Annotated in this window: 56 protein-coding genes (2 of these 56 cut by a window edge); 9 read left to right on the forward strand and 47 right to left on the reverse strand. The window is 60.8% G+C overall.

Annotation, left to right across the window (positions count from 1 at the left end):
• The 8 genes from AC3WTO_RS16440 to AC3WTO_RS16475 all read right to left on the reverse strand — a co-directional run.
• Positions 1–341, reverse strand: the start of a protein-coding gene (locus tag AC3WTO_RS16440) for a helix-turn-helix domain-containing protein (protein ID WP_492461815.1). 646 nt of this gene lie to the left of the window's left edge; 341 of the gene's 987 nt are visible here — the first part of the coding sequence; the start codon lies at positions 339–341; the stop codon falls past the left edge of the window.
• 450 nt (positions 342–791) lie between these two features.
• Positions 792–1241: a DoxX family protein gene (locus AC3WTO_RS16445; RefSeq protein WP_492461816.1), complete on the reverse strand. Its 450-nt coding sequence runs from the start codon at positions 1239–1241 to the stop codon at positions 792–794.
• Between the two features lie 56 nt (positions 1242–1297).
• Entirely contained in the window at positions 1298–1738 is a 441-nt protein-coding gene (locus AC3WTO_RS16450; RefSeq protein ID WP_492462116.1) for a tetratricopeptide repeat protein, read from the reverse strand.
• 39 nt (positions 1739–1777) lie between these two features.
• Positions 1778–2752, reverse strand: a complete 975-nt coding sequence (locus AC3WTO_RS16455) for an MBL fold metallo-hydrolase (protein WP_492461817.1) — start codon at positions 2750–2752, stop codon at positions 1778–1780.
• Positions 2753–2952: 200 nt separating this feature from the next.
• Complete coding sequence (locus AC3WTO_RS16460; protein ID WP_492461818.1) at positions 2953–3183, reverse strand: DUF680 domain-containing protein; 231 nt, start codon at positions 3181–3183, stop codon at positions 2953–2955.
• A gap of 195 nt (positions 3184–3378) precedes the next feature.
• The gene (locus AC3WTO_RS16465; protein ID WP_492461819.1) at positions 3379–4218 is read right to left on the reverse strand and encodes an anti-sigma factor family protein; all 840 of its coding nucleotides are present in this window, start codon (positions 4216–4218) and stop codon (positions 3379–3381) included.
• Entirely contained in the window at positions 4215–4754 is a 540-nt protein-coding gene (locus AC3WTO_RS16470) for a sigma-70 family RNA polymerase sigma factor (protein ID WP_492461820.1), read from the reverse strand. Before AC3WTO_RS16470 ends, AC3WTO_RS16465 begins: the two co-directional genes overlap by 4 nt.
• A gap of 422 nt (positions 4755–5176) precedes the next feature.
• Complete coding sequence (locus AC3WTO_RS16475; RefSeq protein ID WP_492461821.1) at positions 5177–6325, reverse strand: porin; 1149 nt, start codon at positions 6323–6325, stop codon at positions 5177–5179.
• A gap of 28 nt (positions 6326–6353) precedes the next feature.
• Here AC3WTO_RS16475 and AC3WTO_RS16480 point away from each other — a divergent pair, with 28 nt between their 5' ends.
• Positions 6354–6677, forward strand: coding sequence for a hypothetical protein (locus tag AC3WTO_RS16480; protein ID WP_492461822.1), 324 nt, complete (start codon positions 6354–6356; stop codon positions 6675–6677).
• A 202-nt stretch (positions 6678–6879) separates the two neighbouring features.
• Here AC3WTO_RS16480 and AC3WTO_RS16485 read toward each other — a convergent pair whose 3' ends face one another.
• The 10 genes from AC3WTO_RS16485 to AC3WTO_RS16530 form a co-directional block, all read right to left on the reverse strand.
• Positions 6880–9018: a C45 family peptidase gene (locus tag AC3WTO_RS16485; RefSeq protein WP_492461823.1), complete on the reverse strand. Its 2139-nt coding sequence runs from the start codon at positions 9016–9018 to the stop codon at positions 6880–6882.
• Complete coding sequence (locus AC3WTO_RS16490) at positions 8996–10024, reverse strand: ABC transporter ATP-binding protein (protein WP_492461824.1); 1029 nt, start codon at positions 10022–10024, stop codon at positions 8996–8998. Before AC3WTO_RS16490 ends, AC3WTO_RS16485 begins: the two co-directional genes overlap by 23 nt.
• Positions 10021–11004: an ABC transporter ATP-binding protein gene (locus AC3WTO_RS16495; protein WP_492461825.1), complete on the reverse strand. Its 984-nt coding sequence runs from the start codon at positions 11002–11004 to the stop codon at positions 10021–10023. The genes AC3WTO_RS16490 and AC3WTO_RS16495 overlap by 4 nt, the downstream gene beginning before the upstream one ends.
• 1 nt (position 11005) lies before the next feature.
• A complete protein-coding gene (locus AC3WTO_RS16500; RefSeq protein WP_492461826.1) occupies positions 11006–11848 on the reverse strand; it encodes an ABC transporter permease in 843 nt (280 codons plus the stop codon).
• A gap of 1 nt (position 11849) precedes the next feature.
• Entirely contained in the window at positions 11850–12806 is a 957-nt protein-coding gene (locus AC3WTO_RS16505; protein ID WP_492462117.1) for an ABC transporter permease, read from the reverse strand.
• 65 nt (positions 12807–12871) lie between these two features.
• Positions 12872–14464, reverse strand: a complete 1593-nt coding sequence (locus AC3WTO_RS16510; protein ID WP_492461827.1) for an ABC transporter substrate-binding protein — start codon at positions 14462–14464, stop codon at positions 12872–12874.
• A gap of 356 nt (positions 14465–14820) precedes the next feature.
• A complete protein-coding gene (locus AC3WTO_RS16515) occupies positions 14821–15450 on the reverse strand; it encodes an alpha/beta hydrolase (protein ID WP_492461828.1) in 630 nt (209 codons plus the stop codon).
• Between the two features lie 90 nt (positions 15451–15540).
• Positions 15541–16470 (reverse strand): ring-cleaving dioxygenase, encoded by a 930-nt coding sequence (locus AC3WTO_RS16520; RefSeq protein ID WP_492461829.1) that lies wholly within the window; start codon positions 16468–16470, stop codon positions 15541–15543.
• A 136-nt stretch (positions 16471–16606) separates the two neighbouring features.
• Complete coding sequence (locus tag AC3WTO_RS16525; RefSeq protein WP_492461830.1) at positions 16607–17665, reverse strand: maleylacetate reductase; 1059 nt, start codon at positions 17663–17665, stop codon at positions 16607–16609.
• On the reverse strand, positions 17658–18671 hold the full coding sequence (locus tag AC3WTO_RS16530) for an amidohydrolase family protein (RefSeq protein ID WP_492461831.1): 1014 nt from the start codon (positions 18669–18671) through the stop codon (positions 17658–17660). Before AC3WTO_RS16530 ends, AC3WTO_RS16525 begins: the two co-directional genes overlap by 8 nt.
• Before the next feature lie 218 nt (positions 18672–18889).
• On the opposite strand from AC3WTO_RS16530, the gene AC3WTO_RS16535 reads away from it, so the two are divergent.
• Positions 18890–19753 carry a helix-turn-helix transcriptional regulator gene (locus tag AC3WTO_RS16535; RefSeq protein ID WP_492461832.1) on the forward strand — a complete coding sequence of 288 codons (864 nt, stop codon included), beginning with the start codon at positions 18890–18892 and terminating at the stop codon, positions 19751–19753.
• Between the two features lie 39 nt (positions 19754–19792).
• On the opposite strand, the gene AC3WTO_RS16540 is transcribed toward AC3WTO_RS16535, so the two are convergent.
• The 5 genes from AC3WTO_RS16540 to AC3WTO_RS16560 are packed head-to-tail and all read right to left on the reverse strand — an operon-like array spanning position 19793 to position 24827.
• Complete coding sequence (locus tag AC3WTO_RS16540) at positions 19793–21448, reverse strand: alkaline phosphatase family protein (protein ID WP_492461833.1); 1656 nt, start codon at positions 21446–21448, stop codon at positions 19793–19795.
• Between the two features lie 3 nt (positions 21449–21451).
• On the reverse strand, positions 21452–22222 hold the full coding sequence (locus tag AC3WTO_RS16545) for an ABC transporter permease (protein WP_492461834.1): 771 nt from the start codon (positions 22220–22222) through the stop codon (positions 21452–21454).
• Complete coding sequence (locus AC3WTO_RS16550; RefSeq protein ID WP_492461836.1) at positions 22219–22962, reverse strand: ABC transporter permease; 744 nt, start codon at positions 22960–22962, stop codon at positions 22219–22221. Before AC3WTO_RS16550 ends, AC3WTO_RS16545 begins: the two co-directional genes overlap by 4 nt.
• A gap of 47 nt (positions 22963–23009) precedes the next feature.
• Positions 23010–23801: an ABC transporter ATP-binding protein gene (locus tag AC3WTO_RS16555; RefSeq protein WP_492461837.1), complete on the reverse strand. Its 792-nt coding sequence runs from the start codon at positions 23799–23801 to the stop codon at positions 23010–23012.
• Between the two features lie 39 nt (positions 23802–23840).
• The gene (locus tag AC3WTO_RS16560) at positions 23841–24827 is read right to left on the reverse strand and encodes an ABC transporter substrate-binding protein (protein WP_492461838.1); all 987 of its coding nucleotides are present in this window, start codon (positions 24825–24827) and stop codon (positions 23841–23843) included.
• An 87-nt stretch (positions 24828–24914) separates the two neighbouring features.
• On the opposite strand from AC3WTO_RS16560, the gene AC3WTO_RS16565 reads away from it, so the two are divergent.
• On the forward strand, positions 24915–25409 hold the full coding sequence (locus tag AC3WTO_RS16565) for a MarR family winged helix-turn-helix transcriptional regulator (RefSeq protein ID WP_492461839.1): 495 nt from the start codon (positions 24915–24917) through the stop codon (positions 25407–25409).
• Positions 25410–25463: 54 nt separating this feature from the next.
• Here AC3WTO_RS16565 and AC3WTO_RS16570 read toward each other — a convergent pair whose 3' ends face one another.
• The 11 genes from AC3WTO_RS16570 to AC3WTO_RS16620 form a co-directional block, all read right to left on the reverse strand.
• Positions 25464–26915 carry an APC family permease gene (locus AC3WTO_RS16570; RefSeq protein WP_492461840.1) on the reverse strand — a complete coding sequence of 484 codons (1452 nt, stop codon included), beginning with the start codon at positions 26913–26915 and terminating at the stop codon, positions 25464–25466.
• A gap of 34 nt (positions 26916–26949) precedes the next feature.
• Entirely contained in the window at positions 26950–28107 is a 1158-nt protein-coding gene (locus AC3WTO_RS16575) for a LysR substrate-binding domain-containing protein (RefSeq protein WP_492461841.1), read from the reverse strand.
• 5 nt (positions 28108–28112) lie between these two features.
• The gene (locus AC3WTO_RS16580) at positions 28113–29453 is read right to left on the reverse strand and encodes a glutamine synthetase family protein (RefSeq protein WP_492461842.1); all 1341 of its coding nucleotides are present in this window, start codon (positions 29451–29453) and stop codon (positions 28113–28115) included.
• On the reverse strand, positions 29443–30132 hold the full coding sequence (locus tag AC3WTO_RS16585; protein WP_492461843.1) for a TetR/AcrR family transcriptional regulator: 690 nt from the start codon (positions 30130–30132) through the stop codon (positions 29443–29445). The genes AC3WTO_RS16580 and AC3WTO_RS16585 overlap by 11 nt, the downstream gene beginning before the upstream one ends.
• The gene (locus AC3WTO_RS16590; protein ID WP_492461844.1) at positions 30129–31421 is read right to left on the reverse strand and encodes an alpha/beta fold hydrolase; all 1293 of its coding nucleotides are present in this window, start codon (positions 31419–31421) and stop codon (positions 30129–30131) included. Before AC3WTO_RS16590 ends, AC3WTO_RS16585 begins: the two co-directional genes overlap by 4 nt.
• A gap of 5 nt (positions 31422–31426) precedes the next feature.
• A complete protein-coding gene (locus AC3WTO_RS16595) occupies positions 31427–32740 on the reverse strand; it encodes an acyl-CoA dehydrogenase family protein (protein WP_492461845.1) in 1314 nt (437 codons plus the stop codon).
• 22 nt (positions 32741–32762) lie between these two features.
• Positions 32763–33815 carry a 2,5-dihydroxypyridine 5,6-dioxygenase NicX family protein gene (locus AC3WTO_RS16600; RefSeq protein WP_492461846.1) on the reverse strand — a complete coding sequence of 351 codons (1053 nt, stop codon included), beginning with the start codon at positions 33813–33815 and terminating at the stop codon, positions 32763–32765.
• 99 nt (positions 33816–33914) lie between these two features.
• Positions 33915–34568 carry a flavin reductase family protein gene (locus tag AC3WTO_RS16605; RefSeq protein WP_492461847.1) on the reverse strand — a complete coding sequence of 218 codons (654 nt, stop codon included), beginning with the start codon at positions 34566–34568 and terminating at the stop codon, positions 33915–33917.
• Positions 34568–35497 carry a carbon-nitrogen hydrolase family protein gene (locus AC3WTO_RS16610; protein WP_492461848.1) on the reverse strand — a complete coding sequence of 310 codons (930 nt, stop codon included), beginning with the start codon at positions 35495–35497 and terminating at the stop codon, positions 34568–34570. The genes AC3WTO_RS16605 and AC3WTO_RS16610 overlap by 1 nt, the downstream gene beginning before the upstream one ends.
• Before the next feature lie 5 nt (positions 35498–35502).
• The gene (locus AC3WTO_RS16615; RefSeq protein ID WP_492461849.1) at positions 35503–36423 is read right to left on the reverse strand and encodes a fumarylacetoacetate hydrolase family protein; all 921 of its coding nucleotides are present in this window, start codon (positions 36421–36423) and stop codon (positions 35503–35505) included.
• A gap of 11 nt (positions 36424–36434) precedes the next feature.
• Positions 36435–37556 (reverse strand): cupin domain-containing protein, encoded by a 1122-nt coding sequence (locus AC3WTO_RS16620; RefSeq protein ID WP_492461850.1) that lies wholly within the window; start codon positions 37554–37556, stop codon positions 36435–36437.
• A 137-nt stretch (positions 37557–37693) separates the two neighbouring features.
• Here AC3WTO_RS16620 and AC3WTO_RS16625 point away from each other — a divergent pair, with 137 nt between their 5' ends.
• From AC3WTO_RS16625 to AC3WTO_RS16635, 3 genes are all read left to right on the forward strand, one after another.
• Entirely contained in the window at positions 37694–38377 is a 684-nt protein-coding gene (locus AC3WTO_RS16625) for a GntR family transcriptional regulator (protein WP_492461851.1), read from the forward strand.
• Positions 38378–38608: 231 nt separating this feature from the next.
• Entirely contained in the window at positions 38609–39091 is a 483-nt protein-coding gene (locus AC3WTO_RS16630; RefSeq protein WP_101937667.1) for an Lrp/AsnC family transcriptional regulator, read from the forward strand.
• Between the two features lie 92 nt (positions 39092–39183).
• Positions 39184–40374, forward strand: coding sequence for a M14 family metallopeptidase (locus AC3WTO_RS16635; protein ID WP_492461852.1), 1191 nt, complete (start codon positions 39184–39186; stop codon positions 40372–40374).
• Between the two features lie 2 nt (positions 40375–40376).
• Here the strand turns inward: AC3WTO_RS16635 and AC3WTO_RS16640 are convergent, their stop codons facing one another.
• From AC3WTO_RS16640 to AC3WTO_RS16660, 5 genes are all read right to left on the reverse strand, one after another.
• Positions 40377–41615, reverse strand: a complete 1239-nt coding sequence (locus AC3WTO_RS16640; protein ID WP_492558425.1) for an MFS transporter — start codon at positions 41613–41615, stop codon at positions 40377–40379.
• A gap of 76 nt (positions 41616–41691) precedes the next feature.
• Positions 41692–42411, reverse strand: coding sequence for an amino acid ABC transporter ATP-binding protein (locus AC3WTO_RS16645; RefSeq protein ID WP_492462118.1), 720 nt, complete (start codon positions 42409–42411; stop codon positions 41692–41694).
• 86 nt (positions 42412–42497) lie between these two features.
• Positions 42498–43850 (reverse strand): amino acid ABC transporter permease, encoded by a 1353-nt coding sequence (locus AC3WTO_RS16650; protein WP_492461854.1) that lies wholly within the window; start codon positions 43848–43850, stop codon positions 42498–42500.
• Positions 43843–45075, reverse strand: coding sequence for an amino acid ABC transporter permease (locus AC3WTO_RS16655; protein WP_492461855.1), 1233 nt, complete (start codon positions 45073–45075; stop codon positions 43843–43845). Before AC3WTO_RS16655 ends, AC3WTO_RS16650 begins: the two co-directional genes overlap by 8 nt.
• Positions 45076–45148: 73 nt before the next feature.
• A complete protein-coding gene (locus tag AC3WTO_RS16660) occupies positions 45149–46192 on the reverse strand; it encodes an amino acid ABC transporter substrate-binding protein (protein WP_492461856.1) in 1044 nt (347 codons plus the stop codon).
• Positions 46193–46486: 294 nt separating this feature from the next.
• On the opposite strand from AC3WTO_RS16660, the gene AC3WTO_RS16665 reads away from it, so the two are divergent.
• Complete coding sequence (locus AC3WTO_RS16665; RefSeq protein ID WP_492461857.1) at positions 46487–47470, forward strand: dimethylarginine dimethylaminohydrolase family protein; 984 nt, start codon at positions 46487–46489, stop codon at positions 47468–47470.
• A 131-nt stretch (positions 47471–47601) separates the two neighbouring features.
• The gene (locus AC3WTO_RS16670) at positions 47602–48369 is read left to right on the forward strand and encodes a polysaccharide deacetylase family protein (RefSeq protein ID WP_492461858.1); all 768 of its coding nucleotides are present in this window, start codon (positions 47602–47604) and stop codon (positions 48367–48369) included.
• Positions 48370–48448: 79 nt separating this feature from the next.
• Here AC3WTO_RS16670 and AC3WTO_RS16675 read toward each other — a convergent pair whose 3' ends face one another.
• From AC3WTO_RS16675 to ocd, 4 genes are all read right to left on the reverse strand, one after another.
• Positions 48449–49333: a hypothetical protein gene (locus tag AC3WTO_RS16675; protein ID WP_492461859.1), complete on the reverse strand. Its 885-nt coding sequence runs from the start codon at positions 49331–49333 to the stop codon at positions 48449–48451.
• Positions 49334–49406: 73 nt separating this feature from the next.
• Positions 49407–50342, reverse strand: a complete 936-nt coding sequence (dapA, locus tag AC3WTO_RS16680) for a 4-hydroxy-tetrahydrodipicolinate synthase (RefSeq protein WP_492461860.1) — start codon at positions 50340–50342, stop codon at positions 49407–49409.
• A gap of 100 nt (positions 50343–50442) precedes the next feature.
• Complete coding sequence (ctlX, locus tag AC3WTO_RS16685) at positions 50443–51390, reverse strand: citrulline utilization hydrolase CtlX (RefSeq protein WP_492461861.1); 948 nt, start codon at positions 51388–51390, stop codon at positions 50443–50445.
• Positions 51387–52436, reverse strand: a complete 1050-nt coding sequence (ocd, locus tag AC3WTO_RS16690) for an ornithine cyclodeaminase (RefSeq protein ID WP_492461862.1) — start codon at positions 52434–52436, stop codon at positions 51387–51389. Before ocd ends, ctlX begins: the two co-directional genes overlap by 4 nt.
• A gap of 126 nt (positions 52437–52562) precedes the next feature.
• On the opposite strand from ocd, the gene AC3WTO_RS16695 reads away from it, so the two are divergent.
• Positions 52563–52988: an Lrp/AsnC family transcriptional regulator gene (locus AC3WTO_RS16695; protein WP_101937678.1), complete on the forward strand. Its 426-nt coding sequence runs from the start codon at positions 52563–52565 to the stop codon at positions 52986–52988.
• 70 nt (positions 52989–53058) lie between these two features.
• Here the strand turns inward: AC3WTO_RS16695 and AC3WTO_RS16700 are convergent, their stop codons facing one another.
• From AC3WTO_RS16700 to AC3WTO_RS16715, 4 genes are all read right to left on the reverse strand, one after another.
• Positions 53059–54300 carry a flavin-dependent oxidoreductase gene (locus AC3WTO_RS16700; RefSeq protein ID WP_492461863.1) on the reverse strand — a complete coding sequence of 414 codons (1242 nt, stop codon included), beginning with the start codon at positions 54298–54300 and terminating at the stop codon, positions 53059–53061.
• Positions 54301–54368: 68 nt separating this feature from the next.
• A complete protein-coding gene (locus AC3WTO_RS16705; RefSeq protein ID WP_492461864.1) occupies positions 54369–55301 on the reverse strand; it encodes a DMT family transporter in 933 nt (310 codons plus the stop codon).
• Positions 55302–55438: 137 nt separating this feature from the next.
• A complete protein-coding gene (locus tag AC3WTO_RS16710) occupies positions 55439–56383 on the reverse strand; it encodes an AraC family transcriptional regulator (RefSeq protein WP_492461865.1) in 945 nt (314 codons plus the stop codon).
• A 40-nt stretch (positions 56384–56423) separates the two neighbouring features.
• Positions 56424–56824, reverse strand: partial view of an invasion associated locus B family protein gene (locus AC3WTO_RS16715; protein ID WP_492461866.1) — the 3' portion only. The gene runs 136 nt beyond the window's last position; the window shows 401 of its 537 coding nt (coding positions 137–537); its start codon lies off the right edge, out of view — the gene reads right to left on this strand; the stop codon is at positions 56424–56426.

Below are 56824 nucleotides of genomic sequence, written 5' to 3' on the forward strand. Positions count from 1 at the left end.
GAATCGACCAGGATGCAGTCACCCACATTCAGGGCGCTGTGTTGCCCGTTATGTTCCACCCCGCAGGAGCCTTCGAGCTGGACGAGCAGGAACAGCTGTTCGATGGCATCGCGGCGGACATCGTCCCAGTCGTGGTCGACACGATCGAGGTCGTTGGAGATATGCGAAAACTCCATGCCGCAGGCATTGATGCGCCGGGCTTCGCCACGGATATCAAGGCTGGTGTCCATGGCGCGGGGACGGAAGCTGCCGCAGGTATAGTGGAGATCGTCGACCCAGCGGCTGAAAGGAGTCCGTATCCTGTCCTTGTGGAGCAGACCCGCAGAGCTCAACAGTTCCAACGCTGCCTCACACCTATGCCGACAGATTTATTAGCATGTTAAGTAACATATATTGAAACGCCCAACAAGCGCAGTCCGTTTGCCGGTGCGCGATCATTACCCCACACCCTCGTCGGCGAAGGCGCGCCTATACAGCCGCCATGTCAAGCTTCTTCACGAGCGGTGCCGGACTGCTTGCTCGAAGCGCAAAACCGACCCGGCATACTGGCCGCGCCATGTGAAGCCGCCCGGCGCTGGCACCGAGCGGCAAAGGCAGGAGGCAGAAGTCTTATGGCAGTGGCTCGCTCCTATGGATCTGCTCGTAGCGGCGCAGGATCTGGTTGCCATGCGCGGCGGCCGTATCGATCGCAGCCTCCAATAAGGGGCATGCTTGCGGCCGCGGCGCCTCCCCTAGAGAGATCGCTTGGCAGCCACGTTGTGGTTTCATCATCGATTTGTGACGCCGGACGCCTAGGTCGTGCCTGTCGCACGGATCGAGGTGACCTTCAGGACGCGCCGAGCCAGCGTATCCAGGGAAAATCCACCAGCGCCTGCGATTGCGAGCGCGAACATGCCGCCTGCAATGGCAAGATCCTTTTCGAAATGCAGCAATTCGTTGTGATTGGCGAAATTCGTGTGAAACAACCCCGCCGTAGCGATGCAGAAAAGACCGAGTACGACAGCCCCGAGGCGCGTGAGAAAACCCAATCCTATGGATAAGCCCGCCGCGATCTGAAGCGCGATGGTTGCCAGAACGAGCGGAAGACCGATCCCAAGCTGATTCATTGCCTTCACCGTGCCCGCGAAGTTCAATGCCAGGGCGAAACCTTCATGCACGAAGATCAAGGCGAGCAGCAAGCGAGCTGCCAGCAGCACGAAATCCGACAGATGAGCTTTCCAGGCATTTGATACCGTCAGCATGACCATCTCCGTTCAAAAATAAGAAAGGCGGGCACCGTGCGCCCGCCCTTCACCGTTCATTTGGTCACCTTGGTCTGGATCGCCTGCTGCAGGTCCTCCAATTCCTCGCAACCGCTCGGGCAGAGTTTTTGCAGCGAGGCCAACTGCTCCTTGGCCTTCGCCATATCGCCCGTTTCGACATAGAGCTCGCCGAGATATTCCCGGGCCGCCTTGTGATCCGGCTTCAGCTCCAGCGCTTTGGTGTAGTAGGTAAGCGCGGTGCTGTAGTCGCCGGTCTTGCGCAGCGTGAAGCCGAGCAGATTATAGACATCGGGCTGCTGCGTATCCTGGGCAAGGTCACGCAACTCCGCCAGCGCCCCCTGATAGTCCTTCGCTTCGATCTTCGCTCTCACAGCCGTCAGGTCAGGGGCGTCCGTCGATTCAACATCGTCGACCGCATAGGCCGGCGGCAGCATCAGCCCGGTCGCCAATGCCATCAGGCAGATGCCGCACAGCATTCCCAGAAACTTTGTCATTGTCTTTCTCCCTAGCCGCCGTCAACTCTGGACGGTCGGCGTGAAGCCGTAAGCGTTGCCGTCTTTCACGAAGGATCCGGTTCCAGGGAACGGAAAGTGCGAGCCGCTGATCCTGATCTTGTCGGCGATGACCCGGTCGATCAGCTTGTGGCGGGTGGCGATCGCGGTCGGGCCATCCTGGTCGTAGCTGCCCTGCCACTCCGGATGCGGAGCAAGCAGCGCCGGCACATACATGGTGTCGGCTGAAACGAGGTATTGTTCGTTGCCCGAAGCCACGAGGAAAACCGAATGGCCGGGCGTATGGCCGGGCGCTGCGATCAGCTCTATCCCCGGAGCGACTTCGGCACCGTCCTCGACCAGTTTCCAGTTCTTCCATTTCGGGAAATTCTCCGCGATGCGCTTTCCGGCCGGCTTGCGGCCGGCGGGCAGCTGATCGACGCGGCCCGGATCTGTCCACCACTTGTATTCCTTGGCGTTGACAACCAGCTCGGCATTGGGAAACACCGGGGCATTGCTCCCCTTTTCCATCAGCCCCCAGACATGATCGGGGTGGAAATGCGAGATCATGATGGTGTCGATTGCCTTGTAGTCGATGCCGGCGGCAGCCATGTTGGCCGGCAGATGGGTGGCATTGGCCTGCCATTGACCGACACCCGACCCGGCATCCATCATGATCAGCTTGTCGCCGATCTTGAGCACGACAACAGTGAGTGGGATCGGCATGAAGTCGGTTGGCAGGCCGGCTTTTGCCAGTGCGGCCTTGGTGTCGTCGACTGAGGCGTTGGCGATGAAGGTCGGATCGTGCGGCTTGCGCCAGATGCCGTCATAGATGGCCGTGACTTCGACTGATCCGACCTTGTGGCGGTAAAAGCCAACGGTCGGCTCTACCGGCGTGGCTGCTGACGCGGGGGCGATGAATTCGAGCTTTCCGGCAACTCCGAAAGCCGCGGCGGCTGCCGCGGATCCGAGCACCATGCGACGTGTCATGTTGAACATCGTGATCTCTCTTGTCTGATGCGACGATTTGAAAGCAGTCGGGTGATCCACTCACCCTGATGACAAGACCTGCCGCCTTCCGGATTTATTCCCAACCCAGAAGCCTTTTCTTTCAGCAGGCTCGCAGAGGCAGGTTCCACACATGGATGAGCGCCGTTCGAGAAGCGGGGTTCCGCCGCTTCTCGAACAGAGACGGTCAATCAGTTGCCCCAGAGATCGTGGCCGAAATCCATGGTGTCGATCTTGGCCTTGCCCGCGGCACCAGTCTTGATGCTGGTGTCGACATTCTTGTGGGGCCTGGGGACGGAAGCGGTCGTCGCGTGATCCACTGCAGCCATTGGCATGTTGCCGGGGTCATAGTGGTCGCTGCCTGCGAAGGCGCTGCCGCCGGCAATGAGGATGCTGAGCGTAGCAAGAGCTATCTTGATCATGTCTCGTTCCTTTGGTTGACGCGTGCCGTCTTGGCGCCGCTACAGACAAGACCTTGATTGCTCTGGTTTTATTCCCACTCCTCGACTGTTTCTTTGGATTATCCTCGTTATGTCGGGCCACGGGACGGCAAGCCGCGAGACACGCGGGAGCAGCCTCGTCCCGCATGTGCCTGCGGACGAAGGTGGCGCGTTGGATCAGCTTGCGGCTGCCGCGCGAAAACGGGAGACGAACTCGTCGAGGCCCGACCGCTCCATGTCGGTAATCGCCCAATAGCTGAAGGCGCCGTCGCTCCAATTCACCATCGAGAAGCCGTTCGCTGAACGATCGACCGGATTGATCGCCTCACCGCCGTTCCGTGGTTGGGCGACAAGCGTGATCAGGTGTTCATTGTGCCGATAGACCAGGGCGGGAATGGCCTGCCCGCCAACGACTTCGACGCGCCCGCCAACAAGCGCAAATCCCGCCTTGGCAAGGTCGGGCGCCGGTGGCGACATGCCGAGCCGTCCATCGAGCCAGGGTTTGACCGTATGCCGGTCCGACGACACGACATCGACCGGATTGGCGGCAAGCAGGCTGCGGCGATGGCCGCTTGCCACGGCCACGGCAAAATCGTCCTGGCCGCCCGTCATTGCCCATTGTGTCGCGCCGCTTGCCACCACCGCGGTGATGGCAATCGATGCGGCCAGGGCCCGCCAATCGAACGTCGCGGATCGCGCCGACCACCCCCGGCCTGCACGCGATGGCGGCGTGCGGAAAGGCAGGACGGATGGCTGCGCGATCTGACGGCTGTCGGCACCTCCGATTGCCTGGATGCGCTCCAGAAAGGCCTGTGTCGGCTGCGGCTTGGACAGTTCGCTCACGACCGTCCGCAAAGCCGCAATGCGTGCATGTTCTGCGGCAAGCCCTGGATCGGCGGCGATACGCCGCTCCATCGTCAATGCGGTGGCGGCATCAAGCTCGCCATCGACCAGCGCATGCAGCAGCATCGTCATTTCTGCCTTGTCCTCAGGCAATCCATCTTTATGCGCAGTCATCGCGCTCTCCCAAGGTCAGACATCAACTGGCCACGCGCTCGCGCCAGCCGCGACATCACAGTGCCGATCGGTACGTCGAGCATGTCGGCAATCTCGCGATAGCTCAGGCCATTTATGTCGCGCAGCACCAGTGTCTCGCGGAACGGTTCCGGCAGTGTGGCTATCGCTCGCTCCAGTGCTGCCAGATCGGCTTTGGCAATCAGACTGGCTTCCGGGCTGTCCTTGTCAGGAGATTGGTCCCGGTATTCCGCGCTCATGTCGTCAAGATCGTTCAGATCGCCAACCGCTATGATGTCACGGGGCCGGTTACGGGCAAGCCATGTATAAGAAGCGTTGCGCACAATCGTCAAAAGCCATGCCCGCGCGTTTCCGCCGGCATAACCGCCGATCCCCGCATAAGCCTTCACACAGGCGTCCTGCACGACATCCTCGGCGTCGGCCGCGCTTCCGGTCAGCCAGCGCGCCAGGGCAAGCGCATCACCGAGATGGGGCATGACCACCTGGCTGAAGCGTGCCTGCGCCTCACCGTTCAACATGACGATATCACACGCATTTCCCGCAGCCTCCCGGCATTCGCGCAGAAATCATGACGCATGATCGAGGATAGTCCCGTTTGGCCGAAAAAACGCCTGGCATTCGCGAAATCGACGACACGCAGGCAAGTCGTGTCGGGGTGACTGCAATGCATGGTAACCTTCCTGGCGCGGATCACTCATGCAGAAGACCGCGCGACAGGATTGATTATTCCCGGCTGGGATATGTTTTTCCGGCGCGCACTATCAAGGGTTTAGCCAAAGCGGCCTCATAGTATCCCACCTCGTGTCCGGCGAAATGCTAGGCTCTTCCAAACCTGGGCGACCCGGATCGTTCATTTCCAAGGCTGCCATCGCATAAACCAGGCCTGGCGGATGATATCGAAACCGCCGGGCCTGGCACGAAAGCAACGATGAGGCTGTCGTCAGAATGAACGCTGGAAACGAACAATGCCGCCGACGTTGTTTTTCTTCACCGCCCCGCTCCAGCTCGAACCGTCCTTGGCACCGACATGCAGAAAGTCGGCTTCGGCGGTTACCCGGAAGCCGGGGACGAAGTCGTATTTGATGTTGGCGGCAACAGCCAGGTTCCGGCTGTCGTCCAGGGAGACCTGGGCATTGAGTGAGGTCTTGTCGTTTATGGTGTAGGTTCCGCCTGCCCAGAGTGCCCAGTTGCCACCCCACTCCTTGAAGAAGTTGCGTGGTGCATTCCTGTCCGTGCCGTAGCCCGCAAGAATGAACAGATTGAGCCCGTGTGTCACAGTGAGATCGACACGCGCCTTGCCGGCCCATTCTTCATAGTTGCTGTCATAAGCGCCGACAGCGGTGAGCGTGCCCCAGCTCTGCTTGTATTTGACGCCGCCGACCACATTCGGAACGTAGCTGTCGATCGAATTGTCGCCGGAACCGTCGTCCGATCCCTGCTCCAGCGAGATCACCCCGCTGAGGCCATCGCCGCCATCGAAGTTGTATTGGACAAGGTTGCTGTCGAAGCCGCCATAAGGGATCAAGGAATCCTGGATGACGTTGCCGGCGTAGTCGACGAAGGAATCGAACGCTGAGTCATCCTTGCCGACGCGCAGGCCGCCCAGTTGAATCCAGGCAGCGGTCAGAGTGATGTCTTTGTTTCGTGCCCGCCACCGGGTTCCGGGCAACAGCGGGCCGGGGCCATCCGGATCGGCATAGTCGCCGCCGCTGTTGCCGAAGTCGAAGCGGGTTATCGTGAAAGTCTTCAGCGTCCCGAACTCGGTCTCCTGTCCCGTCGACGTATCGAGTTGCAGGCGCGCCTGCTTCTTCCAGGTCGAGTGCGTACCCTTCCCCATCTGGTCCGGCACATGGTTGACGCCGTTAAAGGTGCCACCGTCGCCAAAGCCGATGTCGTAGCGGACATAGCCGCCGATGCGCAGGCACGTCTCCGTCCCCGGAATGTAGAAGTAGCCCGAGCCATAGACGTCGCAGATCCTGACATATTCGGCGGGTTCCGGCTCCGCGACCAGAACGGCGTCCGCCGCATGAGAAGGCGGCACGGCGACCAGAGCGGCAGCGCAACCGAGAAGAAGATTTTTGATGTTCATTCCTGACCCCCAGAAATTGGCAAAATGAATGGAAAATTTGGGTTTCGGCGCGCCGTCCGGCGCGTTGTTCCGCGATGAAACGGAAGGCGCGATCGGATCGGCCTCCCTATGGATCCCGTTGAGATGTGCCTTTGGGCACGAGCCCTCCCCCCGCGCCGAAGCTTTTGCCCGGCACGTCCTCAGCAGTGTGGTGAAAATGGCATCTCTCGATGCTCCGCCTTTTGCCCCTCAGCAGAAATGGCGGATACGCAGCGGCGAAAAGCCGAAAAAGCCTTTCGCGAAATCGCACCTCTTCTTTGGCGAGCCTGATCGTGACGTCGGATCGCGGCGACGGGTGCTTGTTCTTACTTGACTATTTTTGTCACCCTGGGTGGGGCGCACATAGTCCAACAACCGGCAAAGTATTGCGTTTTTCGATGCCGTCGCATGTTCGCGAAAGGCGCACCTGGCGCGCGGCCCACACTGCCGGCCGTTTCCAGACCGCTGCGACACAAAAAGCTGTGGCGATCCCTCACAGGATCGCCACAGCTGAGATTTCGAACGGACGAAAAACGTCACGAAGCCGGAACGGCGGCCTCGTGCAGACTTGCTGGCCGGATGACAGCCTCGATCACCTGTTTGGCGCGCACCTGCGCCCTGGTCATCGCGCGGACCTGCCGCGCAAGCCCGGCGAGCCGTTCATCGTGGCCTTCACCATCCAGATCACCACTGCTTTCCAGCTCCTTTTCAGCCGCCTGCAACAGCCCTTGCAGTTCCACGGCGCCGGATGGACATCCGTCGAAGTTGCGCAACGCAGCTCCCGCTTCGGCGACGAGCGCCTTCGCCCTGTCCCGTGCCCTCGACAACACATCCCGTGGTGATCCTGCCAGGGTCAGTTCCCAGAACGTGTTCGTCTCGTCGTAGTAATAGTAGCCGTGCCCGGGATCGCGGCAATTGAGGCCACGGTCAGCAGGGCCGATGCACGCGAAATAGCTGCCGGTGTCCTGGTCGTCCGGCTTGAGGACGAAGGTGCTGGCAATGGAGCGATGCGCCGGGGAACAATCCCATTGCTCGCCCGCGTTCCAGCGCTCGCTCACCTCGTCGAAATCACCTTCGGGTATTGCGCCGCCGGTCCGGTAGAGCGCGGTCAGATAGTCGAAATCGACGCGACCGTAACCTTCCATCATCGTCTTGTAGTGGAAACGGTTGCGGCCCTCGCTTTCCTTGGTCAATAGACGCCTGATCGCGATGCTGCCCGTATCCTCATAGATGACCTTCGGGTCGAAGGTGAACCAGCCGCCGGCGAGCGAGTACTGGTAACCGTAGGACGGCGCACCATTGAGATGCCCCGAACGGGGGCTGAGCGCATTGTTGTTGGCGTAGAGGAAGTCATAGGCCTTGCCGAGCGCGTCATATGTCGCCTCTCGAATGATCGGATTCGGCTTTGCCGGGGCGCCGCTGCGCGCCTCGAAACTGTAGCCCTGTTTGCTGTCGGCCCACATGCCGCCGGCCGTGCCGAGCGTGATACCCGCATCGCCGACCGGATAGGAGAGCTGCATATCGCGCGCCTCGGCCGCACTGTTGGCGAACTGCAAGGCATGGAAGGTGGCCGGGCCGCGCCGCACCCCGAATCCCCACTGCTCCTTTGGCTCACCGGTGCTCGCGCCGCCATGATGAACATAGGCGACCCCTTTGCTGTTCATGCCAGGGTGGCCGCCCATGTAGTCGCGGCCGATGACCGGGATGGAGCCTTTCACTGAAAACGGTGTGTAGATGAAGTTGTTGCCTTCGTCCGGGAAGGCCACGATGGTCGCCTGGAACGTGCAGTCGTGATCGGTGGTCGCTGCAGCGACCAGCCTGCCGTCGGTCGTTGCCGCACCCCATGCGCAGACACCGCTGCACATGTCCGTGATCTCGCCTTTCAACTGGCTTCCAGCCTCGGTGCCGACGCCGAGATAGGCGGCGATGGTCTTGTCATTTTCCTTGTCGGTGTGGCCGAAGGCGAAGGGACGGACTTCCGTCGAAAAAGGCCGCGTTCCGGTCCAGATCGCCAGCACATTGTCATAGGCCATGGCAACGCCGGCAGCCGTCGCGCCCTCAGCCCAACCCCGGGCGAAATCCAGTATCTCCGGCATGTATTTGCGCAGTTCCGCTTCCCAATTGCGCATCGCATCGCGTTCGGCGGTGGTCAGCACCCGTTCTGCCTGCTGCCTGAAAATCCAGTCGCCGTAGATCTCCATGACCTGCTGCGCATATTGACGACCCATGTCGAGGTTCGACCCCTGCAACACGACGACAGGACAGATCGAAGGCACCAACGGGATCTCGCCCGAGAATTCGGTTTCGGTGCCTGCCTTTCTCGCCACGCGAGTTTCGCCATATTCGATGATCTCGTCGGCCCGGCAGGCTTCGGCAATCCTGTCCGCCATGGCTTTGATCGCCTGCAAATCCGACACCACCTTGTTTAGGTTTTCGTCCGCAACCAGCGGCGAGGCGAAATCCGCATAGGTGCCGTCGATCCGGCCGAGTTGCCATTTTGCCGTATAGAGCCCGACATTGACGCTTTCGAGAGCTCGTCTTGCGGCCACATAGACAGGATCGCGCCAATCGCGCTTTACCAATTCCCGATTGGCGAAATGCACCGCGTAGTGCGCGTCCGTCTGTGCCTTCATGGCGGCACCGACCTGTACGTCAGAGAGCGGATGCGTTGTCATGTCTGCTGCCTTTCAGAAAACCGTTTTGCTGAGCGATGGGTGTAGCCTGGGCAGTCGCAAGCGCCTCGGCATGATGACAGGCAACCACGTGCCCGGGCGCCGCCTGCCAGGCAGCGGGTTCGACGCGCCGGCATATGTCGGTCGCAAACCGGCATCGGGTGTGGAAACGACAGCCTGGGGGTGGATCCAGCGCGCTCGGCAGGTCTCCTTCGAGCACAGCGCGCTTCTGCCCGACGGCCGCGGGCAGTTTCGGCGAGGCATCGAACAGCGCACGCGTATATGGGTGGATCGGGTTCGACCACAGCTGGTCGGCGCTCGCGGTCTCGACGATCCTGCCAAGATACATCACCGCCACGCGGTCGGACACGTGTTCGACCACGGCGAGATCATGCGAGATGAACAGGTAGGCAATTCCAAGAGTGCGCTGCAGGTCGACCAGCAAGTTGATGATCTGCGCCCGCACCGAAACGTCGAGCGCCGAGACTGCCTCGTCGCAGACGATCAGTTTTGGTTTCAGCGCCAGCGCTCTTGCTATCCCGACGCGCTGACGCTGCCCGCCGGACAGTTCGTGCGGATAGCGATCCGCCGCCTCCGCCCCCAGCCCCACACGTTCGAGCAACGCGATGACCCGATCCCTGCGGTCGCGCGCACGGCCCTCGCCCCAGACGATGAAAGGCTCTGCAAGGATCCGCCCGATCCTCGAGCGCGGGTTGAGACTGCTGAACGGGTCCTGGAACACCATCTGGACATCGCGCCGTAGCGGCCGCAATGCGCCCTCCTCCAGCGGAGCGATATCCCTTCCTTCAAGGACGATGCGGCCGCTGGTCGGCTTGTACAGCCGCAGGATGGTGCGGCCGACAGTGGATTTACCGCAGCCGGACTCACCAACCAGCCCGAGCGTCTCACCCGGCTTGATCAGAAACGAAACGCCATCGACGGCGCGCAGCGCGCCGATGCGGTCCGGAAAATGCTTGTGCAGGTCTTCGACCGAAAGAAGCGGCGTCATATCGCCTCCGCGACAGCAAAGTGGCAAGCGGCCTGCCGGTCGTGCGCCACCGGCCTGGCCTCGGGTCGGTCAGTGCGGCAGACGGCATCGGCGCTTTGGCACCGCTCGGCAAAAGAGCAACCCGCCGGCAATGTGTGCAGGGGTGGAACCGTGCCTGGGATCTCGGTGAGGCGCTCGCGCAGCCGGCCCGCCATGCGCGGCTTCGGCAATGCCCCCAGCAAGCCCCGCGTATAGGGATGGGCGGGCCGCCCCAGGATCTCGCCGGTTGCCGCCGCCTCGACCATGCGCCCGGCATACATCACAAGCGTCCGGTCGGCGGTGTCGGCGACGATCGAAAGGTCGTGCGTGATCAGCAGCATCGACATGTTCATCGTCTTGCGCAGGGTCGCCAGCAATTCCAGGATCTGCGCCTGAACGGTGACGTCGAGCGCCGTCGTCGGCTCATCCGCGATCAGCAATTTCGGCTCGCATGCAAGCGCCATTGCAATCATCACGCGCTGGCGCATGCCGCCTGACAATGTGTGCGGAAACTCATCGACACGGCGATGCGGATCGGCGATGCGAACCTGGTCCAGCAGGTCTATGGCGCGCCGGCGACTGGTCGCGGCCGAGACTTTCTGATGGCGCCTGATGCCTTCCTCGATCTGATCCCCGATCCGCATCAGAGGGTTGAGCGAGGTCATCGGTTCCTGGAACACCATGGACACCTTGTTGCCACGGACTGTCTGCATCTCGGCGTCCGACAAACCGACAAGGTCGCGTTCGCCGAGCCGGACCCGACCGGAGATCCGCGTGCTGCCATGCCGCGGCAACAGCCGCATGATCGCCAATGCCGTGACAGATTTGCCGGAACCGGACTCGCCAACCACCGCCAGCGTCTCGCCGGCGCGTATTTCAAAGCTCAGCCCGTCCACGGCACGCACGACGCCTTGAGCCGTGGCGAACTGCACCGACAGATCCTCGACCTTCAGGACAGCCATTTCAACGCTCCCTCCGTCTGGGATTGAGCGCATCGTTGAGGCCGTCCGAAACAAGGTTGATACCGAGGACGGCCATCAGGATCGCCAGTCCGGGAATGCCGGACACATACCAGGCATTGCGAAACACGCTGCGCCCCGCGCCGGTCATCATGCCCCAGCTAACCGAATTCGGATCACCCAGCCCAAGGAAGGAAAGCGATGATTCCGCAAGGATCGCGCCGGCGGCGATGATCGAGGTCATCACCACGATTGGTGGCAGCACGTTCGGAAAGATCTGGCCGACGATGATGCGCCAGCTCGGCATGCCCATGACAACGCAGGCGAGCACGAAATCCTGGCTGCGGAACTTGAGAAACTCCGCACGCGTCACGCGCGCCACCGTCGTCCAGCTGACGATGGCGATCGAAATGATGACGCTGAGCAGCGAGGCTTGCAGGATGGTCACCAGAACAAGCGCGAGCATGATGTCCGGGATCGTCTGGAACATTTCGGTGCCCCGCATCAACAAGGCGCCCAGCCGGCCGCCGTAATATCCGGCCAGTGCACCGATGGTGCAGCCGATCAGCGCCGTCACCAGGCTTGCCGCGATGCCGACGAGCAAGGAAACGCGAGCCCCGTAGAACAGCTGCACGAAGATATCCCGCCCGAGCTGGTCCGTGCCGAACGGAAACTGCCAGGTCACGAACGGTGCGATGTAAGGAGCGCCGGCGATACGGCGTGGATCCCCGGGGAAAAGCCAGGGCGCCAGCAGCGCCATCACGGCGGCCGTCAGCACGATCGCCAGCCCGAGGACCGCGCCGCGATTTTGCCGGTACCGGCGCCAGAATTGCAGGAGCGATGCCATGTCAGTTCACGTCCATGCGCCGGTCTATCCAGGCAGACAGCAGGTCGACGATCAGGTTGGCGCAGACGACCAGCACGGTGCTCATCAGCAGGATGGCGAGCAGAACGTTGTAGTCGCGCTGCAATGCGGCCTGAAAGGTCAGCCGCCCGAGCCCCGGCCAGCTGAACACCGTCTCGATGACGATCGCTCCGCTCAGCAATGAGCCCAGTTGTACTCCCACCAGCGTCAGCAGCGGCAGCAAGGCGTGGGGAAGCATATGCCGCCACAACACCGTCCGCTCCGAAAGGCCCTTGGCCCGGGCGGTGCGGACGAAATCGCTGTCGAGCAGCTCGAACATCGAGGCCCTGACCAGCCGCGTGTAGACGGCAAGGTAGAACAACCCAAGGGTCAGCGCGGGCAGCGTCATGTGACGCGCAACGTCGAGCGCATAGGCAATTCCGGTCTTGCCGGAGCCGACCGTCTCGAAACCACCCACCGGCAGCAGCCGCAGCTTGACCGAAAACAGGACGATCAGGCTGAGGCCGATCCAGAAGGCAGGCATTGCATAGAGAACCATCGACATGAATGCGATCGTCCGGTCTTTCCAGGTCTGGCTGTAGCGCGCGGCCGTCACCCCCAGGAACACCCCGCCCAGCAGCGAAACGATAATGCTGGACACCAGCAGAAGCACGGTTGGCCAAAGCCGCAGCAGGATGACGTCGAGCACCGAAGCCGAGTTCTGGAAAGACCAGCCGAAATCCAGATGGGCGACCTTCGACAGATAGATGCCGAATTGCACCCAGATCGGCTCATCCAGTCCCATTTCATGCCGGATGCGATCCTTGAAAACCTGGTCGGCCGCTTGCGCCTTGGCCACGAAGGCATCGACAGGATCTCCGGGGATCAGCCGGACAAGGAAGAAGTTGACCACCAGGACGCAGGCGATCGTCGGGATCGCCTGCTTCAAGCGGTTCAACACCACTTGAACTGGCCAGGGAGTTGTTTTCCGGCGGCCTCGCACCGCCTCCGATGACGATGCGTCCATCATTTCTCGAGCCAGGCATCTGCCCAGTTCTGCAGCGGCCATACCGGTCCGGTGGAACCCAGCTGGACCCGCTTGTTGAAGACGTTGTGACTTTCATATTCGACAAGCGGGATCAGCGGCAGATCGCGAGCCGCGATCGTCTGTATCTGTCGAACGGCCGCCAGGCGCTGGTCGGGATCGATGGCCGACTCCGCGACGTCGATGGCTTTGTCCATCTCCTCGTTGCGATAATCGGTGGCATTGGTCTGCCAGCGGCCTTTGCTGATGGCTTTCGACCAGTAGTAGTCGAACACCGAGATCTGCGGATCGACCAATGTGCTGATCACCTGGATCGAGAGGTCGAAATCGTAGTCGGTATAGATGCGTGCATTGTGGGTCGCGTAGTCGGAAACGATGATGTTGCCGTTGATGCCGATGTTGGCGATCGCCTGCTTGATGTATTCGCCGATGACGTTGAGGTCGTCGCCGTTCGGGTCGATGTTGAGCGTAAACCGCCAGCCATCAGCGCCCTTGGGATAGCCGGCTTCGTCAAGCAGCTTGTTTGCCTCCTCGACGTTCAGGGCAAGTTCCGGCAGCGCGGGCTCGAACAGGAAACTGTCGGAACGGATCGGTCCGCGCGCCGGTGCGGCCATGCCGGAGTAGACGGCGTTGCAGATGAAGGCACGGTCGATCGCCATGGAAATGGCGCGGCGAACCCGCACATCCGACAGTTCCTTCCTGCGCAGGTTGACCTCGAGCGCGTTGACGCCCTCGGTTGCCTTGTTGCCGGTTGCATCGACGGCGATGAACGGCAGTTCGGCGATGCGCTTCAGATCCGCCTTGCTGACCGGGCTGTTGACGCCGGCATCGATCTCGTCGGCCTCGAACGCCGCGGCGCGGGCACCCGGATCGGTGATGATGCGGAAGACGATCTGGTCGAGGTAGGGCTGCGCCTTTTCGCGATATTCTGGATTGCGGTCGAGCACGATCGAAGAGGTGCGGTTCCATTCCTTGAACCGGAACGGGCCCGAACCGACCGGTTTGTTGATCTGCGGGTTCTTCAGGACATCGGCGACGTCGTAGAGGTGTTTCGGAGCAATCGGCCCGAATGCTGCCAGCATGCCGAGGAACGGAAATGGCGGCATCGGCTTGGCCAGCTTGAAGACGACGGTCCGCGCATCCGGCAGATCGGCCGACGTCACATTGGCGAACAAGGTGCTGCCGAAGGCATTGTACTTCTTGCCAAGTTGCAGGATCGAGAACGCGACGTCCTCGGACGTCAGCGGCTTGCCGTCGTGGAAATGGATACCGTCGCGCAGCCGGAATTCGTACTGGGTTCCATCCGGCGAATACTTCCACGATTCCGCCAGCACGCCCTCGAATGAATTGTCGGCCCTGAGACGCAACAGCGTTTCGAAGATCTTGGACCCGATCGTCAGTTCCAGGTCGCCGGTTTCGATCGGCGAAAAGATGCTCCTGGGGTCGTCATAGACGGCAACGCGAAGCACGCCTCCCGCCGAAGGCTGCTTGGCTTCCTGCGCGGCCAGCTTTCCTACCCATGGCAGCAAGGACAGGCCGCCACCCATTGCCAGAACAGTTCGTCTCGAGATCATTTCTTCCCCTCCATGAGGGCGGTTTGTCCGCCCTTGTTCTCGCCAACAGCCAAAGCTTCCTTAGCAGTCGGAGCTCGCTGTCGCCTTGTGTCGATGGATCGAAACGAGCCTCGACATTTGCTGCTGGATTTCTGGCAGCTTGGCGGAAGCGCCAATAGTCCAACAACCGGCAGAGTATTGCATTTTTCGATACCGACAGATGAAACGCCCGAATGGCCTCCGACACCGCCAGGCACGGCCGCTCGCGCAGCGCCCGACGCAGCCTCTCGACCCCACCAGCAGCTTCGGAAAATGCAATGGCGGCGTGCGACAATCACGCCCGCACGCCGCCTCGATAGGACGATGGTAGCAAAGACCTAGAGCGCGCTCTTTCCCGTCAGCCCGCGCAGCCAGGCAGCAACGATGTCCTCGTCGATCGGCGAGAGTTCATGCCCGACCTCGGCCAATGTCCGGCTCATGACTGCCGCGCCACCTTGCCGGAAGCTGTCCTCGAGGCGCTCGCCATCGCCCGGAGGAATGATGGCGTCGTCTTCCGCCGCAACGATAAGAACGGATTTTCCGGCGAGGTCGGACACGGGAGGTTCCCGCAGAGGCTGCATGGGGCGCAAGAGCGCCGCACCGGCAAGCACCTGCGGTCGCAACAGGAGCATGGCAGCCGCAATGTTTGCACCGTTGGAGAAGCCAACCGCCAGCGGTGGCGGCAATCGGTAGAAAGCACGTGCCGCATCGATGAAGTCGGCCAGCGCCTCGGCCTGCCGACGAACGTCCTCCTCATCCAGCACGCCTTCGGCAAACCGCCGAAAGAACCGGCATTTTCCGTCTTCGAGCACCTTCCCGCGCGGCGACAGCAAGGGGCTTGCCGGCGCGACCGATTTGCCGAATGGCAAAAGCGCCTTCTCGTCGCCGCCAGTGCCATGCAGGAGGAGGATCGGCACCCCCTTTCCCGGCACGAACTGATGAACGAACGAAAGCTCCGGGCTGGTCATGTCGGAATTCCCGCGGACAACGCCATTGCGAACTGGAGCGGTCGACGACCGGATGCACACCCGGTCGCAGCCAATGATGGTAACGACATGTCAGTCGATGCTGGGCAGCGCTGCTTCGATCGCCGGGCGGCGAGCTTCCAGCCAGGGCGGCAACTTCAGGTTCCGGCCGAGATCGGACACCGGCTCGTCAACCGCGAAACCCGGCTCGTCGGTCGCGATTTCGAAACGCACCCCGCCGGGTTCGGTGAAATAGATCGATCGGAAATAGTTGCGGTTCAGCTGTTGTGTCACCGTAAGGGCATGCGTTTCGGCGAGCTTCCTTGCCATTTCAGCCTGCTGGCCATCGTCGGCAGCGCGAAAGGCGACATGATGGATGGAACCCGGCCCCAGTCGGCCTTCATGTGCGGTTCGGTCGACATGGATGTCAATGATGCCGCCACAGATGGTGTCACCGGCCTGGAACCGTGTCACCGATGCTTCGAAGGCGACCGGGGTGAAGCCCAGCACATCGCTCAGGATTGCAGCCGTCTGCGCCGCATCGCGCTCCAGCAAGCTGACACCGTGGAAACCGCGCAGCGCATGTTCCTGCGATACGTCCGCGCCAGCGAATGCCGGCTCGACCTCGGCTCCATGCACGCCGACCAGGGCCAGGCGGACTCCGTCGCCATCACGGAACGGCAAGACCATCTCGCCAAAACGCCGTTCAACGGGATCTGCACTCACGCCCTTTTCAGCCAGGCGTCGAACCCAGTAGTCGATGGCTTTTGCCGGCACGCGATAGCTGGTCTCCATCGCCTGCCCGGCACCGAGTTGGCCCGCAGCCTTCTCTGACGGAAAAAAGGTTATGATCGAACCGGGCCGCCCGCCCTCGTCCCCATAATAGAAATGATAGACTTCAGGGTCGTCGAAATTGACCGTCTTCTTGACGAAACGCAGGCCCAGTACATCCGTGTAAAAATCGACGTTCTGCTGCGCGTCACCGCAGAAAATGGTTACGTGATGAATTCCATAAGCACTCACATTCGACTCCCTAGAATAAAATGCATTCCACATCTTCATCGACAGCCATGATTAATGTCCGTCCACGACAGTGGATAGTTTGACAAACGATGAACTATTGCGGTTTTCGGCAGCGCGTGGATTTTGCCAGTACAGATCAAGCCTGTGGCGGCGCCCCTTCGAGAGCGCGTTCGAGCAGGAAACGGATGCCTTCCCGTTCCAGCGGACGAGGGTTCCAGTACGGATCCTGCAGCGCGAGGCTCACGGCTTCATCGAGACGATGGCGTGCCATGCCGAGCTCGGCGAGCGAGCGGTTCGCCCCGACCGCACCGGCAAGATCGTATAGGCCGAGGGCAGCATCGGGCGCATCGAGTGCGGCGGCGATCCCGGCCATGGCGTGTGGCGCCGCACTCGCATTGTAGGCGACAGCATGCGGCAACACGCTTGCATGGGTCTGCGAATGAGGCAGGTCGAACAGGCCGCCGAGCGTGTGGCAAAGCTTGTGATGAAGCCCCATGCCGACGGATCCAAGACAGCTTCCGCACAAAAAGGCGCCGTAGAGAGCCCACGTCCGTGCATCATGGTCCTGTGGCTCTTGAACGATGCGCCGCAATGCTTTGGCAAGCGCCGAAATGCCTTCCATGGCCAGTCGGTCGATGATCGGATTACGGTCGCGCGCATACAGTGCCTCGACGGCATGGGCGATCGCATTGAGACCGCTGGCGCCCGAGAGAGAGGCTGGAAAGCTGAAAGTCAGCGCAACGTCGTAGATCACGGCTTCCGGCAGGATCCTGCCGCTTGTCCGCGTCACCTTCTTTCCGTTGTCGGTCTCACCCAGGATGGCCGTCATTTCCGACCCCGCATAGGTGGTCGGAATGGCGATCTGGGCAAGATCGGTGCGCAGCGCCAGCGCCTTGGCGAGACCGATCGCCGCCCCGCCCCCGATCGCGACAATTCCGTCGGCGTCGCAAGCGGCAAGCGCCGCCATCGCCGCCTCGGTGACGGGCAATGGCGTATGCATTTTCGCGCCGGTGAAAACCCCGGCCGCACGCATTCCCAGATGCGAAACGGCTTGCTCGACCTGACGCTGCGAAGATGTGCTGACCACCAGGGCACGTTGGATGCCGAGCCGTTCCGCCTCGTCGCTCAGGCGCGCCAGCGTCCCGGTGCCGAAAACCACTCGGCCCGGATTGATGCTGTAGACGAAGTCATCCATTGGTGCGTCTGCTAGGCGCATGGGCAAGCCGCGGCAGCAGGCGCTCCGCATTGCCGCGGCCGATGGCGTCGCGCTGCGCTGCCGTCAGCGGATAATCATCCAGCACCTGCCTGTAGAATGCGGAGCGCTCCTTGGTGGCGAAAGGCCAGTCGCTGCCGAATGTTATGTGCGTCGGCTCGGCAAAGGAAAGCAGGCTCGGCAGGGCATAAGACGAACTCGACAAGGCGGTGTCGAAGTAGAAGCGTTTCAGTCTGGCAATACCTGCCTCGCTGTCGCCGTCGACCGAACAGGACGCTGCCAGTCGCTGCGCGGCGAACGGCAGGAAACCGCCGGCATGCGACAGGATGATCTTCAATCTCGGAAACCGCTCCAGGCACCCGGACCGGGCCAGATTGATCGCCGCTCTCGTGGTGTCCAGCAGGAAGTCCGCCGCATAGGCGGGAAGCCCCGGCACCTCCGCTCCCGGCAGCGCGCAGGGATGCACGAGGATCGTCGCGTCCCTGCGGTCCAGTTCCGCCATCAGCGGGTCCAGCGAGGCGTCTCCGAGATAGGTTCCGCCGACATTGCCAAGCAGCACGATACCGTCGGCATCGAGGCAATCGAAGGCATGAGCGGCCTCTTCGAGCGCACCGTCGACGTCGGGCAGCGGCAGCGTCGCGAAATGTCCGAAACGCTCCGGACGGCGGCTGACGATCCCAGCTGTGAATTCGTTGACGATCCGTGCCATGCGACGGGCTTCGGCGTGGTCGCCGAGATGAACACCGGGCGTCGAGACGGACAACACGCTGGCCGCGATGCCATTGTCGTCCATGAGGTCGAGCGCACCTTGTACGCTCCATTGTGGCAGCGGCCGGTCGCCATCGCGGATGCCGTGACGGTCGAGCCATGCTGCATAGGCAGGCGGAAGGATATGATGATGGGTATCGATACGCCCGCCATGCATTGTCGAACCGGTGGAAATCAAACCGAGCGTGTTCGCCCGACTGGGCGCATCGGTAGTCGTCATGTCGTTTCCTTGAAATGAAATCCGGGACCGCGCCGCATCGGTTCGTGATGTCGTTCCGCCTGTCCGTGCCGCCTTGTCTTCGCTTGCGAGTCTCTTATGAATGGCGCGTTTGCGGGCGCCCGCCGTTTCGTCTAACGCAGGCACGCTAAACAGCGCTGGAAGGCGGGACTAGGTAAATAAACGGCGTATCGTTGCGGTTTTCGGCACTGGGAGGGGGAATGGCTGAAGAGTCCGACAAATTGACCGCGGCGCTCGCGCCGGAGCACAGCGAACGCATCCAGTGGATCATCGGCGAATTCAGGGTCGATATCCTGACGGCGATCTGCTGGCGCCTTGCCAGGCCATGGTCATTGCCATGGCGCAAGGTGAACGACAGCTTCTTCCTGTTTCCGCTCAGCGGCGTGATCAAGGTTAGCAGCGAGGGCAAAGTTCACACGGCTGAACGCGGCGAATTCATCATGCTTCGCGACAATGTCGAGCATATGGTCGAGCTCGGCGACGGCTGCGACAACGTGGAGATGATCGCCATCCACTGCCACATCACCAATGTCTGGCAGGTGCCCCTTCTCAACTTCTTTGCTGAAGCCCAGGGGCGGTTGCGCGGCGGCGATGCCGTTCTCGACGAGCTGCGCAGCTTCGTCACCGTTTTCAACACCGGAGAGCAGTCCGGCCAGATCTGGGGCGCCGCCTTCCTCAAGACGCTCCTGGTCAATGAGGTTCTCAACGGCGCCCATCTGCATCCGCGTGAGGAGCAACTGGATCACCGCATCAGCAAATCACTGCTGAAAATCCGCGACTTCTACAGCCAGGACATCTCCGTCGAGAGCCTGGCTGCCGAAAACAGGCTGAGCCTGGTTCAATTCCGCAAGCTGTTCCGGCTGCACGTCGGTATCGGCCCGAAAAAATACCTCATTCAGTATCGTCTGAACGAAGCCAAGAAGCTGCTGCAGGAAGGTGATCTCTCCTTGAAGGAGATCTCCGGCCTTGTCGGCTTTCAGAGCGTGCAATATTTCCACGCCGTCTTCAGAGCCAACTTTCGCTGCACGCCGAACGAGTTTCGATACAACTCGAAGCAGATTTAACACCACCGAACCAGGCTGTCTCGCATCACGCCTTGCTGATCAGTTCTTTTGATTTTTCAGCCATTCGCTTCGGGCCTCGTGTTCGCCGGCGAGTTCGTCTTCGTCCCAGTAGCCGATAAGGATACCCGGCACGATGGCGGGATCGAAATGGCGCAGCTTGTCGTCATCTCCTGTGAGCCAACGGTCTTCAACGGTGATGCGGTTCTTCGGTGTAACCAGCCAGTGGAACAGGGCTCCCCGTAAAATCGCGACGACATCCGCGAACTCAGGTTTCTGCCCCAGGTCGCTGAGCTCATGCGGATCATTCGCTCGATCGAACAGCATCGGCGGCACAGCTTCGCCATGGATCAGTTTGTAGCGTCCGTCCGTGATCATGAAGAGACGGCAGTCGCTGAGAGGAAGGTCGAGTTTCAGCCGCGCCAGATCGGCGCCATAGTCGTATTCGCTGATTGCGTAACGCCGCCAGTTTTCCGGCTTCGGTCCATGCAGCAGCGGTGCCAGAGACCTTCCCTCCAGCACATGGAACTTTGGTTTGCCGCCGAAATGATCGAGAAACGTCGGGGCCAGATCGATCATCTCGACCAACGCATCCGAGGTCGTGCCGCGGGTACTGTCGGCTTGCCTCGAAGGGTCGTAGATGATCATCGGTACTTTGACCGAAACATCGTGGAACATGTACTTCTCGCCGAGCCAATGGTCACCGAGATAGTCGCCATGATCTGACGTGAAGACGATCATCGTGTTCTCGAACAGACCACGCTCTTCCATGAAGGCGAACAGCTGGCCGAGTTGATCGTCGATCTGCTTGATCAGCCCCATGTAACAAGGGATCACCTTCTCCCTGACTTCGTCCCGAGAGAAGTTCCGCGAATAACGCTCCTGCTGAAAGGCCTCATAGACCGGGTTCGGCGCGACGCGCTCACCTTCATTGCGGACCGCAGGCTGCACGTCATCCCTGTCATACATGGCGTGGTAAGGCGCGGGTACGATATAGGGCCAGTGTGGCTTGATGTAAGAAAGATGCGCGCACCAAGGCTGCTTCGCAGCCTCGGCCTCCTCGATGAAGCGCATCGCGCGACGCGTCATGTAGGGCGTCTCGGAATGCTCTTCCGGGATGCGGGCGGCCTTGTCAGCATGGACCAGCAGCCAGCCGTTGAGGTTCTCGCCTTGCTTGCCTTCGCCGGAATTGGCCCAATGTTCCCATGGGTTTTCGGCATCGAACCCCTGCTCTCGCAGATAGGCGTCATAGGCCGGGTCGGGATCGTAGCTGCTTGACGGATGAAGCCCGTCGTCGCGCTCATAGGGCTCGAATCCGCATTCAGAAAGATGGATCCCGATAATGGAATCCGCGCTGATGCCGAGACGCTCCATGCCCTCATGGTCTGCCGTCATGTGTGTCTTGCCGATCAGCGCGCAGCGGACGCCGATCTCGCGCAGGTGATCGCCAAGCGTGGGTTCTCCCACGCGCAGCGGGACACCGTTCTGGGTCGAACCGTGCGACCGCATATAGCGTCCCGTATAGGCGCTCATGCGCGACGGACCGCAAACCGTCGACTGCACGTAGGCGTTGGTGAAACGCACGCTGCGGCTGGCAAGACGGTCGATGTTCGGTGTGGCCAGTGTCTTGTGTCCGGCGCAGCTGAGATAGTCGAAACGCAACTGGTCGCACATGATAAAAAGGACGTTCCGGCGCATCAGTCACCTCTCATTGTGCAGGTCCAGGCGGTAGTGCCAAAAGAGCAGACGTCGCTCCAGTCGCTGGACGAGGTCGTTGACGATCAGGCCGACGATGGAAATGAAGGCGATAGCTGCCAATCCATTGGCGATTTGAAAATTCTCCTGCTGGCGCTGCAGGAAGACACCGATGCCGTTGGTGGCGAGCAGCATTTCCGCCGTGACACTGACCAGCAAAGCCGAGGCGACAGCCAGGCGAACGCCGGTCGCGATCATCGGCAGGGACGCCGGCAGGTCGATGAACGCCATCGTTTCGAGACGCCGCAGGCGCAGGGAACGTGCCACCAGCGTCGCCATCGGGTGCAGGGTCTTGGATGCCTCATAGGCATTCATGATCAGCGGAATGCCGGCGGCATAGGCAATGACCGCGATTTTCGCGGCATCGCCGGCTCCAGCAAAGAGCATGACGATCGGGACGACAGCCGGTGGCGGCAATGTCGCCAGCATGTCCAGGATCGGTTCCAGCACAGACCCAACCGTCTTCAGGCGACCAAGCAGGATGCCCAGAGGGATCATGATGACCGCAGCGACCAAGAAGCCAGCTGCAGCGCGCATCAAGGTGTAGCCAATCTGCGCGACGATCTGCGGATAGAGCCGCCAGATGGAAACCGCCACCTGCCCCGGACCGGGAAACAGCGGCGTCGACGCGCGCCACGCCAGAACCTGCCAGGCGAGCAGAAGAACGACAGGCAGGACGAGAGCACTGTAGCCTTGGCGATTGGGTAAAACGCTCATGCCGTCTGCCCCGCCATACGCAACTGCCATCCGGCCAATCTCCAGCGCAATCCATTGACGGCCGTGTTCATGATCAGGCCGTTCAGGGCACAGACGAACATCAGCGCGTAAACCTCAGGGATGCGAATGGCGAAGGCTTTGCGGATGAGCAGGAAACCCAGGCCGTCGTGACCAGCAAGCATTTCGGCAACGACAACCGCGATCAGGCTGATGCTCGAGGCATAGCGGATACCCGCGAATATCTCCGGCATGGCGGCGGGAAGTTTGATTTGCCGCAGAATCTGCCACCGGCTCAGCCCTAGCATCTGGCCGGTGCGGATCTGGACATCAGATACGCTTGCGAGCGCCGCCACGCCGTTGAAATACGGAGGCCAGACTGTGACCAGGATGACGATGAAGGCATAGAGCTTGGGTCCCAGTCCGAGCATGAAGACAGCCATGGGCACGAGGGCCGCGGGTGGGATGGGTTGCACCAGCGCGGCGATGGGCGCAAAGCCGCGGCGAAAGGATGGGAACAGATCCCCCAGCACGGCAAGGCCGATACCTAGCAACGAAGCGGATGCGACCCCGAACAGGGCGCGGGAAATCGTGCGAAATTCGGCCGGAACAAGCTCGCCGGACATCACCATGTCGCGAAAGCCGACGGCGATCGCGAGGACACTGGGAAAGTACTTTTGCGGTACCAGGCCGAGCGAGGCGATCGATTGCCAGATGAGAATTATGATCAGGAACGAGATCATGGCGCGGAACCCGGCCAAAATCTCCAGAAGCCGGAAAGACCCCATGTTCAGGCTGCCGTGACCGGTGCGGCGGAACGTGATGACCGAATGCTCATCATGACGTCATGGCGCGCGGCAAGGAATCTGTGATCCTCGCGTGTGGTTATCTGATCACGCTGCTTGCCCAGGTCGATGACAACCTCGTGGTCCACGACGGTCGGGCGGCGTGTCAGCACCACGATGCGGTCGGCCATGTAGACGGCTTCTTCGACATCATGTGTCACCAGCAGGCAGGTCTGCTGGAAACGCATCGCGAGATCGAGCAGGAGGTCTTGCATGTCGGCACGCGTCTGTGCGTCGACCGCGGCCAGAGGCTCATCAAGCAGCAGGAGTTCGCTTTGTGATGCCAGCCCCCGTGCAATGGCAACGCGCTGCTGCATGCCTCCAGACAACTGCCAGGGGTACTTGTCTTCAAAGCCTTGAAGGCCGACAGCCTCCAGCATCTCCTGGGCCTTGTCGCGCTTTTGAAGCGAAGACAAGCCTTCAACCCGCACCATGCCAAAAGCCACATTGTCGCGGTTGTTCTTCCATGGGAAAAGTGACCGTGAATAGTCCTGGAACACCACTGCCACCCCGCGCGGCGGCGCGGTGACGGGTCGTCCATTGAAGATCACTGTGCCCGTGCTTGCCCTCTGCAGCCCGGCAAGGGCAAACAACAGGGTTGTCTTGCCGCATCCCGATGGCCCGACGATCGAGACGAACTCCCCCCTGCCGACGGCGAACGAGATGCCGCCCAGCACCTGAAGCGCATCTCTGCCCACGCCGTAAGCTTTCGCCAGTTGCCGAGCTTCCAACACCACGTCCACAGTTTCCTCCCTCGGCAGCCGCTCTTGCTCCTCTCAAGGAGCCATGTTGGAGACCATGTCCTTGACCGGAACTTCCTGGGTGAGCATGCCCGCGCGCTTCATGGCATCGAGCAGTACCTGGACCTCAGCCTCGGAAATGGTCAGCTCGGGCTTCACCACGGGCAGTTTGAAATCCTTGGCAGCTTCGGGTGTCAAACCAAGGAATTCGGTTGCCGCGGCTTCCATCGCCCCCCTGTCTGCCAGCAGTTTCTGGCGGGTATCGAAGATGACCTTGCCGAACGTCTTCAGCATATCCGGGTTCTTCGCAATGAACTCGTCGGTGGCGAAAATGACGTCATTCAGCACGGGGTCGCGCTCATCGGCAAGCACGCCCTGTGCCAGGATCTTGACGCCGATAGCCTGGTTCTTGGCAATCGATGAAAAGAAGGGATTGACGGTACATGTCGCGTCGATCGCGCCTTGTTCGAGAGCGGCCTCCTGCTGCGGAAATGGCAACACGACCAGCTCGACATCCTCCATTTTGAGGCCGACCTTTGCCATATGATCGCTCAAGGTCAGCACGCAAAGCGAACCGTTCGCGTTGACCGCGACCTTCTTGCCCTTCAGGCCGGCGAGATCCGCAACGGCCGAAGCCTTTGAAGCCACCAGCCAGGAGAATTTCTTGTCCGGATCGACTTCGTGCCCCAGAGCCATGACCATCTTGACGTTGATACCGTTGATGCGGGCGTTGATCGGCGGCACCGGCGAAGCGTAGCCGACATCAGCCGAACCGGATGCGATAGCGGCAACTACGGCAGGCCCTCCTTGCACTTCCGTCAGTTCGACATCCAGCCCGGCTTTGGCGAAGTCGCCGTTCTTTTGCGCAACAAGAATGGGCAGGTCGGAATCGGCCAGCAGATAGGCAAATCTGAGCTTGGCGTTTTCCGCGCCTGCTGCGCTGATACCCGCGACAAGGGCAGCGCCGGCAACAACAGCCGCGGCAATCTTGCAGCCGATCTGTCTTCCGAAAAGTCTCGGCATGATGTTCTCCTCCATGGTCCCTTCTTGCGGGGAGCCAGTTTTCGTGGCACATTTTTATTTGATAATATCAAGGATAATTACCTGACAATGTCAACCAATAATGTAGAGCGATACGACGATGAGATGGACGCTACGCCGGCACCATGGGTCTACCCGCGCGACATCCGCGATCTGTTTTCATATCGGCTGGCGCTGCTGACCAAGGTCAATGATCGGCAAGCTCATGCGATGCTGATGAGCGACTACAAACTGACCCTGGGCGAATGGCGGACGCTGGCGGCGATTCACTATCTCGAGACGCCGTCGGTCCGCGCAGTGGCGAACGCGACACAGCAGGACGAGGCTCAGGTGAGTCGCTATGTAACAGGGTTGATCAAGCGCGAATTGTTGACAAAGACGACAAGCGCCGAGGATCGCCGTTCAATCCTGCTCTCGCTCACCGATGCTGCGGAAAAGCTCTACGCAGAGGTGATGGATTTCGCATGGAGACTAAACCGGGACATGTTCGTCGACCTCTCCAAGCGGGAACAGCAGACACTGGTGAAACTTCTCGACAAGCTGTTCCAGTCGATCAATCGCTGAGGGAGGCCGCCGGACCATCATTTATCCGGCGGCGTCCTGATGGCGCAGAAAGGATCAGTCCCGGTTGAATCCCATTCGCGCAAAACGCGCGGGGTCGGTCCGCTGCAGACGTAGGGCGAGAATGTAGCCCACGATTGCGGCAGCCGGAATCAACGATGGCAGGATGATACCGAGCGCACCGCCGGTCGTTCCGGTCAGATCGCCGAAGTGCAGGAAGATGTAGACAAACAACCCCGCCATCACCAGGCCGGATACCAGTGGCAGGATGAGCGTCGTCAGAGCCGAACCCGTATGGCCTGACCGACGAAAGAAGGCGATCACCGCGACCGAAGTCACGGTCATCATCGCCAGTACGCCCAACGTGCCGACCTGGCTGATCCAGGTGAACATGTTGAGCACCGGATCCAGTCCAAGTCCGGCAAACAGCGCCAGCACGACCAGTGCTCCAGCGGTCTGCACCACCGAACCGACATGTGGGCTCTGGTGGGTATCGTGCGTCTGGCCGAACGCCGCCGGCAACAGGCCTTCGCGACCCGCGACATAGCTGTAGCGTGCGATGTAATTGTGGAAGGCCGAGAGTGCCGCAAACAGGCTGGACACAAGGAGGATGCCGGCAATGGTGGCCACAGCGCTGCCGGCATATTGACCAGCTAGGTCGAAGAAGAAGATGGAAGGATCGGGCAACGCCTGGATTGTCGGAACCAGCTTGTCTGCGCCGACACCGACGATCAGCAGCCACGTCGTGAAGATGAAGAAGATGCCGATCATCAGTACCGAAAGGTAGGTTGCCCTCGGTATCGTCTTTTCCGGATCGCGTGCTTCTTCGGCGTAGATCGTCGTCGCCTCGAAGCCGATGAAGCAGCCCATGCAAAACAGGATCGCTGCTGTCAGCGAACCCGAGAAGATCGCGTTCTGGTCGAAGAAGTTCATTGAGAGCCCGTTGGCCCCACCCTTACCGAGGATGGCGAAGTCGACGATGAGCACCACCAGATATTCCAGCGCCACCACGAAGACGAGAACCTTGGCCGATAGGTCCACCTGCCGGTAACCGAGAAAGCCGACCAGCAACAGCGCAAGAAGGCTCCAACCCCACCACGGCAGCATCAGGCCGAACTGCCCGAAGATGCCGCTGGCGATGCCGCCGAACAGGCCGATCAGCCCAAACTGCATGGCGTTGTAGGCAACGAGCGCGGTGACTGCCACCGCACCAGCGGTGCGCCCGCCCAGGCCGCGCGCCGCATAGGCGTAAAAGGCGCCGGCATTGGTGACGTAGCGCGACATGGCGACATAGCCTGCCGCAAAAGCCAGCATCACCAGCGTCACGAAGACGAAAGTCGCGGGGACGCCGGTACCATTACCCAGCATGAACGCCAGCGGCATCGCCCCGGCCACGCCAGTGAGCGGCGCTGCCGCCGAAATCACCATGAAGGTGACTGCAATCAGTCCCAGCGAATTCTTGCGGAGCTGGTTGCTCCCTGCACTATCGATAGCCTGTTCCTGAGCCATAGTCCCTCTCCCATTTGTCACCGTTTGGCGGTGCTTATTGTGATGTTTGTCGAAACGACTTCCTGCACTTCGAAATGAAATCCGTTGCCAGCCGGCTCCTGTGGTCCGCACGCTGTGCGACTGCAACAACGGCACCTTCCGGGAAATCGCCGTGAAGCGGAATGGCGCGGATTTCCGTGCCGTCAGGCCCGGTCTTGTTCTGCGGCTCCTGCGGAACGATCGAGTAGCCCAGGCCTTGCGCCACCAATCCACGCACCATCGCCAGTGAAGGCGACTGCAGCCGGATCTGCGGCTTCAGTTGGTTGCGTTCGAAGAGGGCGGCGACGGCGCTGCGGACAGACGGGTAATCCAGCAGGATCATCGGCAGGTCGGCGACGTCTGCCACACTGAGGCTGGTCATTGTTGCAAGCGGGTGATCCGCGTTCAGCAGCACATGCGGTGCTGGGGGACATAGCACTTCCGTTTCAAGCTCCGGCTCGTCGACGGTCCCGAACGTGATGGCGGCCTCGATCTTGCCGGCACGCATCTGCTCGACAAGGTCGTCGTGATCCGCCTCCAGCAGGCTAAGATCGACGGCCGGCGACTGATTGGCAAAGTCTGCCACAATGGAAGGCACGAATTCCGGGCCAAGCGTGATGAAGAAACCGACACGCAACTGGTTTTCCGGGCGGTGCGACTGATGATCGTCGGGCGCGATTGGAACAGCGCGACGATAGCCGCGATTGGCATAGACAAGCGGCGAGCGTTGCCTGGACAGCTCGATCTGCTCGACCTCACCGATGAGGATGAAATGCGTGCCCCAAAGCAAGGCGGTCTTCAGCTCGCAATCCAGCGAGACGATGGCGCCGTCGATGATCGGGGACCCGGTCGCGCCACCGTGCCAGGGGATCGCACTGAACCTGTCATCGTTCAGATGTTTGAGGCGGCCGGAAAACAGGTCGGAAACAAAACTCTGGTTGCCGCTCAGCACATTGGCGCAAAAGCGCCGGTTCTTTCGGATCGCCTCGCCGGCTGGGCTCAAATGATGGATACTGGCCAGCAGGGACGGCCGGAACGTATCTGCCGAGACCGACGTCATCGATGAAACGGTGACCCCGAAGCGTCCTGCTTCACCATCCGTCGTTACCACGGTGACGGCGGAGGCAACCCGGCTCATGCCTTCCAGAAAATGGGCACGCAGGTCCGTATCCATGGCATTCATCCCAGGTCAAAGAAACGTTCCAGCTCCACATCGGGAACCTTGCGCCGGAACTCGTCGTGCTGGCTTCCACGCGTCGAGGAAAATGCCTCGACGAAGCGGGCTCCAAACCAGTCCTTGGCAAAGGCGGATCCACGCAACCGTTCGATCGCCTCGGGCATGGAACGTGCGAAATCGCGTGCCGGTTCCTGGCTGTAGCCGTTGCCGATGGTCTCTGGCTCGGGTTCGATCTTTTCCAGGATGCCTGCTATCCCGGCCGCGACGGTCGCGGCGACGGTGAGATATGGATTGGTGTCGGCGCCCGGCAGACGGTTCTCGACCCGCAGCGAGCCTGCGTCATGCCCCACGATGCGGAAGCAGGTGGTGCGGTTCTCGTAGCCCCAACTGAGACCCGGCGGCGCGAATGTGCCCGGTGCAAAACGGCGATAGGAATTGACCGTTGGCTGGAACAGCAGCGTCAGGTCGCCGATGTATGTCTGCAGGCCGCCCAGGAAATGACGAAAGGTCTGCGACACGGCGTTCTTCTGGGACGGGTTATGGAAAACAGACTTCCCATCACGATCCTTCAGGGAGACATGAACGTGGATCGACTGGCTGTCGGCCGCTTCCGTCCAGCGCGGCATGAAGGTGACGCATTTGCCTTGCCGCTGTGCGAGCGCGCGCAGGAAATTCTTCAGCAGCACCAGTTGGTCGGCCGGCTCCAGTCCCTCGCCCGCCGCGATGCAAGCCTCGAGGAAGCCGCCACCGATTTCCTCGTGCATCTTGGCGAGGTCGATGCGCAGCGGCTCACACATCGCAGCGACCGCTTCATACCATTCCGTCTGCTCTACCTGGTAGAGCACGAGATCGTGGCTGTTGTGATGCGTCGCGGTCTTGAGATTGCGATAGCCTTTGGCGCGCGCGCTCTCCGTCGTCTCGTCGAACAGCGTGTATTCGAGCTCCATGCCATAGCGCGGCACGTATCCGGCATCGCCGACACGATCGAGAACCCGCTTCAGGATCGAACGCGGGCAGAGCTGCGCCGTCTCGCCCGAATAGTTGGACAACACCAGCAGATCGTGCCCGGGCTTGGACCAGGGCAAGCGCCGCGTCGTCGACGTATCGAGAACGAGCGGATCGTCGTGGAAATCCGAGGTGCCGTCTGTAACGCCCGGGACGAGCTGGATCACGTCGGTCGGATCGAGCGCCAGCGTGACGGGCGACATGCCCATGCCACTTTTGGCGATGCCTTTCAGGCTGCCGGCTGACACCATCTGCCCGCGCAGAAGCCCGTTTGTGTCGACCATGGCAACTGTAGCAAACCGACTGGTCGGATCGGCCAGATATTCATCAACTGTCATGTTCCACCTGCTGCAGGGAATGGGCGCTTATGAGCGCTTCTAATGTGGTGACGTCCTCTGCCGGCCGGGTTGAATAGGCCCTGAGGAAGACGCGCAAACCATTGTTTATGTAGCGTTCGATCTGAGCCCGATCCGGCAGGTGATCCGGCATATAGAGAGCCTGGGTTCTGGGGGCCGACAGGATCAGGCCCCAGAGATCCTGCGCCGCCAGTTCAGCTTCCTCGAACACCAGTTGGCCATCGGCCCGGCGCCCTTCGAGATATTCCATGATGCCGCGCAGAAGCCGGTCAGGCCCGGACTCCTGATAGGCGTGACCGATCTCGGGGAAACGATGCACTTCGCCGATGATCAGACGGGCGAGCGAGAGCAGATCGGGGCGCAGGACCGTGTCCGCATAATCCCAGGCGAAGCCCAGAAGGTCCGCCACCATGCCGTCGCCGGACGGATGCTGGAAGAATTCCAGCATCAGGTCACGCTCGCCCAGCAGCATGGCCGAAAAGAGCGCTTCCTTGGATTCGAAATACTGGTAGAGCGTCGGCTTCGACAGACCGGCCTGGATGGCGACCGCATCCATGGTGGCACCCGAATAGCCGGTCTCGGAAAACACCTTCAGGGCGGCATCGAGGATGCGCCGTTCGCGAATGATCCGGTTCTGCTGACGACGCGGAAGAATGGTCATTTCGGCAGCTTTCCAAGGAATTCCAGCAGGATGCGGTTGTAGGCCGCCGGCTGTTCGACATTGCAGACGTGCCCGGCATCCGCGATTGTCTCGTAGCGGACGTCGGGCATCCCAGCCTCGGCCAGGATACGCTCCGCGACACCACGGATCTCGGCCGGCGCAGCCAACCGGTCATGTTCGCCCGTCATCATGAGAACCGGCATGTTCAGGCGCGAAAAATCGAAGCGCTCCAGCGGGTTCGTGAAACAGAGCAGTGCATCGCGATAGGTGGTGGCCGGTATCGCGGCCATGGATTGCAGCAATTGCGTCTTGATCGCATCCGACGCGTTCGGCCCGGCCAGTACCTTCACCACCGATGGTGCGAAATCCGCAGGCGTCTGGCCGGCATCGATCGGCACCAGCCGGCTGACGCGAAAAGCTTCCCGCTCCTCCACGCCAGCCTCGGACATGCCCGTGCAGCCACCAGAGAGCACAAGGCCAGCCAACAGCTCCGGATGACGCATGGCAAAGGATGTGGCTATCCACGAACCGTAGGAAAGCCCCACCAGCACCAGTCGGTCCACGCCAAGTAGCTCTCGAACACGCAGGATGTCGGCACAATAGTCATCGATGGTGGACTGGTTCGACCCGAGCGAACTGTCGCCATACCCGCGCAGGTCAAACGCAGCCGCTCGCAGAAGATTTCCCGCCGCCATGAGTTGCGGCAGCCAGTTGGTACGTCCGCCGCCAATGCCATGCAGGAACAGGCAAAGCGGTCCTTGCTTCCTTGGCGTGACCGTCAATGCCAGGCGCGGTGTCTCCCCAAAGTTGAGATCCTCGACTTCGATCGAGGGAAACACCGCGCCGGTCTGAGTTTCGCTCTGACGCCTTGCCTGCTTGAAAAGTGCGTCGATACCGGCCTCAAAAATCGGCCTTGTCCCCTGACATACGGAGGCGGCGCGCGCAGCATCCAACGCTTCGACATCGGCAAGCCACTCGATGCTGCTGCCGCCCTCTTCGGTCGATGAAACGGTCAGGCGGGCATCGTAATGGTCGATGCCGGCGATGCCTTCCAGATGGGTATAGGCCAGCGAACGGTCGCTATCGCTGAGAAAGGTCAGACGCTCGCGATAGAGCGTGGCCTCGCCATGTGCCGTGAACGCACGCACCAGCGATCCTCGTGCGTCGTGCTCGGCGCGAATGGTTGCGATGCCCGGATGCCAATGCCCGCTGAAATCGCGGGCAACAGCCCACACCGCCTCTGGCGAAGCAGGGCTGTGGCCGATGACCTGGACCTGATCGCGCGCCATGCTGGTTACCGGACCGCGCGGGCGCCGCTGCCGCTGTCGCCTCGCCATAGCGAAGTACGCGCACCGCCCTCGTCCCCTGGGGCATGGTCGAGCTCGTCCATTTCGTAAAGGGACAGCACGCCGAGATAGTCCTCCATGATTTCGGAGGTGAACGGCAGCATCAGGGCGCCGCAGCGGCTGTCGCGGTACATGCGCTCCAGCGGCAACGACTTGAGCATCGACTGGCCACCGCATGTGCGGATCGCCATGGAAGTCATCTCTGCGGCACCCTCCATCACATTGTACTGGGCGGCATACATGCGCTGCACTTCCGCCTTGTTGGGAAAGCCTTTGGATTCGCCGAAAGCCTGCCACCACAGCGCGCGCATGTTGGCCAGTCGCGCATACATCTTGCCGACGGCGATACGCTTGGTGGCGTACATGCGGCGGTCGACCGGCGGCTGCCCGGGGATCCTGCCCTTGAGGTAGTCGACCATGAAATCATAGGCGCCTTGCGCAACGCCCATATAGGTCGGCGAGAGCGTGATCATCATATGCGGCCAGTTGGGCAGCGTCTTGTTGAAGATACCGCGCGGCATCAAAAGGTCGTCGGCACGAACGAAGACATCCTTCAGGATCAGGTCGCGGCTGTTGGTGCCGCGCATACCGAGCGGGTCCCAATCGCCCCTGACCGACAGGCCCGGTGTGTCCTTGTGGACGACGAACAGCATGGTATCCTCGTGCCTGGGCTCCTGGCCTTCGAACACTTCGGTGCAGACGATGGTGTAGTAGTCGCAGTAGCCGGCAAGAGACGCGAACTTCTTGAAGCCATTGATCATCCAGCCGCCGTCCACCTTGCGGCACTGGGTCTGGTTGGGCTTCGAGGTCCAGTTCTGGCCACCTTCGGAGATCGGCTGGGAGAAGATCGCCTTCTCCGCGATGGCGCGGCGGAACTGGCGTTCGCGCAACGGCGCGAAGGTCGCTTTCTCCTCGGCGGACAGGTTCGGCATCTCGAACATGAAACGCGACCATGCCATCGACGAATTGTGCATGTTGAAGGTCAGCGCGGTGGCGCCGCAGTATTTGCCGATTTCGGCGCCGACCATGGCGTATTCGAACATCGAAAAGCCCCAGCCGCCGAACTCCTCCGGTATGCAGAGGCCGAGAAAACCTTCTTCGGCGAGATCCCTGTAGTTTTCGACCGGGAAGGATGCATCGTCGTCAACGCCCTTGGCGCGGCCGGCGAAGCGTTCACGGCCAAGCTCGTTGACGCGGTTGAGGACCTTCTGGACCTCCGGCCGGATGCGCGACAGGTCGTAATAGTCGGAAATCTCGCTCATTCTTGGTCTTTCTCCAGAGGCGTCAAAGCGCCAGTTCGCCCTGCAGGACGCCGTTCTTGACGACGACCGTTCCGTCGAGCGTGATCGTGCAGTTGCGCATCGGCAGATCGAAATGGCCGAGGGTGTAGCGCCCGGCATATTGGTTGGCTCCCGTCGACCAGAGGAACGATCCCGCCAGCGCGCGAAATTCGACGGCCTGCATGTCGCGCTTGTCGTACATCGCGGCCGACACCCAGCGTGCGCGCGGATGCATGCCCCAGCCGACATGGCTCATGCCGTAGGCGTTGCGGTCTTCCCAGGCTTCCATGTATTCGCGGAAATGAATGGCATCGATGCCGTCGCCCTTGATGGCGGTGACGAAGTCGCTTTCGACCGTGAAGTCGATGCGGCTGGTCAGCGTGGACTTGAACGTCAGGTTCATGTCGCCGACGTCCATGACGATGCGGCCGTTGACGCTGTTCTGGCCCGGAAACGCCAGGCACAGGCCACCCGGCCAATGCGCGACGTCGCCTGGCCTGGTGCCGAAGCCCGGCGTGCCGCCGCAGGGCGCGCCACGGAGATCGATGGCGAGATCCGTACCGGCAGCGGAGGTGACACGCATCTCCTTGGCCTCGCGCAACATCTGTACGCCCAGCGCTACCTTCGGGCCGAGCTCGGCCATTGGCTCGGTGCGCTCGAGGATTTCCGGATGTTCGTTGCAGACCACCAGCAGGCGCGTATTGCCGGCTTCCTCGATCTCCGGCCATTCCGGAGCGTGGATCAGCCCCTCCACCGTGCAGTCAACGATGACTTCCACGCGCTTCAGCGCTTCGATGACGGCGCGGTTCTGCTGGATGGCCCAGGATGTGCCGGTCGATTTCACCGGAACCGGCGCCGTCTGACGCGGCGTCGGCATCTGGATCATGCAGTACTGGGCGCCGAGATCGTGCAGCGCCAGATCAGAGAGATGCACCAGGATTGGCCGTGACTGCGTTTCCGACAGCACGGCCACCTTGGTGCCCGCGCTGATGGCGTTGAGTGCGAAAACCCGCCGGAAGCAGGCAAGCCACTTCCCTTCGATGCGCTCTTGCAGCATCGCTTCCTTCCCATTGATGTATCGCTGTTTTTGCGATTTTCTTTACTTGCCAGTTAAGTTTTATCGCCGCGCGCAATTTGTCAATAGGATTTTCGAAAATTATGGCTTGTCCGACAGAATCTCCGCCAAGGCGGACTGGTGTTCGCGCCAGGTCGGGCGCACCAGACTGAAGGTATCGCGGCTGCGCACATAGTCGCTGCCGTACGACCGGGCGACGAGGTCGAGTTTCGGGGTGTCGATGTGGGCCCGGTCAGGGTCCAGCACGAACTCGTCGGCGATGTGCACTGTTCGCACATGGCCTATGACGACAAGCTGCGCCGGCCCGGTTTCAACCGTCGACAGGGAAACACATTCGAAGGCGACCGGGCTTTCGGCGATACGGGGTGGCCGCACCCGATCCGATGGTGTGGTTTCCAGTTCCGCCAGCTTCAATTCCTCAATCCCTGGTGGTGCGTCGATCGAGGTGACATTCATGGCCTTTACCAACCGCTCGGGCACGAGGTTGACCACGAACTCGCCGGTATCGAGGATGTTGCGAGCCGTATCCTTGAAGCCTCGTTCCGGGCTGGCAAGGATGCCGAGCGCTATGGTGGGCGGCGCCGAACCCATGACATTGAAGAAGCTGTACGGCGCAGCATTCACGCGCCCTTGAACATCCCGTGTCACCACCCAGGCGATCGGCCGAGGCATGACGGTCGCGGCCAGCAGCTTGTAAGCGTTCTGCGTGCCGACATCCTCAAGGTCGAAGCGCATCAGATTTCGCGGACCGCCGGCTTTGGCCGTGTATCTACCACGAGGCTGAAGACGTCGGGCCTCGCGTAGTGACCCGTGACATCGAAATCGAACTTGGCCCGCATGACTTCGCCCGGATCGATATCCGCATAGAGGATCGTCTCGCCGGTGAAGTCGGGACCGGCAAGAACCTTGCCGAGTGGGCTGATGATGGCGGACCCACCGCGCATCATCACCAGACCCGGGTCGTCTCCCAATGCACTTTCATGGTTGGAGCCAAACGCCGCTCGCGTGATGTACTGGCAGGCGGTCAGCACGAAAGTACGTCCTTCGAGCGCGATATGCTGCATGCTCGGCAACCAGGTGTCGCGATCGTCCGCCGTGGGTGCGCAGTAGAGCGTCACTCCCCGATGATACATATGCATGCGCAAGGCAGGCATGTAGTTTTCCCAACAGATCACCGCGCCAATGGTGCCGATATCCGTGCGAAACACCGGCATGGTGGAGCCATCGCCGAAGCCCCAGATCAATCGCTCTCCGGCTGTCGGCATCAGCTTGCGATGCTTGCCCACAAGTCCCCGTTCGCCATCGAAATAAAGCACGGTGCAATAGAGCGTGGCGCCATCACGCTCGATGACGCCGATAACCACGAACGCTCCGGTTTCCGCGGCGGCTTCAGCCAGTATGGCCACTTCCTCTCCGTCGAGGTCGATCGCGCCGGCGTGGTATTGGGCAAAGGCTGCGCGTCCTTCCGGCTTCCTCATGCCGATGGGCGCGCCAAAGCTTGCTCCCTTGGGGTAGCCACCGACCAGAGCCTCCGGAAAAACGACGAGCCTTGCTCCATTCGCCGCCGCTTCGCGTAGCCGCCCGGCGGCGGCCCCGGCGGTAGCGATCGCGTTGTCAGGCACGGAGGCCATCTGTACGACGGCCGCTTTGAATGTCTGAGGCATGAACTTTACTCCGGTGTTGCGTCGATGACGGGATGCCGCAGCGAACCAATCCCTTCCACGCAGGCGATGACGGTGTCGCCAGGCCACATCCATTCCTGCGGGCTGCGCCCCGCTCCGACACCTTCAGGCGTGCCTGAAGCAATGATGTCTCCCGGCTCCAGGGTGATGCCCGAGGAAATGTCCGCGATCAGGTCATCGACCTTGAACAGCATATGGCGCGTGTTCGAGCGCTGCTTCTCGACGCCGTTCACAGTAAGCCAGAGATCAAGCGTCTGGGGATCAGGTATCTCGTCCGCAGTGACGATGCAGGGACCGAAGGGCGCATAGCTGTCCTGGCCCTTGGAGAAGATCCACTGTCCCGCCCGCCTGTTGTCGCGAGCCGAAACGTCGATCATCACGGAATAACCGAAGACATGACGCAGCGCATCCTGCTTCGCGACTCGCCTGGCCGTCGTGCCGATGATCACCGCCAGTTCCACTTCCCAGTCGAGCTGCTGGGTGATCCTGCCGTTGTGCTCAATTCCGTCCCCGGGTCCGATGACCGTCGTCGGCGGCTTGGAGAAGATCACGGGCTGCTTGGGCAGGTCCTTTGAGGTATCGAGCGACTTGGCGCTTTCGGCGACATGCTCGACATAGTTCAGCCCGATGCCGAAGATGTTCTTGCGTGGCCTGGGGATCGGCGCCAGCAGCTTTACATTGGCCAATGCCACCGCTGTTCCCGTCGGGAACCGACCACTGGCCGCAGCCAGACAATCGCGCAATGTATCGAGGCCGGGCCGACCGGCATCGATCAGCTCCAGCATGCTCGCCGGCAGATTTTTGCCCTCCGATGCAGCCAGCGCCGCAACGTCGACCACAAGCTCATCAATGATCACGCCAAGCCGCGCCGCAGCCTCGACCGAGGCGCGATAGGTAACAAGTTTCATCGCATCTTTCCCTAGAGCGACGGCTGGAAGCCGCCATTTTCACCGAAAGCCTGCTCACGGTAGAGGCCGAGCGCCCGCATCACCGGAAGATCCGACAGGCAGAACAGGCAGGCATCGTCGCCTTCCGAACCATTGACATGCTCATGCCATGCCCAGGACGGCACGCAGAAGATGTCGTGTTCCTGCCAGTCGTAGCGTTTGCCATTTATGACGGAATGGCCCTTGCCCTTGGCAACGTGATAGAGGCCGCTGCCGGTGTGACGGTGGGCCTTGGTGTGTTCGCCCGCGCGCAGCATTTGCATGCTTGCGCCCATGGTCTGCATGACAGGTCCCTGCGTCACCGGGTTCACATACTCCATCAGCACGCCATCAAAAGGCGAGCCTTCCGTGCAGGTCGAATATTTTGTCAGCGCTTCATAGGTCGGAGCCCATTCGTACTTGAACATCGGGCTATAGCCCTTGTCCCAGCCCTGCCCCGTCGGCTTCAGCCCGGGATTGCCCCAGGTCTTGGTCATATCGTCGACTGCGAATCCGACTGCCTGGCGTAGATCCGGATGCACTTCGTAGAAGTTCGCCTCCATTGCGTTGACGAACGGGATGTCCAGCCCGTCCTGCCAGATGCAAGGCGAGCCGGAGGCCTCTACGCCATGCTCATGCCAGGTGCCGTTGGGGGTCAGCACGAAATCATTCGCACCCAGGGTCATCTTGTGGCCATCGACCACGGTATAGGCGCCGGAACCTTCCATGATGAAACGGATTGCGGAAGCCGAATGGCGATGCGCGCTGGCGACCTCGCCCGGGTTCATCACCTGCAGCCCGGCGTAGAGCCAACCGACTGCCGCCGCAAATTCGGTACGGCCGGGGTTGTTGAGATAAATGACCCGGCGTCCCGCCTTTTCCGGTGTCACCAATTGCACCGAACGCAGGACATGCTCACGCAGATCCCTATAGCGCCACACGACCGGCACCGATTGCGACTTCGGCTCCCATGGCTCGATCTTGTTCGCCACCGTCCAAAGCGCGCCGGCTTTGAAACGATCGAGGTCCTCGTAATACGCAAGCAGCTCGGGCGTATCCTCGACGTTTGCCCGCCCGACGACATCCTCTCGATGGTTCTCGTGCGACTTCGTCATCGAACCCTCCTGTTCGTAACCCGACTGACAGCAAGCATGAGGGATCACTTTTTCGAAAGCAATATTTATTTTCGAAAATATTTGGAATTGCCGACAAACTGAGCCATGCGCTAGAGTCGCAAACAAAGGATCCAGTCATGACTCTTGCCGAGAAGGCTTACGACGCCCTGCGTCACGATATCATTCGCGGCGAGTTGGCGCCTGGCCGACCGCTGCGCCTTTCCGATCTCAGCGAGCGTTACGACATGGGCTTCTCGCCTCTGCGCGAAGCCCTCAACCGGCTGCATGCCGAGCGCCTGGTGACGGCAGAATCCCTGCGCGGCTTCCGTGTCGCGCCGCTCTCTCTCGATGAGCTGCATGATGCGGTGAACGTGCGCATCAAGATCGAATGCGGCGCGCTTCGCGCTTCGATTGAGTTCGGCGACGACAACTGGGCGGCCGGCATCGTATCAGCCCTTTACGCGCTCAATCTTCAGGTCGGTCGAACTGGCCCGGACGCCGATATCTGGGCGCTCGAAGCACGGCATTACGCCTTCCACAAAGCCCTGCTGGCAGCATGCAATTCACCCTGGACGCTGGAATTCTTCGAGCGCCTCTACGCAGCAACCGAGCGCTATCGAATCCCGACCCTGCTGGCCGCAACCCATCCCGCCGGGCGCGATGTCCAGGCGGAACACAGTGCACTGGCGGAAGCGACCCTCGCGCGCGATGCCGACAAGGCGACGGCCTTGCTGGAGGGGCATTATCGGAAAACGGAGAACTACCTGACCAGCGTCTTCGGCATGGATAAGCCGAACGGTCTGGCTATGGTGGCGGGTTGATACCGCTCAAACATCGACCAACCCGATCTGCATGCGCATAACGTCGATCAACAGACAGTCAGTTTGTAATTCACTCCCGTGACATTGCTGGAGAAGGCGCAGTTCTGGCTCCCCTCCACGCCGGCGGAAAACCATCAATTCTTGTCCGAAAACAGAAGAATATTGATATGTTTTCGCCGAACTGGCAGTAAGCGGGACATTATGCTAAACGTTTCGGCGGAGTTGAGGTGAATGACGAACTGGCGACTGGATCAGACGGATCTTCAGATTCTGGATCACTTGCAGAAGAACGCCCGTATCTCCAACAACGAACTGGCCAAGGCCGTTGGCCTCTCTCCTTCACCCTGCTCGCGCCGCGTTCAGGAGCTCGAGGCCTCCGGAGTCATACAAAGCTTCAATGCGCTGCTCGACCCCCGCGCCATCAACCTGAAGGTCAATGTCTTCATCAGCGTGAAGATGGAGCGCCAACTTGACGACAAGCTGTTCGAGGAATTGATCGTCACCTTTCCGGAGGTCATGGATTGCTATTACCTCTCTGGATCCGCTGATTACATATTGCGCGTCATCCTGAGCGATCTCGAGGAATACAACGTCTTTCTGTCCGAGAAACTCGGCAAGATACCAGGTGTCAGGAACATAACTTCGAGCTTTGCACTCAAGCAGGTCGTTCGGCGCACTTCCTTGCCCCTGCCCCAGCAATCCCCAGAAGCGTAAACTCGCCCTGATTTCATTTTTGCCAGAAATTGAAAATTATTAGCAGATAATCTCAATTAAAGTTGATTTTCGGGTGATTATAGGCAATTCCTGTGGCATTCAACGAGAGTTTGCAGCAGGAATTCACCATGCCTCGATCCATCGAGACTGTTACATTGCCGGTAGTCCTACAGGGTACGGTGCGTAGCCTTCAGGTTTTCCGCTATGGAAAGGCCGGTGCCGGCCCGAAGATTTATATTCAGGGAGCCCTGCATGCGGGTGAAATGCCTGGGCCATTGGTCATCCATCACCTTACGCGGCTGCTCGACGAGGCCGACGCCAATGGCGAGATCCACGGCGAGGTGGTCCTTGTACCCCTCGCCAACCCCATCGGTTTCGCTCAGGATCTCTCGGGCACGCACTATGGACGTTTCGATCAGGCCAGCCGCGAGAACTTCAATCGTGGTTTTCCCTGGATAGGTGCCGAGGTCGCTGCACGGATTGGCGATCAATTGACGACAGACGCACGGTTCAATGTTCAGCTTGTACGCAAAACCGCACGAAAGATACTGGATCAGGCCACTGCGCGAACAGAATTCGACCATCTGCGTCTCGCACTGATGCGGATGGCCATCGATGCGGACTACTGCTTCGATTTGCACTGCGCCGGCGAAGCGCCCCTCTACATCTATTGCGACGATGATCCTGGTGAAGGACGTGTGGCCGAGTTCGCTGCCCAGCTTGGCAGCGAGGCGACATTCATACACGCCTATATGGAAGAAGGGCGCCCGTTCAGTTCCGCAGTCGGACAATTATGGCTTCAAGTAGCGCGTGCAGTGGGTGACAGCGGCAAGCCACTGGTACAACCAGGATTGTCCGGAACCATCGAGTTGCGCGGATCGCGCGACGTCGACGACGCGACCAACGCCGCCGATGCAGCGAACCTGCTGCGCTATATGATGCGGAGGGGCATCGTTGCGGGCGATCCTGGCCCCCTCCCCGAGGCAAAAGCGGAGCCGCAACCGATTACAGCCTGCGACCACGGCTATGCGCCGCGGACCGGGATTCTGGCCTACACGGTTCCTGTCGGAGCGCGACTGAGACGCGGCGACGAAGTCTGCTGCATCGTCGATCCCAGCATCGCCGATTTTGCGGCAGCCCGCTTCCCGGTTCTCGCCGGCTGCGACGGCATCCTGTTTGATCGCGCGGGCGACCGCCTGGCGCGCGCCGGCGAACAGATTTTCCGCATCGCCGCCAATGAGCCGTTACCACACCGTTTCGGCAAGACCGCGCTGGATGACTGACGTCATCCGTCAGCGCCGGCCATTGCGATGCGGTTGAGAGTGGGGGCGAGGCAAAAAAGCAGAAGCGCCGCCACCAAGGTATAGAGCGCGAAGCCGAACATCTGCTGTTCGATCGGCACGGCCAGGTCGAACAGCATTCCCATGAAGCCGGGCGCAAGCGCGGAAGCGACCACGCTGCTGGCCATGGTGATCGAACGAATGGCCCCCAGATGCTCGCGGCCGTAAATTTCGGCCCACAGAGCGCCGGTTACCGGCCCGACGAAACCTGACGCGATGCCGATCAGGCCCATGAAGACCGGCACCGTCATGAGACTGGAGAAGAGCGCAAGCACCAGGCAGGCGGTTGCCAGCGGTATCAGGCCAACCGGCAGAAGAACCCGGGCGCTCCACTTGTCCACCATCTCGCCGGCGATGAGCGACGTCACAACAGTAAGACCGGCGTAGATCGGATAGTTGGCTGCGAGCCAGGCAATACTCCAGTCCTTGAGGCTGGCGATCTGAATCTGATGAAAGAAAATGCCGGTGGTGATGAGGGAATGCGACTGTATTCCGAGCAGAACCACATAAAAGAGCGGATCGCGGATAACCTGACCGCAGGTTCGTTCCAGCGGCATGGCACGGCGCCTTCTGCCTGTTTGGGTTTGTGTCGCCACTTCAGGTAGCGGAGTTGTTTTCAACAGCCACAAGAACACAGGCATGGCGACAAACAGCAGCACACAGGCGACAACGAGCCATGTCTGACGCCAGCCAATCGCTGCAATAAGAACAACGCCGACAAGTGGCAGCAGCGCCTCCCCCACCGGATGCCCCAGCGATGCGATGCTCAATGCGCGGCCACGATTGAGATCGTACCAGCGTGTCATGGTCACTCCCGCCAGATGATCGAGCATTCCCTGCCCGAAAAACCGCAGAAGGTAGAGCGCAATGAAAAACATGATCAGCGAGTGCGCATAACTTGTCAGGACCGCGGCAACAGCGGTCGCCAGAACGACCCAGACCGCCATCTTCCGTGCCGAATACACATCGACGAGGCGCCCTACCCAGAGAATGCTGGCCGCACTGCCAAGCGTAGCCACCATGTAGAGCAGGCCGAAACTGCTGTGGGTCAAGCCGAACTCGGCACGGATGTCGCCCGAGAAAAGCGAGATGAAAAACGTCTGCCCGAAACAAGACGCCAGGTTCAGCAAAAGCCCGGCCAGGAGCCAGCGGCAGTTCGCCAGCAGGAAAGATCTGTTTTGCATGAGAACCACGCGCCCTGAACACGCACAAGCGGAGGGTTGGCGCGGGATGACATCCCGCCGCTGAAGGAAGACGAGGCTAGTGGCCGACGATCTGGCTCAGGAACAGCTTGGTGCGATCCATCTTCGGTCTTTCGAAGAATTCCTGCGGCGGTCCCTGTTCGACGATCTCGCCACCGTCCATGAAGATGATCCGGTCGGCAACCCTGCGGGCGAAGCCCATCTCATGCGTTACGCACAGCATGGTAATGCCGCTTTCAGCCAGCTCCACCATGACATCGAGAACCTCCGAGACCATTTCCGGATCCAGCGCCGATGTCGGTTCATCGAACAGCAGGATGTTCGGATCCATGCAAAGCGCGCGCGCAATTGCCACGCGCTGCTGCTGCCCACCGGACAGCTGCGCCGGGTACTTATGCGCCTGTTCAGGGATACGAACCCGCTCGAGAAATCTCATGGCAAGCGCGTTGGCCTTGGCCTCCGGCATCTTCCGGATCCAGAGCGGCGCCAGCGTGCAGTTCTCCAGCACCGTCAGATGGGAAAACAGGTTGAAGCCCTGAAACACCATGCCGACGTCGGCGCGAACCTTATCGATGTTCTTGACATTGCCATCCAGGCGGGCGCCATTGACGACGATTTCCCCGGACTGATGCTCTTCAAGCCTGTTGATGCAGCGAATGAGTGTTGTCTTTCCAGACCCCGATGGTCCGCACAACACGATCCTTTCGCCCTTGGTGACGGCCAGGGAGACGTCCCTCAGTACGTGAAAGCCGCCATACCACTTGTTGACGTCGGTCATCTTGACCACGATGTGATCGGTCGCGGTCGATGCGATATGCGGCCTGTCGGGACGGGTGATGTTCATTGCGTTGGTTTCCGACGGCATTAGATTCCTCCCGAGACGCCACTGCCGCGCTTTTCCAGATGACGCCCATACAAAGACATGAAGTAGCAAAGCACGAAAAACAGCACGGTGCCGAACAGCAAGGGCTCCTGGTAGAGGCCATTCCATTCGGGGTTTTGCCCTGAGACGTTGAGCATCCCCAGGAGATCGTACATGCCGATGATCGACACCAGCGTCGTATCCTTGAGATTGCCAATGAAGTGCGTGACGAGAACGGGGGTCATCGTCTTCAGCGCCTGTGGCATGATGACCAGATAAGTCGCCCGCCAGTAGCCAAAGCCGAGTGCGGATGCCGCTTCGTACTGTCCTTCCGGTATGGCCTGCATGCCGCTGCGCACGACTTCAGCAAGATAGACCGCGGTGAACAGCGACAGGCCGATCAATGCCTGCATGAGTTTGTTGAACTGCGTTCCCGCCGGCATGAACAGCGGCAGCAGAACGATCACCATGAACAACAGTGTCACCAGCGGCATCGAGCGTACGACCTCGATGAAAGTCGTGCAGGAGATCCGTACCACCGGCATGTCGGAGCGTCGGCCCAGGGCCAGAAGGATACCGATCGGGAACGCGAAGAGCGAAGAACTGATCGCGATCACGAATGTCAGGAACAGACCGCCCCAGCTACCCGTTTCGACATAAGGCAGCGTGAAACTGTAGGATACCACGCCCGCGAGCGCCGTGAGCGCCGCATGCAGCGCCACCATTGGATAGAGCAGTGTCGACGGGTGCTTGTCCGCCAGCCCGAACCACCCGCCCAGGTGCTGCGCCAGGTTTCGCGCTGTCGTCATGGACAGGATCGCGCTGCACCAGTTCACGATGAGAAATGAAACACCGAGCATGGCAAGAGCGCGCGGGACCAGAGGCCAATCACCGCCGAGGAACAGAAAGACCGCCAGGAATGGATAGACCAGCACCATGGTCGCGAGCACCGTGGCCTTGTTGCTCACCCGAGGCAGCCAGATCGGCAACGCCCACAGGATGAGCAGGATACCTCCCAGATTGGCCCGCCAGCGCTCAGACACCGGAAACCGGCCGTACAGATAACTGTCGAACCAATGGATCACCCCCGCCCAGCAGGCACCGTCCATATTCTTGTCGAAGCACTCGCGACGGGTGCTGGCCTCCCAGACCGCATTCGTCACTGCCCAGTCGTAGAAGGGAGCCGCGATCGAATAAAGGAGATACAAGGTGACCAGCGTGAAGATGGTGCTGGCTGGCGAATAGAAGAGCCGTGTCTTGAACCAATGGATCACTCCCCGCTGCCCAACCGGAGCCGGGCGGGAAGGCATCGGCGTGAAAACGGGATCCGGGGATTTTGTGACGACGTCAGCCATTGCGGCGTCCTCCAGCCAGCAGACGGCGGTTGTAGGCGTTGAGTATCCCCGCAACGATCAAGCTGACGCTGGTGTAGAAGGCCATGACCATGGCAACTTTCTCGATAGCGTGCCCGCCCTGCTCGATGGACGTGACCATGAACACGGTGATCAACTCCGGGAACCCGATCGCTACGGCCAGCGAGGATTCCTTGATGACGTTGAGCCAGATGCTGATGAGCGACGGGATGATGGTGCGCAGCGCTTGCGGCAGAACGACGAGACGCATGACCCGGTTCGGTTTGAAACCGAGCGCGGTAGCCGCTTCCGCCTGTCCGCGCGGCACCGCCTGGATTCCCGCCCGCACGAGTTCGGCAACGCTGGCAGCCTGGTAGAATGACAGGCCGCACAGCACGGCCAGGAAGGCCGGCGGCAGGCTCCAGCCGCCAACCATGTTGAAGCCCCTGAGCTCAGGAACCTGCCAATCGAGCGGTTTGCCGGTCAGGTAGAAAAGGGCGACCGGAAGACCGGCAATCAACAACAGCTGGTAGGGCAATACGACCGGGCGTTTGCCCGTGGTAAGCTGTTTGTGCCTGGCCAGGCGTCCCAAAGCCATTGCTGCGATGATGGCCAGCAAGAACCCGATAACACACACCCAGAAGAGGTCCGATGCGATCGGGCGCGGCATGTAGAAACCGCGATTGTTGATCGGGAAAAGCCCGAGACCGAACAGGTCGAGGCTCTGTTTCGGCTTGGGCAACAATACGAATATGCCACCGAACCAGAACACGATCTGCAGCAAGGCAGGCGTGTTGCGGATGATTTCCACATATGTCCTGGCAACTGTCGAAACGAGCCAGTTCCTGGACAGGCGCATGATGCCGATGAGTGTCCCCATGACGGTCGCGCCGACGATTGAAAGAGCTGACACCAGCAACGTATTGAGAATGCCGACGACATAGACGCGAGCAAGACTGTCGCTCGCGGAATAAGGTATCAGCGTCCAGGAAATATCGAAGCCGGCGGAGGACCAGAGAAAATCAAAGCCGGTCACCATGCCGATGGCATTCAGGTTTCTGGATACGTTGGTGGCCAGATAATAGACGGCCAGCAGGATGCAGACCGCCAACGCGAGCTGCACGACGATCGAACGTACCTTCTTGTCGTAGAAATACCGAACAGTGTCTCGCTGTGGTGGCCGGCCGCGTCCGTCAAGGGCCGTCGGCTCCAGTGTATTCGTGTTCACGCTGGCACTCTTTGCGGGTTTGGATCGCGCCCAGCCAAAGAGACTGGGCGCGTCGAAGCTGAGATGTACGGGATCAGTTGAACGGCGGTGCGAAGATCAGTCCACCATCGCGATAGCTGGCATTCAGGCTGCCGGCGCGGGGGATATCCATGCCCTTCGGTCCACCTTCCGGACCCTTGCCCATATAGAGCTCATAAACCTCGCCATAATTGCCGACGTGCTTGATGATGTTGTAGGCCCATTCCGGCGAGAGACCGAGACCGACATTGAGATCGCCCTCAAGCCCCATGAAACGGGACTGATCGGTCGATTGCGGATGCGCCTTCATTTCATCGATGTTTTTCGATGTCAGGCCGATTTCCTCCGCCGTCACCATGGCATGAACGACCCAGGTGACGATGTTGCGCCACTGGCTGTCGCCCTGCCGCACAAAAGCACCCAGCGGCTCCTTGGAGATGGTTTCCGGCAGGATTTCATGATCCTCCGGAACCGGGAATGACGCGCGGTCGGAAGCCAGGCCGGAACGATCGGTCGTGATGGCATCGCACCCGCCCTTCAGATAGGTGGCAAGGCGAACCTGGCGATCCTGGAACATCAGGGGCTTGATCGTGATTTTGTTGCGGCTTGCATAGTCCGCCACGTTTGCGACACCCGTCGTGCCGGGATCCATGCAGACCGTCGCGCCATCCAGTTCAAGCGCGCTCTTGATGCCACTGTTCTTTGGAACCATGAAACCCTGGCCGTCATAAAAATTGACGGTAGTGAAATCCAGCCCGAGCTGCGTTTCACGCTTCAAGGTGTTCGTCGCGGCGCGGACCATGAGGTCCGACTCTCCATTGGCGAGCGATGTGAAGCGCGCGCCGCCGGCAACGATCTGAAACTGAACCTTCGACGCGTCACCCAGAACCGCGGCCGCGACAGCACGGCACACCGCCACGTCGCGGCCATACCAGACGCCGTCGTTGGACAGCATGAAGGTGCCCGCTTCGGGACGCCCGACCTGGCAATTGACCGAACCCCGTTGCTTGACCTGCTCGAGCGTCGAAGCGGCATTCGCCGCCAACGGCATCAGCGCAAGCGCGGCAATGCCCAGCGCCTTTGCATATAGAAACTTCATTAAAGCTACTCCTCCCAAGTTATGCGGAGGTCAGGCCGGCATCGCTCCATGCCGAACGCTTCGATGCCGAGATTGTTTCCCGCAACTGGCTCCCCCGCCGGCAACTTTCTATCCCGCTTCCATATTTTTGTCTAGAAGAAAGATTTTCAGCAAAAGTATATCGCATATCTAGCATTTTTGCGCCAAACTTATAATGAAGCTCGCCATCACGCGACAGAATGAACGTCGCACCTCATCAACAAGCCTCGTGTTGGGACGCCTCCTGACGCGACACTCGGCCAAAGGAAAAATGACATGACGGCAACCCTGACGAAGAACCGCGAACGCCCCCGGGAGACCTTCGGACTGGCCGCCTATGGCGGCGCCGGCTGGTCGCAGCGCGTCCGCAGCCACGCGGCGGAAATCGGCGATCTCTGGACCGCTTGCGGCATCAACAGCGAGTGGGCTCCGCTTCAGGCAGTGCTGCTGCATCGTCCGGGCGAGGAAATATCGCCTTCGGAGGAAGACCATGACGCAATCCAGATGCTGGCGCCGGTCGATATAGCGAAGGCCCGGGCCGAGCACGACGTGATCGCCGAAACATATCGCGATCTCGGCATCGAAGTGCACTATGTGGATCCCGCCGGAACGCCGAGCCCCAACCTGATGTTCTGCGCGGATCTGTCCGTGATGACGCCGCAAGGCGCCATCCTGGCACGTCCCGCCTCGACCGTGCGGGCCGGTGAAGAGCGCCAGGTCGCGCGGCGCCTGGCTGAACTGGGCATGCCTGTCGTGAGGACCCTGACGGGAACGGCAACGTTCGAGGGTGCCGATCTCATGTGGCTGCACAAAGAGGCGGTTGTCATCGGCAGAGGCTTGCGCACCAACCAGGAAGCGATCGACCAGATATCCACTCTTCTGGCAGAGACCGGCGTGAAGACGCACGCCTTCGACATGCCGTTTGGAACCATGCATTTCATGGGCATGCTGCGCATCGTCGACAAGGATCTGGTCATCGCCTGGCCGCGTCGGACGCCGCATGCGGCCGTGGCGACCATGCTCGACAACGGTTTCCAGGTCGCCTTTGCGCCCGATGAGGAAGAGCTGAAGCAGAACCATGCCTTCAACATTGTCACGCTCGGCCCGCGCAAGATCCTGATGGTCGCCGGCAATCCGAACACCCAGGCCTTCTACGAAAGCCTGGGAATCGAAACTGTGGTTGTTGGTGCGCACGAACTCGGCAAGGCGGCAGGTGCTACCGGCTGCCTGACCGGCATTCTGCGCCGTGAGTTGATCTGATTGAGCACGCTGCGCCAATGATCTCAAATCCAGTTCCGTGGCCCAACAATGCGCGCTGCGCGGTGGCTTTCAGTTTCGACATGGACGGCGAAAGCAATCTTCTGCGCAACTTTGGGCCGCGAGCGCATGCGATGATCGCAGCGCGCTCGCTTGGGCGCTTCGAGGCGCAAGCCGGCGTGCCGCGCATCCTTTCGATGCTGGCACGCCGTGGCCTGCGGCAGACGTTTTTCGTACCCGGCTGGTGTGTCGAGGCCTATCCCCATGCGATCGAGCAGATCCTGGAGGGCGGCCATGAGATCGGCCATCACGGCTACCTGCATGAAGATCCCAACAGCATGGATGAAGAGGAGGAGCGGGAAGCCTTCTGGCGAGGGCATGAGGCCCTGGTCAAGGCTACCGGCTCGGCGCCGCTTGGCTATCGGGCGCCGAGCTACGCTTTTTCGCATCGCACGCTTCCACACCTGACCGAAGCCGGCATGGCATACGACTCCTCGCTTTTTGGCGATGAAGTTCCCTACCTCCTGGCGAACGCGGGAGGGGGCGATGTGCTTGAATTGCCGAGTGTCCTCGCTCTCGACGACTGGACGCAATATGGCGACTTCGAGATGTTCCGCTCCGGCGCGCCGATTGCCTCGCCACAGAAGGCCATGGAGGTTTTCCGTGCTGAGTTCGAAGCTGCCTGGGCCTGTGGCGGACATTGGATCCCGGTCTGGCATCCGTTTCTGAGCGGCCGGCTGTCCCGCTGCATGGCGATCGACGGCCTGATCGGCGAGATGCAGGAAAAGGGCGGCGTATGGTTTTCGACGCTGGGCGAAATCGCGGCACATCTGCGCGCGCTCATGCAGTCGGGCACCTGGTCCCCGCATGTCGAGCAGCTGCCGTTCGATCAATCCGCGTAATAACCTGATCTGCTTCGACCGCCGACAAGGCGATCGAAGCAGACGTTTGTCGCGCCGGGCTCACCGGCGAAGCCGGCACTCAGAGCCCGCCGTCGAAGCGCAATCGAGCTTCACGAGGCGAAACCGGTTCACCACCATTGCGCACCATGTAGTCGAGCGATCTCTTCAGGCGATCGGAATAGGTCGCATCGGCCATCGTATAGGTGTGGCACAGGAAAGAGACGATTTGTGTGCGCTGCTCAAGCTCGCCGCGGTGCACGATGGCATCCCAGACCCGCGTGATCGCCTCATAGTCGGAAAACTCGTTGACCAGATACTGCGTGTTCAGCAGCCTGTTGGCCGTATCCGACGGCAACCCGCTCCAGCCAACAGGAATCTCGAAGACTGGCCCGATGTCTTGCGGCGAATTCGCCTCGCCGAGATCGTCACCCGACAGATAGAATGCCGACAGCGGAGCCGATCGCCAGTCAGCCAGCTTTTCCGGCCAAAAGATGCCGGGCGCGCAGGACATGTCGATGCCGATCCCCGCTTCGGTGAAATGCCGAACCATGGCGGGCGTCTGCGCCTGATAGCCGTTCTTGTAGACGGCGAAGGTCAGGCCGAGCCGGGCAAGCGCGGTGACGCCATCGGCAATGACGTTGCGCATGCGTTCGGCATCTTCGTAATGCGTACCCGTGGAAAGACGCGCCTCAGGCTGGCAATAGAGGTCTTCTTCCGGGTGCAACGCCAGATCGCCGCCCCCCTTTACCCATGCGTGCCAGAAATCCGTGAACGGGCTTTCAAAGAAGCGCGTCCGGTACATCGGGCTGGTCTGAACGCAAAAGGAGCCTTTGCCGCCGGCGTGGTCGTCGACGATCCGCTTCATGACCTGGTATTTCTCGCGGACCACCGGGTTGTTGGGTGGCGTGGTCTCGGGATCTGGGTCCCCATCGATGTTGACCACGAACAGAACCTTCGATGTCATGCAATAGTCTCCATTCCATTCCGCGGGGCTTGGCGTGCGCCTCCGGAAGTCAGACGTTCAAACTGTTGATCGATCAGAGCAAATCGAGCCGGATCAGGTGACCCCGCATGAGGATGCGGTTGGCGTCGGACAGGGGCGTCATCGGCAGCCGCAGATGGTCTTCCACAAGCCCCATCATGGCCAACGCTGCCTTGACCGGCGCGGGATTGGTTTCGCAATAATTGAAGGCGGACAGGTCGAGAATCTCATTGTGGATCGCCAACGCTGCGGCAAATCTGCCTGCCTTCGCATGAGCGACCAATGACACGACCCTGTCGGGCGTTTGATTGGAGACCAACGAGAAAGTGCCGTGCCCTCCAACTGCCATCATCGGCAACGTCAGTTCGTCCTCGCCGGAAAAGACCAGGAACCCCTCAGGGGCAGCGCGCGCGAGACGCATGGTGAAGCCCAGATCACCTGAGCCTTCGTCCACTGCGATGATGTTGCGATGGCTCGCAAGAGCGAGCGCCGTATCGAGATCCAGCGCCGTTCCGGTGCGGCCCGGGACATTGGAGACAACAATCGGCGCCGGGCAGGCGTCGGCGATGCGGGTAAAATGCTCAAAGACGCCACGCGCCATGGGGCGATTGTAGGGCGGCACCACCGACAGGATCGCATCCGCCCCCTCACCAGCCAATGCAGAAGACAACGAGACTGCAACCTGCGTATCACTGGCGCCGCCCGCCGCGATCAGGACGGTTTGAGGTGGCAGGCGGCGACGCAGGTCTCGAAGTGCGCGCAGTCGATCGTCAAGCGGCATGGTCGCCTCCTCGCCCGTACAGCCGAAAAGCGCGAGCCCGACAATTCCCGCTGCAAGCTGCCGCTCTGCAAGACGAACGAAGGCATCGAGGTCGACATCCCCTCCCCGGGTGAACGGCGTCACCAAGGCGGTGTACGCGCCAGTGTCAATTTTTTTCATTTTTGTCGCCAAGAAAGATATTTCGCCACAATCAATCGCCTTGATAATCATACAAGGCATATAATGCAACTTACTATGGATTACGGCGCAAAAATATTTACAGTCAAAAGCATGGGAAAAGCCCCGGACCCACGGCCCCGGGGCTTCAACGTTATTGCTGGACGACGGCCTGTGGCCGACGCGCAAGGTGTACCCCGGCGAGCATGCACCGCACGGAGCCACCCGCCAGTTCGATAGTCGGCACGTGGAGCGGCAGGATCGTCGCCGCTCTTTCGAGCACCGCTATCTGTGCCGGCGTCAGAGCATTGAGTGCCCGGGTCGACAGCGCAAGCACCGGGCCCTCTCCGCCATGGAGCTCTATCGCGTTGCCCGCAAAATTCTCGATCTGCTCCGTGGTCAGCGGGATCAGGCTGCGCCCGGTTTCCTGCAGCCGCTCGGCGATCTCGTCACGCCGTTTCTCGTTGGCGATCGTCTCAAGACCGGCCATCGCGAACTCCGTTCCGATGCACATCAAAACATTGGTGTGATAGATCGGTACTCGCCGTCGATCGACCGCTTCGAAGATCATCGGTTCGAAATTGAAATGCGTGCAGAACCGTTCCAGCGCCACCTCATCCGTTCGGTTCGAGCGAGCCGCGTAGGCCACCCGAGCCAGATGATCAAGCACCATGGCGCCGGTGCCTTCCAGGTAGACACCGTCATTTTCCAGGCCCGAATAATCAATGACATCCTGTACCCGGTAGTCCTGCTTGAGCATCTCGATGATATCGGCCCGACGCTCCTTGCGCCGGCTTGGCGAGAACATCGGATAGATGGCTACGTGGCCACCTGAATGGGTTGAGAACCAGTTGTTGGGAAATACCGAGTCAGGTGTTTGATCGGTCTCGTCCTCGAAAAGGTGAACCACGATACCAGCTTCGGCCAGGCGCTCGGCCGCCAGGGTGACCTCATCATAGGCAGCTTTGGAGAGAGCCGCCGGGCTCGTCGAAACCGCCCCCTCCTGAAACGTGTTGTCGGCGGCCGTGGCCGGATTGGGCGAAAACCAGCGCGGGCGGACCATCACGACGGCGGCTGGAGCCTGGATAGACAACTTCCTCATGGACGGAATCCCTCGCCAGCGCCTTGCCCGGCAACTGGCGCGAGCAATCCGAAAAGATTGCGAGGATCGGCCGGGGCAACGATCAGGTCGATGTCGGTGTAGAAAGGCGTACCCTGGATGCAGTCGTGAACCAGACGCAAGGTCGAGAAATCTTCGACTGCGAAGCCGACTGAATCGAATATCGTGATCTGGTCGCGAGATTTTCGCCCCGCTGCCTGACCGGTGATCACCTGCCACAGTTCCGTTACGGGGAAATCCGGCTCCATCTGCTGGATTTCCCCCTCGATACGCGTCTGCTCTGGAAATTCCACGAAAACGTCGCCTCGCAACAGGATGTCGCGTTGCAGTTCGGTCTTGCCCGGGCAGTCGCCGCCAACGGCGTTGATATGCACACCCGCGCCGACCATGTTATCTGAAAGAATGGTGGCGTTCTGCTTGTCGGCGGTGATGGTCGTAATGATATCGGCGCCGAGAACAGCCTCTTCCGTGCTGGCGGCATAGGCGATGTCGAGATCGAGCCAACCGACATTGGTCCTGAATTTTGCGGTCGCCTCCGCGTCGGTATCGAAGACGCGCAGTTTTTTGACGCCGAGCAAGGCGGAAAACGCCAATGCCTGGAATTCCGATTGTGCCCCCAACCCGATGATCGCCATGGTTCCGGCGTCCGGACGCGCCAGGTATTTTGCCGCCAGGGCAGAGGTCACGGCTGTCCGCAACGCCGTCGCGATGGTCATCTCGGACAACATCTGCGGATATCCCGTATCGACATCGGCGAGCACGCCGAAAGCCGTAACGGTCTGCAGCCCCATCAACGGATTCTTGGGGTGGCCGTTGACATATTTGAAACTGTAGCTGTTGCCATCGCTGGCGGGCATCAATTCGATCACGCCGTCGCGCGAATGAGCTGCCACGCGCGGCGCCTTATCGAACAGGCCCCACCTGCGAAAATCCGCTTCGACATAGTCGGCGAGCCTCTGCAGGAATGGTTCCAGACCATTTGCCTGAATCAGATCGACGATATTTTGAACGCTAACAAATTTCACCATCCAGCCCTCCCTGCATGTGATGCAGGAAAAAGCCTAATATGACCCGCATTTCGTCGAAAATGCCAAAGTAGCTCGACTTCTGAGCAAAAACACCGCAGTTTGCACAACACATTCGGACAATCTGCTATGCACATCCTGGACGAACTCGATCGCCGCCTCGTCGCTCTCCTGCGGGAAGATGGCAGGGCTCCGGTTTCAAAACTGGCGACGGTGCTTGGCGTATCGCGTGGGACGGTACAAAGCCGGATCGATCGCTTGTTGCAGTCGGGAACGCTCCTGGGCTTTACCGCGCGGGTACGGCAGGATCACAACGACGGTGCGATCCGCGCAATCATGATGATTGAAGTCACCGGCAAATCGACGACAACCGTCATACGGTTCCTGCGGGGATTGCCGGAACTGCATTCGCTTCACACGACGAATGGCACCTGGGATCTTGTGGCGGAAATAAACGCCGCAAACCTGCATGACTTCGATCGTGTCCTTCGCGAAGTGCGGACCATCGACGGCGTCCTCAACAGCGAGACGAGTATTCTGCTGAGCTCCACATGACTGCGGTTCGTTGTCTATCCCGGCGGCGGCCGCCGGAAGACCAAACCGTTGTTGCCGCCATTTACCCGCCTCACCGGTTCACCTGTTCCCTGGCGAAGCCAGCCATAGTCGCATAGCCGCGTACGATGGCCTCGCGCTCCTGGTAGGTCGCGACACGTTCGATATCGTCGAAGCCGTCTGGCGCGCGCATTTCCACCATATCGATGATGCCCTCGGGCCCGCCCTTGCGGTTGGCCAGCACGATCTCGCTGGTTGCGGTACGGCGTTCGGCATCATAGGCGCTTAACGCCTCCTGGATCGACGCGCTCCGACTTAGGTGTCCGGCAAGGCAGGTGGCATCGAGGATCGCCTGGCTGGCACCGTTCGAACCGACCGGATACATCGGATGGGCGGCATCGCCGAGCAGGCTCACCCGTCCGAACGACCAGCGCGCCACGGGATCGCGGTCGCAGTTGGGATACTCGTAGAAAGGCCCCGTCGCTTCGATCAGGCTCACCGGATCGATGAAGACGAGCCTGAACTTGTCGCGCACGAAACGCAGCGTTTCTTCAAGACGTCCGGGGCGGTTCCAGTCGCCGCGCCCGGACGGCGCCTTTTCCATATCGGTGCGCGCCATGACCGCCCAGTTGGTCAGCCGTCTGTCCGGTTTCGCTGGCTCGGCGTGAATGGGATAGAATACGAATTTGGATGTGTTGCTGCCGGCAATGACCATCGTGCGGCCGTCGTGATGGACGGGCCATTCGACAGCGCCTCGCCAGATCATGATGCCGCTCCAGACCGGCTGCCCCTGATTGGGATAGAGGGTGGAGCGCACCTTGGAGTGAATGCCATCCGCGCCGATCAGCGCATCGCCATCCGTTTCGACCGAGCTAGTCGCCTCGCCGCGATCGAACCGCGCCACGACGCGATCGCCGCGCTCCTGAAAACCGACGAGTCTGTGATCGACATGAATACGCGCAGGACCCAGCCGCTCCATCGCAACCTGGAAAAGCACCTGCAGCAGCTTGCCGCGATGGATGCTTAGCTGCGGCATGTCGTAACCCGCATCCATGCCCCGCAGTTCTTGCCAGACCGTCTGCCCGAAACGGTTGGCGTAGATCAGTTCGCGGGTCCTGATGCCGGCGCCATCGAGAGCCGGTAGAAGCCCCAGCGTCGCCAGCACCTTGATGGCATGCGGCAGCACGTTGATGCCGACGCCGAGTTCACGCACTGACGGAGCCTGTTCGAACACCTCCGCCTCGATGCCGGCCGCATGCAGGCACAACGCGGTAACGAGCCCCCCGATACCTCCGCCCGCGATCAGGATTTTCATTCGTGCCTCTCCCTGTTCGAGTTCGGCCCCCGGCTTGGTTTGGCGCCAGCGCCTGTTGGAATGGAGTCTTAGGCGCCGGGCTTTCTGCCACGCGGCAAAAGCCCGGATGCCGCCATCGCTCCGATGACGACCAGCAACGCGCCCGACGCGACGCTGGCCGAGACGGTCCCGACGCCGAGAATGGCCAGGAGAACAAGCGAAGCTAGCGGCGTCAGATAGGCGATGCCGGATATCGTCGCCGTGTAGCCCGTGCGTACAGCACGATCCCACAGCGCATTGGAAAGCGTCAGCGGTGCAATGCCGATGCCCACAATCGCCAGCCATTGGACGGATGACAGGTTCGCGGGTGCCTCGAACACCCAATGGAACCCCAACGCCAGCATCGCGAGCAGCCCCATTGAAGGGCCAACGACATCGTGCGTTTCGCGGCCGTATGAACGGATGACCGCATAAACGGCGAAGGCCAGACCGCTGAAGAAAGCAAGCAGGATGCCGGTTATGTCGAGGCCTCCTTCGAAAGCCGGCCCGATCGCAAAAGCCGCGCCGGTGAAGGCTGCCGCGATGCCAGCGAGTTGGCCCCACGCCAGCCACTCCTGACGGAGCCTCGCCATCATGGTGACCAGCAGCACCGGCCAGAGATAGGAGATCACATTGGCTTCCGCCGGCCCTATCCTGCGGATCGCCAGCAGATAGAGGATGTTGTTGGCCAACAGGCCGATCGTCACGACCGCAAGCGTTCGTGGCGGTGTCGAGAAAAAACCAGCCGCTTTGCCTTGGGCGGCCGAAAGGCTGAACGAAACGACGAAGCCGACAGCGGCGGCCAGCCCGAATATCAGGAACGGCGGCGCCGGGGTCGCCGCGGTGGCAAGGCTTGGCCATGTCGCCCACAGCAGCACCGCGCCAAGCGCAAGGCCGGCAGCCCTCGCCTGCGGGCCAAAGGGAGGCAGTCGCTCGATCAGCGTATCGAGCCTGAGGAGCAGGGATGGTGATGCAGCATTCATTGCAGGACCCTAGCATGGCCACAGGCGTCGAGCGACCGCATCCCGCCCCGGCTGCCGAAGCGCACCGCGATCACGAAAAGCGGGACGACCGCCGGCTGTCTTTTGCTGATCCCGCAGGTTGGAACCCAGCAATCCTGCTACGCCTGCCGAGCGCTGCCAGGAGGCATACCGTAAGTGTTGGCGAAGAGCCTGTAAAAGGTTGCAAGGCTGTCAAAGCCACTTGCATAGGCAATCTGCGTGATGGACAGCGATGGCATTTCCACGAGCAGCCGGTGCGCCATTTCCAGCCGCATGGAAGACAATGTCCGCGCAAAGGACAGGCCTGCGCGCTCGAACAGCATGTGCAGTTGTCGCACGGAGATTCCGAGTTCGCCCGCAACCACTGCCGGCGTGACGTTGGGCCGATGCTTGTCGCGCTCCAGGACTTCGAGAGCAAGGTAATGCACCCCTGCCCGCACGGCGGCACGCACTTCCGGCTGCTTCGGGTTCAATTCGCCACGCGTCGCCAGAGCCAGTCTGGCGACATGGACGATGTCCGCAGTGGGATCGATGATCCTGGCGCGAGGGGAGACGAGCGCATCGAACAAGGCACGAAATGGACGGATGAATTGCGGGCCGGAAGAGAGCTTGGCCGCAAAGAGGCCATCGACGGGCCGTCCCAGGGTCAAATCTCCCTGCAACGGGATCTTCAGCAGGCGAAAATGGAAATCATTTTCCGTGTTCGGCGTTCCGGCGAAAGGCAGATCCGAATGGCTGACTGTCATGTCGCCATCCCAGACCATACAGATGCGGTCACGTCCGGCATTGAGCAGACCGCTGCCCCGCACCTGATGCCCCAGACACAGGCTGTCTCCCGCCACCTTGGCGATATCAGATGCGGTCCGGCTGACCCGATACGCGGAAGCCCGCATTTCCGACGCAATCGCACCACCGACCATATGCGCTCGGAAGGACCCGTGAAACCGGCTGCGGCTTTCCGGCGCAACCTCTATGGTAACGCCGAACAGGTTCTTGCCCCGGATCTCCCGCCAGTATTCGAAGCGCTGCTCCGGAGCGATATCGTCCGTGGAGAAACTGAGCATCGAAAGCTCCCGACCGGCAAATGCTATGACGAAGGCCTTCTTACTTCGTCAGATCCGCTATCCTGTTGAGCGCGTTCGACAAGCCTTTGAGCGACACGGCAAGCGTCATCGGCTGGTTCGAATTGACTGCGGTGATGTTGATGTTCAGCATCTTGCCGACGCGTAGCTTGGCAATCATGTCGGCACTGAAATCGAGCGGCACCAGGCAGCCCTGCGGCAGACAGGTGGTGAACGCTATGGCAGCGCCGGGCGTGCCTTCATCGATCCTGAGCTGGGCGCCCTGTGCAAGCGAAAGCCCGAGCGGCAGGAGGAGCACTCCGCCATGCTTGCCGTCCTGTGCCTTGCCGATTTCGATCGTCAGCACGGTCTGGTTGGTCTGCTTGTTGGTCTGTACCTGGCGGGCAACGCAGGCAGGGACTTTCTCCTGCATCTGGCAGGCCA

This window comes from Mesorhizobium sp. EU05-FHT14A09 (assembly GCF_058790995.1).

Coding starts and splice junctions, on each gene's coding strand:
- AC3WTO_RS16545 (WP_492461834.1), bottom strand. CDS start 22,222: ATGAGCGTTTTACCCAATCGCCAAGGCTACAGTGCTCTCGTCCTGCCT.
- AC3WTO_RS16675 (WP_492461859.1), bottom strand. CDS start 49,333: ATGACATCGAAGGTTCTGTTCGTGGTCAACATCGATGGGGACCCAGAT.
- AC3WTO_RS16710 (WP_492461865.1), bottom strand. CDS start 56,383: ATGCTCAGTTTCTCCACGGACGATATCGCTCCGGAGCAGCGCTTCGAA.
- AC3WTO_RS16480 (WP_492461822.1), top strand. CDS start 6,354: ATGGAAAATTTGGGTTTCGGCGCGCCGTCCGGCGCGTTGTTCCGCGAT.
- ocd (WP_492461862.1), bottom strand. CDS start 52,436: ATGGTGAAATTTGTTAGCGTTCAAAATATCGTCGATCTGATTCAGGCA.
- AC3WTO_RS16630 (WP_101937667.1), top strand. CDS start 38,609: ATGACGAACTGGCGACTGGATCAGACGGATCTTCAGATTCTGGATCAC.
- AC3WTO_RS16695 (WP_101937678.1), top strand. CDS start 52,563: ATGCACATCCTGGACGAACTCGATCGCCGCCTCGTCGCTCTCCTGCGG.
- AC3WTO_RS16460 (WP_492461818.1), bottom strand. CDS start 3,183: ATGATCAAGATAGCTCTTGCTACGCTCAGCATCCTCATTGCCGGCGGC.
- AC3WTO_RS16470 (WP_492461820.1), bottom strand. CDS start 4,754: ATGTTGAACGGTGAGGCGCAGGCACGCTTCAGCCAGGTGGTCATGCCC.
- AC3WTO_RS16560 (WP_492461838.1), bottom strand. CDS start 24,827: ATGCCGAGACTTTTCGGAAGACAGATCGGCTGCAAGATTGCCGCGGCT.
- AC3WTO_RS16665 (WP_492461857.1), top strand. CDS start 46,487: ATGACGGCAACCCTGACGAAGAACCGCGAACGCCCCCGGGAGACCTTC.
- AC3WTO_RS16535 (WP_492461832.1), top strand. CDS start 18,890: ATGGCTGAAGAGTCCGACAAATTGACCGCGGCGCTCGCGCCGGAGCAC.
- AC3WTO_RS16550 (WP_492461836.1), bottom strand. CDS start 22,962: ATGATCTCGTTCCTGATCATAATTCTCATCTGGCAATCGATCGCCTCG.
- AC3WTO_RS16485 (WP_492461823.1), bottom strand. CDS start 9,018: ATGACAACGCATCCGCTCTCTGACGTACAGGTCGGTGCCGCCATGAAG.
- AC3WTO_RS16495 (WP_492461825.1), bottom strand. CDS start 11,004: ATGGCTGTCCTGAAGGTCGAGGATCTGTCGGTGCAGTTCGCCACGGCT.
- AC3WTO_RS16515 (WP_492461828.1), bottom strand. CDS start 15,450: ATGACCAGCCCGGAGCTTTCGTTCGTTCATCAGTTCGTGCCGGGAAAG.
- AC3WTO_RS16445 (WP_492461816.1), bottom strand. CDS start 1,241: ATGCTGACGGTATCAAATGCCTGGAAAGCTCATCTGTCGGATTTCGTG.
- AC3WTO_RS16640 (WP_492558425.1), bottom strand. CDS start 41,615: ATGCAAAACAGATCTTTCCTGCTGGCGAACTGCCGCTGGCTCCTGGCC.
- AC3WTO_RS16575 (WP_492461841.1), bottom strand. CDS start 28,107: ATGGATACGGACCTGCGTGCCCATTTTCTGGAAGGCATGAGCCGGGTT.
- AC3WTO_RS16610 (WP_492461848.1), bottom strand. CDS start 35,497: ATGCCTCAGACATTCAAAGCGGCCGTCGTACAGATGGCCTCCGTGCCT.
- AC3WTO_RS16670 (WP_492461858.1), top strand. CDS start 47,602: ATGATCGCAGCGCGCTCGCTTGGGCGCTTCGAGGCGCAAGCCGGCGTG.
- AC3WTO_RS16700 (WP_492461863.1), bottom strand. CDS start 54,300: ATGAAAATCCTGATCGCGGGCGGAGGTATCGGGGGGCTCGTTACCGCG.
- AC3WTO_RS16475 (WP_492461821.1), bottom strand. CDS start 6,325: ATGAACATCAAAAATCTTCTTCTCGGTTGCGCTGCCGCTCTGGTCGCC.
- AC3WTO_RS16585 (WP_492461843.1), bottom strand. CDS start 30,132: ATGACCATTCTTCCGCGTCGTCAGCAGAACCGGATCATTCGCGAACGG.
- AC3WTO_RS16600 (WP_492461846.1), bottom strand. CDS start 33,815: ATGCTGCAAGAGCGCATCGAAGGGAAGTGGCTTGCCTGCTTCCGGCGG.
- AC3WTO_RS16455 (WP_492461817.1), bottom strand. CDS start 2,752: ATGTTCAACATGACACGTCGCATGGTGCTCGGATCCGCGGCAGCCGCC.
- AC3WTO_RS16450 (WP_492462116.1), bottom strand. CDS start 1,738: ATGCTGTGCGGCATCTGCCTGATGGCATTGGCGACCGGGCTGATGCTG.
- AC3WTO_RS16615 (WP_492461849.1), bottom strand. CDS start 36,423: ATGAAACTTGTTACCTATCGCGCCTCGGTCGAGGCTGCGGCGCGGCTT.
- AC3WTO_RS16660 (WP_492461856.1), bottom strand. CDS start 46,192: ATGAAGTTTCTATATGCAAAGGCGCTGGGCATTGCCGCGCTTGCGCTG.
- dapA (WP_492461860.1), bottom strand. CDS start 50,342: ATGATTATCAAGGCGATTGATTGTGGCGAAATATCTTTCTTGGCGACA.
- AC3WTO_RS16565 (WP_492461839.1), top strand. CDS start 24,915: ATGTCAACCAATAATGTAGAGCGATACGACGATGAGATGGACGCTACG.
- AC3WTO_RS16590 (WP_492461844.1), bottom strand. CDS start 31,421: ATGGCGCGCGATCAGGTCCAGGTCATCGGCCACAGCCCTGCTTCGCCA.
- AC3WTO_RS16645 (WP_492462118.1), bottom strand. CDS start 42,411: ATGACCGACGTCAACAAGTGGTATGGCGGCTTTCACGTACTGAGGGAC.
- ctlX (WP_492461861.1), bottom strand. CDS start 51,390: ATGAGGAAGTTGTCTATCCAGGCTCCAGCCGCCGTCGTGATGGTCCGC.
- AC3WTO_RS16465 (WP_492461819.1), bottom strand. CDS start 4,218: ATGACTGCGCATAAAGATGGATTGCCTGAGGACAAGGCAGAAATGACG.
- AC3WTO_RS16540 (WP_492461833.1), bottom strand. CDS start 21,448: ATGCGCCGGAACGTCCTTTTTATCATGTGCGACCAGTTGCGTTTCGAC.
- AC3WTO_RS16705 (WP_492461864.1), bottom strand. CDS start 55,301: ATGAATGCTGCATCACCATCCCTGCTCCTCAGGCTCGATACGCTGATC.
- AC3WTO_RS16620 (WP_492461850.1), bottom strand. CDS start 37,556: ATGACGAAGTCGCACGAGAACCATCGAGAGGATGTCGTCGGGCGGGCA.
- AC3WTO_RS16580 (WP_492461842.1), bottom strand. CDS start 29,453: ATGACAGTTGATGAATATCTGGCCGATCCGACCAGTCGGTTTGCTACA.
- AC3WTO_RS16625 (WP_492461851.1), top strand. CDS start 37,694: ATGACTCTTGCCGAGAAGGCTTACGACGCCCTGCGTCACGATATCATT.
- AC3WTO_RS16595 (WP_492461845.1), bottom strand. CDS start 32,740: ATGAGCGAGATTTCCGACTATTACGACCTGTCGCGCATCCGGCCGGAG.
- AC3WTO_RS16650 (WP_492461854.1), bottom strand. CDS start 43,850: ATGGCTGACGTCGTCACAAAATCCCCGGATCCCGTTTTCACGCCGATG.
- AC3WTO_RS16570 (WP_492461840.1), bottom strand. CDS start 26,915: ATGGCTCAGGAACAGGCTATCGATAGTGCAGGGAGCAACCAGCTCCGC.
- AC3WTO_RS16500 (WP_492461826.1), bottom strand. CDS start 11,848: ATGGCATCGCTCCTGCAATTCTGGCGCCGGTACCGGCAAAATCGCGGC.
- AC3WTO_RS16510 (WP_492461827.1), bottom strand. CDS start 14,464: ATGATCTCGAGACGAACTGTTCTGGCAATGGGTGGCGGCCTGTCCTTG.
- AC3WTO_RS16490 (WP_492461824.1), bottom strand. CDS start 10,024: ATGACGCCGCTTCTTTCGGTCGAAGACCTGCACAAGCATTTTCCGGAC.
- AC3WTO_RS16605 (WP_492461847.1), bottom strand. CDS start 34,568: ATGCGCTTCGACCTTGAGGATGTCGGCACGCAGAACGCTTACAAGCTG.
- AC3WTO_RS16525 (WP_492461830.1), bottom strand. CDS start 17,665: ATGGATGACTTCGTCTACAGCATCAATCCGGGCCGAGTGGTTTTCGGC.
- AC3WTO_RS16530 (WP_492461831.1), bottom strand. CDS start 18,671: ATGACGACTACCGATGCGCCCAGTCGGGCGAACACGCTCGGTTTGATT.